The organism is Halobellus sp. H-GB7 (genome assembly GCF_030848585.1).
In the GTDB taxonomy this organism is placed as follows: domain Archaea; phylum Halobacteriota; class Halobacteria; order Halobacteriales; family Haloferacaceae; genus Haloquadratum; species Haloquadratum inordinatus.
Map to the genome: position 1 here is coordinate 1 of NZ_JAVDDW010000007.1, position 52741 is coordinate 52741.

General features: G+C 66.5%; 59 protein-coding genes and 1 tRNA gene (1 of these 60 cut by a window edge). 26 read left to right on the top strand and 34 right to left on the bottom strand.

The features are described from left to right. Positions 1-709 (bottom strand): transporter substrate-binding protein (locus RBH22_RS12000; protein WP_306677618.1); only part of this gene is annotated, 709 nt, incomplete at its 3' end. 304 nt (positions 710-1013) lie between these two features. Here RBH22_RS12000 and RBH22_RS12005 point away from each other — a divergent pair. The 3 genes from RBH22_RS12005 to RBH22_RS12015 all read left to right on the top strand — a co-directional run bounded on the left by RBH22_RS12005 (position 1014) and on the right by RBH22_RS12015 (position 3624). After that, positions 1014-2060 (top strand): aliphatic amidase, encoded by a 1047-nt coding sequence (locus RBH22_RS12005; RefSeq protein WP_256546121.1) that lies wholly within the window; start codon positions 1014-1016, stop codon positions 2058-2060. A gap of 492 nt (positions 2061-2552) precedes the next feature. Next, a complete protein-coding gene (locus tag RBH22_RS12010; RefSeq protein ID WP_256546120.1) occupies positions 2553-3284 on the top strand; it encodes a fumarylacetoacetate hydrolase family protein in 732 nt (243 codons plus the stop codon). A gap of 70 nt (positions 3285-3354) precedes the next feature. Beyond that, complete coding sequence (locus RBH22_RS12015) at positions 3355-3624, top strand: hypothetical protein (protein ID WP_256546119.1); 270 nt, start codon at positions 3355-3357, stop codon at positions 3622-3624. 174 nt (positions 3625-3798) lie between these two features. Here RBH22_RS12015 and RBH22_RS12020 read toward each other — a convergent pair whose 3' ends face one another. Then, a complete protein-coding gene (locus tag RBH22_RS12020) occupies positions 3799-4419 on the bottom strand; it encodes a transcription antitermination protein (protein WP_306677619.1) in 621 nt (206 codons plus the stop codon). A gap of 116 nt (positions 4420-4535) precedes the next feature. Between RBH22_RS12020 and RBH22_RS12025 the strand changes: the two genes are divergently transcribed. Beyond that, on the top strand, positions 4536-6143 hold the full coding sequence (locus tag RBH22_RS12025) for a stage II sporulation protein M (RefSeq protein WP_306677620.1): 1608 nt from the start codon (positions 4536-4538) through the stop codon (positions 6141-6143). A 171-nt stretch (positions 6144-6314) separates the two neighbouring features. Here RBH22_RS12025 and RBH22_RS12030 read toward each other — a convergent pair whose 3' ends face one another. Then, complete coding sequence (locus RBH22_RS12030; protein ID WP_256288550.1) at positions 6315-7181, bottom strand: sulfurtransferase; 867 nt, start codon at positions 7179-7181, stop codon at positions 6315-6317. Between the two features lie 253 nt (positions 7182-7434). On the opposite strand from RBH22_RS12030, the gene RBH22_RS12035 reads away from it, so the two are divergent. Together RBH22_RS12035 and RBH22_RS12040 are read left to right on the top strand one after the other, a co-directional pair. Next, positions 7435-8217 carry a sulfurtransferase gene (locus RBH22_RS12035; RefSeq protein WP_306677621.1) on the top strand — a complete coding sequence of 261 codons (783 nt, stop codon included), beginning with the start codon at positions 7435-7437 and terminating at the stop codon, positions 8215-8217. Between the two features lie 39 nt (positions 8218-8256). Continuing rightward, positions 8257-9081 (top strand): hypothetical protein, encoded by an 825-nt coding sequence (locus RBH22_RS12040; protein WP_306677622.1) that lies wholly within the window; start codon positions 8257-8259, stop codon positions 9079-9081. A 17-nt stretch (positions 9082-9098) separates the two neighbouring features. On the opposite strand, the gene hisB is transcribed toward RBH22_RS12040, so the two are convergent. Next, complete coding sequence (gene hisB / locus RBH22_RS12045; RefSeq protein ID WP_121568758.1) at positions 9099-9701, bottom strand: imidazoleglycerol-phosphate dehydratase HisB; 603 nt, start codon at positions 9699-9701, stop codon at positions 9099-9101. 128 nt (positions 9702-9829) lie between these two features. Between hisB and hisG the strand changes: the two genes are divergently transcribed. Next, positions 9830-10675, top strand: a complete 846-nt coding sequence (gene hisG / locus RBH22_RS12050) for an ATP phosphoribosyltransferase (protein WP_256288554.1) — start codon at positions 9830-9832, stop codon at positions 10673-10675. Between the two features lie 39 nt (positions 10676-10714). Here hisG and RBH22_RS12055 read toward each other — a convergent pair whose 3' ends face one another. Continuing rightward, the gene (locus tag RBH22_RS12055; RefSeq protein WP_256546112.1) at positions 10715-11089 is read right to left on the bottom strand and encodes a hypothetical protein; all 375 of its coding nucleotides are present in this window, start codon (positions 11087-11089) and stop codon (positions 10715-10717) included. A 33-nt stretch (positions 11090-11122) separates the two neighbouring features. After that, a complete protein-coding gene (locus tag RBH22_RS12060) occupies positions 11123-11686 on the bottom strand; it encodes a TATA-box-binding protein (protein WP_121568755.1) in 564 nt (187 codons plus the stop codon). Between the two features lie 176 nt (positions 11687-11862). On the opposite strand from RBH22_RS12060, the gene RBH22_RS12065 reads away from it, so the two are divergent. Further along, a complete protein-coding gene (locus tag RBH22_RS12065; protein WP_256546111.1) occupies positions 11863-12852 on the top strand; it encodes a methyltransferase domain-containing protein in 990 nt (329 codons plus the stop codon). A 26-nt stretch (positions 12853-12878) separates the two neighbouring features. On the opposite strand, the gene RBH22_RS12070 is transcribed toward RBH22_RS12065, so the two are convergent. From RBH22_RS12070 to RBH22_RS12080, 3 genes are all read right to left on the bottom strand, one after another. After that, complete coding sequence (locus RBH22_RS12070; protein WP_256546110.1) at positions 12879-13484, bottom strand: protein sorting system archaetidylserine decarboxylase; 606 nt, start codon at positions 13482-13484, stop codon at positions 12879-12881. 3 nt (positions 13485-13487) lie between these two features. Then, positions 13488-14582 carry an AAA family ATPase gene (locus RBH22_RS12075; protein WP_306677623.1) on the bottom strand — a complete coding sequence of 365 codons (1095 nt, stop codon included), beginning with the start codon at positions 14580-14582 and terminating at the stop codon, positions 13488-13490. A 67-nt stretch (positions 14583-14649) separates the two neighbouring features. Further along, positions 14650-15195 (bottom strand): SHOCT domain-containing protein, encoded by a 546-nt coding sequence (locus RBH22_RS12080; protein ID WP_306677624.1) that lies wholly within the window; start codon positions 15193-15195, stop codon positions 14650-14652. A gap of 88 nt (positions 15196-15283) precedes the next feature. Here RBH22_RS12080 and rnz point away from each other — a divergent pair, with 88 nt between their 5' ends. Next, positions 15284-16219 carry a ribonuclease Z gene (gene rnz / locus RBH22_RS12085; protein WP_256288899.1) on the top strand — a complete coding sequence of 312 codons (936 nt, stop codon included), beginning with the start codon at positions 15284-15286 and terminating at the stop codon, positions 16217-16219. 193 nt (positions 16220-16412) lie between these two features. After that, a complete protein-coding gene (locus RBH22_RS12090) occupies positions 16413-18392 on the top strand; it encodes a DUF460 domain-containing protein (RefSeq protein WP_306677625.1) in 1980 nt (659 codons plus the stop codon). A 14-nt stretch (positions 18393-18406) separates the two neighbouring features. Here the strand turns inward: RBH22_RS12090 and RBH22_RS12095 are convergent, their stop codons facing one another. Further along, entirely contained in the window at positions 18407-18724 is a 318-nt protein-coding gene (locus RBH22_RS12095; RefSeq protein ID WP_256288561.1) for a PLDc N-terminal domain-containing protein, read from the bottom strand. 128 nt (positions 18725-18852) lie between these two features. Between RBH22_RS12095 and RBH22_RS12100 the strand changes: the two genes are divergently transcribed. The 3 genes from RBH22_RS12100 (at position 18853) to RBH22_RS12110 (ending at position 21108) form a co-directional block, all read left to right on the top strand. After that, positions 18853-19686: an aldo/keto reductase gene (locus RBH22_RS12100; RefSeq protein WP_306677626.1), complete on the top strand. Its 834-nt coding sequence runs from the start codon at positions 18853-18855 to the stop codon at positions 19684-19686. Positions 19687-19770: 84 nt separating this feature from the next. Further along, positions 19771-20766: a tyrosine--tRNA ligase gene (locus tag RBH22_RS12105; protein ID WP_306677627.1), complete on the top strand. Its 996-nt coding sequence runs from the start codon at positions 19771-19773 to the stop codon at positions 20764-20766. 189 nt (positions 20767-20955) lie between these two features. After that, positions 20956-21108, top strand: coding sequence for a hypothetical protein (locus RBH22_RS12110; RefSeq protein WP_158599317.1), 153 nt, complete (start codon positions 20956-20958; stop codon positions 21106-21108). A 38-nt stretch (positions 21109-21146) separates the two neighbouring features. On the opposite strand, the gene hisA is transcribed toward RBH22_RS12110, so the two are convergent. Beyond that, positions 21147-21875, bottom strand: a complete 729-nt coding sequence (gene hisA, locus RBH22_RS12115; protein WP_121568746.1) for a 1-(5-phosphoribosyl)-5-[(5-phosphoribosylamino)methylideneamino]imidazole-4-carboxamide isomerase — start codon at positions 21873-21875, stop codon at positions 21147-21149. Positions 21876-21981: 106 nt separating this feature from the next. Beyond that, positions 21982-22212, bottom strand: coding sequence for a hypothetical protein (locus RBH22_RS12120; RefSeq protein WP_256288565.1), 231 nt, complete (start codon positions 22210-22212; stop codon positions 21982-21984). Between the two features lie 83 nt (positions 22213-22295). Between RBH22_RS12120 and RBH22_RS12125 the strand changes: the two genes are divergently transcribed. Next, complete coding sequence (locus tag RBH22_RS12125) at positions 22296-22556, top strand: hypothetical protein (protein WP_306677628.1); 261 nt, start codon at positions 22296-22298, stop codon at positions 22554-22556. A gap of 126 nt (positions 22557-22682) precedes the next feature. Beyond that, positions 22683-24044: a phosphoglucosamine mutase gene (gene glmM / locus RBH22_RS12130; protein WP_256288567.1), complete on the top strand. Its 1362-nt coding sequence runs from the start codon at positions 22683-22685 to the stop codon at positions 24042-24044. Between the two features lie 108 nt (positions 24045-24152). On the opposite strand, the gene RBH22_RS12135 is transcribed toward glmM, so the two are convergent. From RBH22_RS12135 to hisI, 3 genes are read right to left on the bottom strand one after another with little or no spacing between them, the layout of a single operon-like run. Next, positions 24153-24470 (bottom strand): hypothetical protein, encoded by a 318-nt coding sequence (locus RBH22_RS12135; RefSeq protein ID WP_256288568.1) that lies wholly within the window; start codon positions 24468-24470, stop codon positions 24153-24155. Continuing rightward, on the bottom strand, positions 24470-25654 hold the full coding sequence (locus RBH22_RS12140; RefSeq protein ID WP_256288569.1) for a hypothetical protein: 1185 nt from the start codon (positions 25652-25654) through the stop codon (positions 24470-24472). The genes RBH22_RS12135 and RBH22_RS12140 overlap by 1 nt, the downstream gene beginning before the upstream one ends. A 6-nt stretch (positions 25655-25660) precedes the next feature. Then, positions 25661-26029 carry a phosphoribosyl-AMP cyclohydrolase gene (gene hisI / locus RBH22_RS12145; RefSeq protein ID WP_256288570.1) on the bottom strand — a complete coding sequence of 123 codons (369 nt, stop codon included), beginning with the start codon at positions 26027-26029 and terminating at the stop codon, positions 25661-25663. A gap of 134 nt (positions 26030-26163) precedes the next feature. On the opposite strand from hisI, the gene RBH22_RS12150 reads away from it, so the two are divergent. Beyond that, entirely contained in the window at positions 26164-26433 is a 270-nt protein-coding gene (locus tag RBH22_RS12150; protein ID WP_256288571.1) for a HalOD1 output domain-containing protein, read from the top strand. A gap of 12 nt (positions 26434-26445) precedes the next feature. On the opposite strand, the gene RBH22_RS12155 is transcribed toward RBH22_RS12150, so the two are convergent. The 5 genes from RBH22_RS12155 to RBH22_RS12175 all read right to left on the bottom strand — a co-directional run bounded on the left by RBH22_RS12155 (position 26446) and on the right by RBH22_RS12175 (position 31506). Continuing rightward, entirely contained in the window at positions 26446-27507 is a 1062-nt protein-coding gene (locus RBH22_RS12155; RefSeq protein ID WP_306677629.1) for an A24 family peptidase, read from the bottom strand. A 122-nt stretch (positions 27508-27629) separates the two neighbouring features. Beyond that, a complete protein-coding gene (locus RBH22_RS12160; protein WP_256288573.1) occupies positions 27630-28052 on the bottom strand; it encodes an ester cyclase in 423 nt (140 codons plus the stop codon). A gap of 274 nt (positions 28053-28326) precedes the next feature. Then, the gene (gene fer / locus RBH22_RS12165) at positions 28327-28716 is read right to left on the bottom strand and encodes a ferredoxin Fer (protein ID WP_256288574.1); all 390 of its coding nucleotides are present in this window, start codon (positions 28714-28716) and stop codon (positions 28327-28329) included. 138 nt (positions 28717-28854) lie between these two features. Next, complete coding sequence (locus RBH22_RS12170) at positions 28855-30012, bottom strand: inorganic phosphate transporter (protein WP_256546098.1); 1158 nt, start codon at positions 30010-30012, stop codon at positions 28855-28857. 192 nt (positions 30013-30204) lie between these two features. Further along, on the bottom strand, positions 30205-31506 hold the full coding sequence (locus RBH22_RS12175; protein WP_256288576.1) for an O-acetylhomoserine aminocarboxypropyltransferase/cysteine synthase family protein: 1302 nt from the start codon (positions 31504-31506) through the stop codon (positions 30205-30207). 367 nt (positions 31507-31873) lie between these two features. Here RBH22_RS12175 and RBH22_RS12180 point away from each other — a divergent pair, with 367 nt between their 5' ends. Then, a complete protein-coding gene (locus RBH22_RS12180; RefSeq protein ID WP_256288577.1) occupies positions 31874-32344 on the top strand; it encodes a carboxymuconolactone decarboxylase family protein in 471 nt (156 codons plus the stop codon). Positions 32345-32372: 28 nt separating this feature from the next. Here the strand turns inward: RBH22_RS12180 and RBH22_RS12185 are convergent, their stop codons facing one another. From RBH22_RS12185 to RBH22_RS12195, 3 genes are all read right to left on the bottom strand, one after another. Further along, a complete protein-coding gene (locus RBH22_RS12185) occupies positions 32373-32744 on the bottom strand; it encodes a hypothetical protein (RefSeq protein WP_306677630.1) in 372 nt (123 codons plus the stop codon). Positions 32745-32824: 80 nt separating this feature from the next. Further along, positions 32825-34030 (bottom strand): homoserine O-acetyltransferase, encoded by a 1206-nt coding sequence (gene metX, locus RBH22_RS12190; protein ID WP_121568734.1) that lies wholly within the window; start codon positions 34028-34030, stop codon positions 32825-32827. Continuing rightward, the gene (locus RBH22_RS12195; protein ID WP_306677631.1) at positions 34027-35364 is read right to left on the bottom strand and encodes an O-acetylhomoserine aminocarboxypropyltransferase/cysteine synthase family protein; all 1338 of its coding nucleotides are present in this window, start codon (positions 35362-35364) and stop codon (positions 34027-34029) included. Before RBH22_RS12195 ends, metX begins: the two co-directional genes overlap by 4 nt. Positions 35365-35485: 121 nt before the next feature. On the opposite strand from RBH22_RS12195, the gene ligA reads away from it, so the two are divergent. Next, positions 35486-37618 carry an NAD-dependent DNA ligase LigA gene (gene ligA, locus RBH22_RS12200; protein WP_306677632.1) on the top strand — a complete coding sequence of 711 codons (2133 nt, stop codon included), beginning with the start codon at positions 35486-35488 and terminating at the stop codon, positions 37616-37618. Positions 37619-37655: 37 nt separating this feature from the next. On the opposite strand, the gene RBH22_RS12205 is transcribed toward ligA, so the two are convergent. The 3 genes from RBH22_RS12205 to RBH22_RS12215 all read right to left on the bottom strand — a co-directional run bounded on the left by RBH22_RS12205 (position 37656) and on the right by RBH22_RS12215 (position 39961). Further along, complete coding sequence (locus tag RBH22_RS12205) at positions 37656-38573, bottom strand: ABC transporter permease (RefSeq protein ID WP_256546091.1); 918 nt, start codon at positions 38571-38573, stop codon at positions 37656-37658. Next, positions 38570-39562 (bottom strand): ABC transporter ATP-binding protein, encoded by a 993-nt coding sequence (locus RBH22_RS12210; protein WP_306677633.1) that lies wholly within the window; start codon positions 39560-39562, stop codon positions 38570-38572. The genes RBH22_RS12205 and RBH22_RS12210 overlap by 4 nt, the downstream gene beginning before the upstream one ends. A 108-nt stretch (positions 39563-39670) precedes the next feature. After that, complete coding sequence (locus RBH22_RS12215) at positions 39671-39961, bottom strand: hypothetical protein (RefSeq protein WP_306677634.1); 291 nt, start codon at positions 39959-39961, stop codon at positions 39671-39673. A gap of 98 nt (positions 39962-40059) precedes the next feature. On the opposite strand from RBH22_RS12215, the gene RBH22_RS12220 reads away from it, so the two are divergent. The 4 genes from RBH22_RS12220 to RBH22_RS12235 all read left to right on the top strand — a co-directional run bounded on the left by RBH22_RS12220 (position 40060) and on the right by RBH22_RS12235 (position 44251). Then, positions 40060-40455 (top strand): hypothetical protein, encoded by a 396-nt coding sequence (locus RBH22_RS12220; protein WP_306677635.1) that lies wholly within the window; start codon positions 40060-40062, stop codon positions 40453-40455. A 70-nt stretch (positions 40456-40525) separates the two neighbouring features. After that, entirely contained in the window at positions 40526-42259 is a 1734-nt protein-coding gene (locus RBH22_RS12225) for an excinuclease ABC subunit C (RefSeq protein WP_306677636.1), read from the top strand. A 261-nt stretch (positions 42260-42520) separates the two neighbouring features. Beyond that, on the top strand, positions 42521-42919 hold the full coding sequence (locus RBH22_RS12230; RefSeq protein ID WP_306677637.1) for a CBS domain-containing protein: 399 nt from the start codon (positions 42521-42523) through the stop codon (positions 42917-42919). Positions 42920-42982: 63 nt separating this feature from the next. Then, positions 42983-44251, top strand: coding sequence for a hypothetical protein (locus RBH22_RS12235; protein ID WP_256546086.1), 1269 nt, complete (start codon positions 42983-42985; stop codon positions 44249-44251). A gap of 60 nt (positions 44252-44311) precedes the next feature. Here RBH22_RS12235 and mdh read toward each other — a convergent pair whose 3' ends face one another. The 3 genes from mdh to RBH22_RS12250 all read right to left on the bottom strand — a co-directional run bounded on the left by mdh (position 44312) and on the right by RBH22_RS12250 (position 45886). Continuing rightward, positions 44312-45226, bottom strand: a complete 915-nt coding sequence (gene mdh / locus RBH22_RS12240; RefSeq protein ID WP_256546085.1) for a malate dehydrogenase — start codon at positions 45224-45226, stop codon at positions 44312-44314. Between the two features lie 88 nt (positions 45227-45314). Continuing rightward, on the bottom strand, positions 45315-45467 hold the full coding sequence (locus RBH22_RS12245) for a hypothetical protein (RefSeq protein ID WP_256288588.1): 153 nt from the start codon (positions 45465-45467) through the stop codon (positions 45315-45317). A gap of 345 nt (positions 45468-45812) precedes the next feature. Next, positions 45813-45886 (bottom strand) — tRNA-Arg (locus RBH22_RS12250). A gap of 105 nt (positions 45887-45991) precedes the next feature. Here RBH22_RS12250 and RBH22_RS12255 point away from each other — a divergent pair. Further along, positions 45992-46636: an AAA family ATPase gene (locus RBH22_RS12255; protein ID WP_306677638.1), complete on the top strand. Its 645-nt coding sequence runs from the start codon at positions 45992-45994 to the stop codon at positions 46634-46636. Beyond that, positions 46633-47052 carry an RNA-binding domain-containing protein gene (locus tag RBH22_RS12260; RefSeq protein ID WP_306677639.1) on the top strand — a complete coding sequence of 140 codons (420 nt, stop codon included), beginning with the start codon at positions 46633-46635 and terminating at the stop codon, positions 47050-47052. Before RBH22_RS12255 ends, RBH22_RS12260 begins: the two co-directional genes overlap by 4 nt. A 45-nt stretch (positions 47053-47097) precedes the next feature. On the opposite strand, the gene RBH22_RS12265 is transcribed toward RBH22_RS12260, so the two are convergent. From RBH22_RS12265 to RBH22_RS12280, 4 genes are all read right to left on the bottom strand, one after another. Further along, a complete protein-coding gene (locus RBH22_RS12265) occupies positions 47098-48141 on the bottom strand; it encodes a nucleoside recognition protein (RefSeq protein ID WP_256288591.1) in 1044 nt (347 codons plus the stop codon). Positions 48142-48235: 94 nt separating this feature from the next. Next, positions 48236-48793 carry a magnesium transporter gene (locus tag RBH22_RS12270; protein WP_256288592.1) on the bottom strand — a complete coding sequence of 186 codons (558 nt, stop codon included), beginning with the start codon at positions 48791-48793 and terminating at the stop codon, positions 48236-48238. Next, positions 48794-49375: a magnesium transporter gene (locus RBH22_RS12275; RefSeq protein WP_306677641.1), complete on the bottom strand. Its 582-nt coding sequence runs from the start codon at positions 49373-49375 to the stop codon at positions 48794-48796. Between the two features lie 83 nt (positions 49376-49458). After that, a complete protein-coding gene (locus RBH22_RS12280; RefSeq protein WP_121568717.1) occupies positions 49459-50868 on the bottom strand; it encodes a signal recognition particle protein Srp54 in 1410 nt (469 codons plus the stop codon). A gap of 63 nt (positions 50869-50931) precedes the next feature. On the opposite strand from RBH22_RS12280, the gene RBH22_RS12285 reads away from it, so the two are divergent. After that, positions 50932-51579: a LysE family translocator gene (locus RBH22_RS12285; RefSeq protein ID WP_306677642.1), complete on the top strand. Its 648-nt coding sequence runs from the start codon at positions 50932-50934 to the stop codon at positions 51577-51579. 125 nt (positions 51580-51704) lie between these two features. Continuing rightward, positions 51705-51962 (top strand): hypothetical protein, encoded by a 258-nt coding sequence (locus tag RBH22_RS12290; protein WP_256546080.1) that lies wholly within the window; start codon positions 51705-51707, stop codon positions 51960-51962. 50 nt (positions 51963-52012) lie between these two features. On the opposite strand, the gene ftsY is transcribed toward RBH22_RS12290, so the two are convergent. Beyond that, on the bottom strand, positions 52013-52741 hold the 3' portion of the coding sequence (gene ftsY, locus RBH22_RS12295; protein ID WP_306677643.1) for a signal recognition particle-docking protein FtsY. Its footprint extends 609 nt past the window's final position; only the last 729 of its 1338 coding nucleotides appear in the window; its start codon lies off the right edge, out of view — the gene reads right to left on this strand; its stop codon occupies positions 52013-52015.

A 52741-nucleotide genomic window follows, 5' to 3' on the forward strand; every position in this document is an offset into this window, starting at 1 on the left:
CCTGAACAAAGTCGTCGACGACGGCGTTGGTTGTGTGCGGCCACACGTAATCGGAGCCGATCAGGTAGAACGAACTAATATCGTACTCCTCCATCAGCCACGGGATATAGGGCTGAATCTGCTGCTTCGGTACGGCACCGTTGAAGAAGACCCACTCGAGACTCTCTTCGGGGATGTTGATCTCGCCGCTGAACCCTTCCGCACCTTCGATCTCGCGACAGACACCGCCCTCGTAGAGCGTCGGGTAGAAGAGCGGGACTTCGTTCTCCACGTAGATGTCGGTGATGGCGTTCCGCATCGCACTGGTGTACGCCCCGAACACGATGCTGCAACCGTCGCGGTTGATGAGCTGTCTCGACTTCTCGATCCCCGTCTGTGGCGCCGACGCCGTATCGGCCTTGACGAGTTCGATCTCGCGGCCGTTGATGCCGCCCGCGTCGTTGATCTGCTGGATCGCCAGTTCCGTGGAGTTCATCATCGGCCGGCCGATGACCTCCGTACTCCCACTCAACGCGTACAGCGCGCCCACGGTCAGTGGTTCGTCGCTCGCGCCCGAGTCCCCGTTACTCCCGCTATCGGAACTGCCGCCCGCGGAGCTGCCACCGGAACACCCGGCGAGGCCGGTGATCCCGGCCAACCCTGCCATCTTGAGTGCATTACGGCGACTGAGTTTGCGTCCGTAGTCTTCGATTGAACTTTCGTAGTCCATACCTAACCGAGGCCGGGTGATAAGTAAACAGATGTGTATTAGCGCAGTATTTGCAAACAGATGATTAAAATAAGTTAGAGTTAGTAGACAATTTTCCACCTAATATAGTTATAGGCAATAGAATCCGTAGTAATTGGGGCCTAAAGCCAAACAGGGGGTGCTAGAGGACTGCATATTGGGGTCTGGAAGCACTGGATTTCCAAACAGTACCTAAAGGAGTGCATACCAGTTCAATTGCTGGAACAATATGGCTATAATTTAAGAAAGAGTTAATAAACAGTCTAAACTTTGGATGATTGTATCGATGAGACACGGTGACATTTCGTCGTCCGGAGACGCGGTCGGTGTAGCGGTCCATCAGACCTCGGCCCCGAGCCCGGAGTCGAAAGAAGAAGTGCTCGAACAGTGTGAGAACATCGCGAACAAGATCGAGGGGATCAAAACCGGCGCCCCGGGCGTCGATCTCGTCATCTTCCCGGAGTACTCGACGCAGGGGATCACCTACGACGAGGAGCTGATGAACGAGCTCGCGACGGAGGTTCCCGGCCCCGAGACGGAGATATTCTCGCGGGCGTGCAAGGAGAACGACGTCTGGGGCGTCTTCTCGATCACCGGCGAAAAACACGAGGACCACCCCGAGCGCAACCCGTACAACACGCTGCTGTTGATCGATAACGAAGGTGAGATTCAGCAGAAGTACCGCAAGGTCATCCCGTGGACCCCGATCGAGGGCTGGACGTGCGGCGATCAGACGTACGTGACCGAGGGCCCGAAGGGTCTGAAGATCAGCCTCATCATTTGCGACGACGGCAACTACCCCGAGATCTGGCGCGACTGCGCGTACAAGGGTGCAGAGCTGATCGTCCGCTGCCAGGGGTACATGTACCCGGCCAACGATCAACAGGAGATCGTCGCGCGACACGCCGCGTGGGCGAACAACGCCTACGTAGCCGTCGCGAATCTTGCTGGCAGCGACGAGGTGTACTCGTTCTTCGGCAACTCGAATATCGTCGGCTTCGATGGCCGCGTGCTCGGGCAGTGCGGAGGCGAGGAGGACGTCTGGCAGTACGCCGAACTCTCCGTTCCGGAGATTCGCGACGCACGCGCGAACTGGCAGAGCCAGAACCACCTGTACAAACTGCTACACCGTGGTTACACCTCGACGGAGGCCGCCGGCCTCGGCGACGGCGAAGCAGCGAACCCGTTCCAGTTCTACGACGACTGGGTGAACAACCCCGAAAAGGCCAAAGAACAGATGGAGGGCATCACGCGCTCGACCACAGGCACGCCCGATGCACCGATCGAAGGCCTGTCGATCCCCGAACCGGAGGACCTCACCGCCGACGACTGATCGGTCCGTCCGTCGACGTCCGTTGTCCCGTGCAACGCGCGTCTGCATCCCAGTATCGACGTCCGTCATTCCGCAGTTTTTCTATTCGAGTGAGGCCCTGCGGCAGGGTCGTTTCGTGGATGCGCCCCTTCTGGGGCCACCAGTCTGTCACTGCCCGCGAACGGCCGATCAACACCTGAGAGCGGAGCACCGACTCTACTCTCTCCTTGCGGTGGATCGGCCGAGTGAGAGCGGACGCCGTCCGAGAGGTCACTAGCTGCGGGTGTTCGACGGCGACCACACCCCTGTAGCAGGTTCCCGACCCGGCTGGAACCGGAGAACGAACTCACTGCCGATGAGCTGACGGTCGCCCCACTCGTGCTCGACAGACAGCACGTCTACGGGCGGCGCGAACGGCGACACCTCCCCGCGCCGCTGCTCCCAGGAGTCTCTGCTCGCAGTTCAACAGACCACAGACAGTAGACCTTTGCTCCCGGTCGTCGACGTCCGCGTATGCGACTCGCACGGCTGCAAACTCCGGACGGAATCGTTCGCGGACGGTACGACGACGGCGTCGTCGTCGCCGACGATGGCGAATACGTCGTCGGACGCGACGGATCCCTCGTCGCGCCCTGCACCCCGTCGGCGCTGTACTGCGTCGGCCGGAACTACGCGGAAACTCTCGATCAGATGGACTACGAACGGCCCGAGGAGCCGGATTTCTTCATCAAGCCGCCCGCGTCGCTGCTCGGTCACGAGAGGTCGATCAGATACCCCGCGTGGACGGACGAACTCACCTACGCGGGCGAACTCGCCGCGGTCGTCGGCCGGCGGTGTCGCGACGTCGCGCCCGAGGACGTTTCGGACGTCGTTCGCGGGTACACCATCCTGAACGACGTCGACGCCCTCGATCAGGCGGGCCGAACCGCGCGGAAGGCGTTCGACGGGTCGGGTCCGCTGGGGCCGTGGATCGAGACGGACCTCGACCCGAGTGCGATCGAGATGGAGACGCAGATCAACGGCGAGGTCCGGCAGGACGCGAACACGGAGTTGATGCTGTTCGGCCCCGACGAGATCGTCTCGTTCCTCTCCGAACGGTTCACGCTCCGCCCCGGCGACGTCGTCGCGTTCGGCAGCCCGGCAAATCCCGGCCTCATCGAACCGGGCGACCGAATCGAGATCACCTACGAGGGCGTCGGAACGCTCCGAAACGACGTGATCGCGCCCGACGACGCATCGCGGTAGGCGTCGGTACGCCAACAGCTCTCGTGACAAGGGCTCAAAAGTAATGTGTCTGTGGCCGGAACCGTACGGTATGTCACGCGAACTCCTCCAGGAAGCGAGCGAGCGGCTCCGTGCCGCCGCCGAAGCCGCCGACAGTGACGTCCAGCGACGTATCTACGACCAGTCCGACGCGCTCGCGACGCTCGCCGTGCGCGAGGAGCAACCGGACCACGGCCGACTCGCTCGGCATATGAACGAACTCGCGGAACTGGCCGACGCGACCGACGGCGACGCCCACGACGCTGTCGTCGACGCTCGCTCGAAAGTCTCGACGTTCCGTGAGGGCGTCGAAGGCGTCTGACGCGCGGCAGACGAACGCGCCTATTCTTGGCTGTCTCAGTCCCGAACCCCTCCGTTTCGGGTGGAGATTGACACCGAATCACAGGGTCAAGCTGGGACGTCGGCATCGGCGTTGGGACCAGCGGCTGCTGCGCGCTCCGCCACCGTGCGGTCGACCACAGACGCTATGATCGTCCTAGCAAACGTTCTTCGGCTTGATTCCCATCGATTCGAGCGTCTCGACGTAGTCGTCGTAGGCCGCGTCGATCACGGCGTCGCCGGCGTCGCGTGCGGCGTCCCAGTCGTCGTTGCTCTCACAGACGTCGTCGAGGGCGTCGGCGACACGGTCGCGTTCGGCTTCGAGATCCGAACGAAGGCCGCGGAAGTCGTCGGCGGCCATCGGATCCGCGTCGCCGACGAAGAAGCCGACCATCTGGCCGACGTGTTCGAGCGTGACGAGGTAGCGACCGAGGAGGCCGCCGAGGCGATCAGGCGTCGATTCCAGTCCCGAAAGCGTCTCGTAGCGCTCCGGTAGGTCGTCGAGCGACGGGTCATCGACCACCGACGCGGCGTGCCCGCGAGCCGCGTCCGCGAGTTCGGAGTAAAGTGCGCCGATGTCGCCGTTTTCGGCCGTGCTCGCCGTCCATTCGTCGAGCACTGCCGCGAGTGCGAGCGCGTCGTCCGCGGCGGCCGCGCGGACCTGCTCGGCCGCCATTTCGCCGCCGGTGAGGGCGTACATCGCTTTCGAGGATCCCAGCCGGGAGAAGGCGGTCTCGTGGCCGTCGCGCAGTTCCGTCGCGAGGTCGCGTCCGTTCATACAGCACTGTTGGCCCGCAAATCGCTTGTAGCCATCGACACGTCGGGATAGCTGACACGTCTGCGCGCTGTCGGAGGCCCCGAACATCTATGTCTCGCGGCTGAGACGTTCGTGCCGTGAATCCCTCCTCAGCCCTCCGCACCGGCGGCCGGATGCTCTGGGAGCGTTCGGCGTCGGTCATCCCCGTGTACCTCCTGGTGAGCGGTCTGTACGGCGTCGCTCGCGTCCCGCTGCTCCTCGCTGCGCTTCTCGCTCTGTGGCTCGCCGCCAGCAGCGGACGGCTGCAGCCGTTCGTCGACGCGCTCCGCGACGCCGCCAGCGACTCGGCGCCGCCTGCGAGCGGTGACGGACCGGGGTCTGTCGACCTCGGCGCGGTCGATCCGGACCAACTCGGGCCGGATCTCGGCGACGCCGTCGCGAACCTCCTGACGCCCGATATCGTGGGGGTCGTCCTGCTCGGTGTGTTCCTCTCGATGCTCCTTTCGATCGCCGTTTCGGCTGTCGGCGGGGCGGCAGCGATCAGCACCGTCTTCGGCCTCCTGAAGGACGAGGACGGCGTCCTCGCCGCGGTCGAAGGCGCAGGGACGTACTGGCGCTCGTTCCTCGGCGTTCGCGTGCTCTTTTTGGCGGCGCTCGCGACCGTTCTCGTCCCGATCGGTGCCGCCGTCGTGTGGGCTGTCGGCTCGGTCGTCGGCGCCTCGGCGGGCGGCGTCGCGGCTTCCCCCTCTGCCTCGGCGGCCGCCGGTCCGTCTTCTGAGGCGTCAGTGCTCGCGCTCGCGGTCGTCGGGATCGGCTCGATCGTCGCGTTCGTCGCGGTTCTCGTCGTCTTCCTCCTCTTTGCGTTCGCCGAGCAAGCGGTCGTCGTCGACGACGTCGGCGCGGTCGCGGCCGTCCGACGCAGCGTTCGGTTCCCGTTCCGTCGCCCGACGGCGTTCCTCGGCTACGTCGTCGTCGCGTTCGGTGCCCTCGTTGTCACTGGTTCGGTCGCGGGCGTCGCGTCGGTCGCCGGTGCGACCCGCGTCACCGGTCTCGTGAGCGCCATCGTCGTCCCGCCGGTCCTCGACGGCTTCAAGACGTCGCTGTACGCGGAACGGCCGCTCCCGCCGACGCTAGAGGTGGCTCCTCCCGGCGACCGACTCCGATCGGCGTTCGTCGGCGGGCTCAGAGCTGTCGGGCGGTTCGTCGCTGACCACCCGCTCGCGAACGTCGCCTCGCTCGCTATCGTCCTCGCTGGCGGCGCAATCGGGTGGCGAGCGACGGCCTCCCTCGGCGTGTCGCTCCCCGTCGGTAGCGACGTGGGCAACGTCTTCGGCGCGTTCCCCGGCGGGACCTTCGTCAACCTGGCCGTGAACAACTGGCTGGTCGCCAGCGACGTGGCCTTCAGCGGCCTCGCAGCGGGCATTCCGGCGGTGGTGACGCTCGGGTTCAACGGACTCATCGTCGGCGCTGTCGGCGGCGTTTTCGATCCGATCGCCTTCCTCGCGCTGGTCGCGCCGCACGGGGTCGTCGAGATCCCCGCACTCGTCGTCGGCGGCGGTCTCGGCCTGTGGCTCGGCGGCGTCGGCCTCGGTGCTGCCCGGGCGCGACTCGTCGCCGGCGAGGTCGCATCGGCCATCCGTCGGACCTATCGGGTCCTCCTCGGCCTCGTGCCGCTTTTCGTCCTCGCGGCGTTCATCGAGGCGTTTCTCACGCCCGCGATCGCCAGCCTCGTGCTGACTGGGTGAACGCCGCCGCGCGCCGTCGCTCACGGGCGAGAAAGCGACGGGTGACTTTGGAGAAGCCAAATCGGAGGGCCGCAGTCAGCGGACGAGAAGAGAAGGTGTCAGAGGCACCGGGTCGCGTCGGTCTGTCGAGCGCCACGTGCTGCCGCCCGTGACGCCCCGACCGCGACGCGATTATTGAGCGTCGCCGGTCTCGATCGGCGCGCCGACGAGGTTGCCCCACTCCGTCCAGGAGCCGTCGTAGTTGACGACGTCGTCGTAGCCGAGCAGTTCGTGGAGCGCGAACCACGCGATCGAGGAGCGCTCGCCGATCCGGCAGTAGGCGACGGTCGTCTTCGACCCGTCGATGCCTTCCTCGGCGTAGAGTTCACGGAGTTCCTCGGCGGACTTGAACGTCCCGTCGGAGTTGACGGTCGCCGCCCAGGAGATGTTGCTCGCGCCGGGGACGTGGCCGCCGCGCTGAGCCGTCTCCTGCAGTCCCGGCGGTGCGAGGATGTCGCCGCGGAACTCCTCGGGCGAGCGGACGTCGACCAGCGGAAGTCCCTCGTCGACGGCGTGCTGGACGTCGTCGCGGTACGCGCGGATGGACTCGAACGGTCCCTTCGCGGTGTACTCGACGGGGGAGAACTCGGGCACCTCGTCGGTGACCGGGTAGTCGTTGTCGATCCAGTAGTCGCGGCCGCCATTCAGGAGGCGAACGTCGTCGTGGCCGTAGTACTTGAACTGCCAGTAGGTGTAGGCGGCGAACCAATTGGAGTTGTCGCCGTACAGCACTACGGTGGAGTCCTCGGAAATGCCGTGGCTGCCGAGGAGGTCGGCGAAGTCTTCCTTGTCGAGGATGTCGCGCGTGGTCTGATCCTGCAGTTGGCTCTCCCAGTTGAAGCCGATCGCACCGGGGGCGTGGCTGTCGTCGTACGCTTCCGTGTCCACGTCGACTTCCACCAGTCGATACGCGGGGTCGTCGCTCTGGAACTCGTCGAGGTGCTCCTCTACCCACTCGGGGGAGACGAGCACGTCTTTGGCGTAACCGTCGTCTGTCATTGCGTCCTTCTATACACCCCCATCCGGTATAATCCTCACAGCTACGGCGTGTACTGCCCATCCTCGCACTATCCAGAGAATCTTGCCGCATTAATGGATCGTGACAGGATTCGGGGGCGCGACGGCGTCCACACGACGACCTCACTCGTCTCGACGCCCGGATTAATGGGCAATATAATCCTCTTTCTCTGACAGCGGGCGAACCACGCCAACATCGGCCACGTTGAAGGGTGCTGCGCCGGTACTGGTAGCTATGTACGAGAACGTCGTCGTCTCGGCCGACTGGCTGGCGTCGCGACTCGACGAGGTGCGAGTGATAGACGTTCGGGACGCGTGGGAGTACGACGGCATCGGCCACGTTCCGGGCGCGGTGAGCGTGCCGTTCGAGACGTTCCGCAGCGAGGCGGGCGACGAGGGGATGCTTCCCGGCGCGGAGACGTGGGAGTCGCTGCTATCGGACGCCGGCGTCGGCCCGGACGACGACGTGGTCGCCTACGACGACACGCACGGCGTCTTCGCGGCGCGCTTTCTCGTGACTGCGGAACTGTACGGCCACCCGCCGGAGCGCCTCCACCTCCTCGACGGCGACTACAGCGCGTGGAACCGCGACCACGAGACGACCTCCGAGTCGCCGTCGCCGACGGCGACCTCGTATTCGGTTCGAGAACCCGAACACTCGCCGCTCGTCGACTACGAGACGGTTCGCGCGGCGCTCGACGACCCGAATACCGTCGTCGTCGACACCCGCGACCCCGAGGAGTACGCCGAGGGCCACCTCCCCGGCGCGGTCAACCTCGACTGGCGCGAACTCGTCGACGACGAGACGCGCGGGCTCAAGCCCGAGTCGGAACTCACGGACACCCTCGCGGACGTCGGCGTGACGCCCGACGCGCGCGTGATCCTCTACTGTAACACGGCCCGGCGAATCAGCCACACCTACGTCGTGTTGCGCTCGCTCGGCTACGCCGACGTGGGGTTCTACGAGGGCAGCCTGACCGAGTGGACCGAGCGCGGCGGTCCGCTGGAAACCGCGTAGGTCGAATGGTTTTATCAGCGCGCCCCGGGAGCATCAGGTATGCCGATGCGTCAGCTTCGCACCTGTGACTTCTGCGGCGACGACGCGGCGGGGGTCTACGAGGTCCTCCCGCCGGAACTGTCGCCGACCGAGGCCGAACAGCGACGGGTCGTCCTCTGTGCCGACTGCTTAGAGACGCTCGAAGGCGTGCTCGATCCGCTCCTCGCGCGTCTCGGTGTCGGCCGGAGCGACGAGGACGCCCCCGACCGCCCCGTGACTCCCGCGGCGTCGAGCGGCGCGCCCGACTCTCCGGAGTCGGCTCCGGCCCCGGATTCGCAGTCCCCTGCCGACGCCGCTGCTGCTGATACCGCCGCTGCCGACACTGCCGCTTCCGATTCGAGTGAGTCGACCGATAGCGACGCAGCGCCCGAGACGGAGGCGGGAACGGACAAAGAGACGGACACGGACACGGACGCGGACGCGGACACAGAATCAGCGACGGGGGCCGACCCCGATTCGGACGACGCTTCCTGGGAGGACGCCAGGTCGCCACCGCCGCTCGGCGAGAACGAGGAATCGGTGCCGTCGATGCCCGACGCCGCCAGCAACGGCACGGCAGAGGCTGACGCGTCATCCCCGCCGGAATCGTCGTCGGAGGCTCCCGAGCGCGCGTCGGAGTCGTCGACGACTGACGAGGAACCCGAGGAGTTCAGGACTGTGATGCGCCTGCTCGGCAATCGCGAGTTCCCGATCCCGCGGGCGGAGATCGTCGAACTGGCAGCGGGTGCGTACGATCTCGAGGAGTCGCACGTCGAACAGATTCTGGAGTACGCAGTCGACCGCGACCTCCTCGTGGACGACAGCGGGACGCTCCGGAAGGCCTGAAAACGGGGCGCTACTGCCTAGAGTTCGCCTTTGGTGCTCGGGGTGTCGCTCCGGCGCGGGTCGACCCGCGTGGCGTCGTCGAGCGAGCGCGCGAGCGCCTTGAACAGCGCTTCGACCTCGTGGTGAGCGTTGACGCCCTCGACCTCGGTGTGCAGCGTCAGTCCGGCGTTCATCGCCAGCGAGTACGCGAAGTGCCGCGCCATATCGCTCGTGAAGTCGCCGATCTGTGCCTGGGAGAAGTCCCCGTCGAAATCGAAGTGCGGCCGCCCGCTCACGTCGACGACGACGCCCGCGACTGCCTCGTCCAGCGGGACCTTCCGGTCGGCGTAGCGGACGATGCCGCGCTTGTCGCCGAGCGCCTCCGCGAAGGCTTCGCCGAGGACGATCGCGACGTCCTCGACGGTGTGGTGGTCGTCGATGTCGAGGTCGCCGTCGCAGTGGACGGTCAGATCGAACAGGCCGTGCTTCGCGAACGATTCGAGCATATGATCGAAGAAGCCGACGCCCGTGTCGACCGCGGCGTCGCCGTCGCCGTCGATCGTGAGCGTGAGGTCGATCGTCGTCTCCGAGGTCTCGCGGGAGACGGCCGCGGTGCGCTCCGTTCCGTCGTCGTCGCTCATACCGGCGAATCGACGCGCGCGCCTATCACCGTTGTGCCTCGCTCGCTCCTATGTCGCGCCCGCCGGGGTGCCGACTCGCCCCCGACAACGAGCGAAAGTGGTACGTCCCGGGCGCGCGACGCTCCGGTATGCGCATCGCCGTGCCCAACAAGGGCCGCCTGCACGAACCGAGCGTCGACCTCCTCGAACGCGCCGGTCTCCACATCGAGAGCGCCGCCGACCGGAAACTCTACGCCGACACCGTCGATCCCGACGTGAGCGTCCTGTTCGCCCGCGCGGCCGACATCCCGGAGTACGTCTCAGACGGGGCCGCTGCGGTCGGCATCACCGGCCGCGATCAGGCCGTCGAATCCGGGTGTGACCTCGTGGAACTCCTCGATCTCGAGTTCGGCCGCTGCCGACTCGTCCTCGCGGCGCCCGAGGACGGCGACATCTCCGATCCCGCCGACGTCGCGGGCAAGAGCGTCGCGACCGAGTTCCCGCGGATCACACAGCAGTACCTCGAGGAGGAGGGGATCGACGCCGACGTCGTCGAGGTGACGGGCGCGACGGAACTGACGCCGCACGTCGAGATGGCCGACGCCATCGTCGATATCACCTCGACGGGGACGACGCTGCGGATGAACCGCCTCGCGGTCGTCGACGAGGTGCTCGAATCGTCGGTGCGGCTGTACGCTCACCCGGACTACGCCGACGACTCGAAGGTCGAACAGCTCGTGACGGCCTTCGAATCTGTGCTCGCCGCGGAAGACAAGCGCTACGTGATGATGAACGCGCCGCGGGATCGCCTCGACGACGTCCGCGAGGTCATCCCGGGTCTCGGCGGTCCGACGGTGATGGACGTCGCGGGCGACGACACCGTCGCGGTCCACGTCGTCGTCGAGGAACACGACGTCTTCGAGGTCGTCAACGACCTGAAGGCCGTCGGGGCCTCGGGAATCCTCGTCACCGAGATTGAGCGACTCGTCGAGTGAGTTGAGAGCGGCGCGCGAGCGGACGGAAGGTTACACCGGCTACCCCGGCGCGCTCGTCAGGAGCGCCAGCACGCCGAAGATGATGGTCCCGAGGATGACGCTGACGACGAAGTGGATGAGCGTGATGTACGCCGACAGCCGCCGCGTCTGCTCGTAGAGCAGCGCGATCGCGACCCCATCGAGGACGAGCGCAGCCACGAGCCCCACGAAAGGATTCACCCCGAACGTCGTGACGAGGATGGCGACGACGGCGGGAACGGGACCGACGACGAACGCGTTGCGGACGGGGACGTCTCCGAGGACGTTGCGGGCGGCGATGTGTGCGGTGATCGACAGGAAGATCGCGAACGAGGCGAACGTTCCGGCGATCGCGATCGGACTCCCGGCAGCGGTGGATTGGATGGGCAGCAACATACAGAACGAATCGAGAGCGTCGAGAGCGCGACCTCAGTCCTCTAGCAGGCCGAGTTCGCTCAGCCGAGAGACGATGACGTCGACGGCCTCGCGGGCGTCGTCGGGCTCTTTGCCGCCGGTTATGACGAGCTTCCCCGATCCGAACAGCAGCGCGACTACCGCAGGCTCGTCGAGCCGGTAGACGAGCCCCGGGAACTGCTCGGGCTCGTATTCGATGTTCTCCAGCCCGAGCCCGATAGCGATGGCGTTGAGGTTGAGATTGCGACCGAGATCCGCGGAGGTGACGATGTTCTGAACGGTGATCTCGGGGTCGTCGTCGACGGGGATCTGCAGATCACGGAGCTTCTCGAAGACGATGTGGAGGCTCTCGTGAACGTCGTCGGTCGACTTCGCGCCGGTACAGACGATCTTGCCGGAACGGAAGATGAGCGCCGCAGACTTTGGCTCCTGGGTTCGGTACACGAGACCGGGAAACTGCTCGGGGTCGTAATCAGCACCTTCGAGGTCCATCGCCACGCTCTGGAGGTCGAGCTCCTGACCGATCCCGGTGGAGGCGACGACGTTCTCGATGTTGATGGTGTCCTTGGGGTCGCTCATTGACGACTTAAACGACGTATTTAAGGTTTAAAAAGGTTGGTGCGGGTGCTGACAGGCCGCAAGCACCGGACGGCGCGGCGTCTGGGCGGCCGCGAACCGCCGGGACCGCGCTTTTGGAATTCCTGGATTCGACGTGCAATCGCTACTATCATTGGCGGGCAGAGCGAGGGACGAGCGTGTACTGTCTGGAACTCGCGGGCGAGGCGGACGACGAGGCGTTCGCCGCCCTGGAGGCCGACCGCGCCGCTGCGTCGGCCGTCACGCGCGTCGCCCCGGGACTCGCCACCGCCCGCGGCGTCCGTCTCGACCGCGTGCCGACGCTCGCGTACACGCGCCGCGTCTCCGAACTCCTCGGCCGGACCGACGCGTCGGTGTCGAGTGCGGTCGCACTCCTCGAAGCGGCCTCGATTGAGCGGCGCGGCAGCGTCGCCGTGCGGGCGCGGAACGTCCGCGCGACGGCCGAGGTGAGCACCGCGACGGCCGAGCGCGAACTCGGTGGGGTGCTCGTCGACCGCGGCTTCTCGGTCGACCTCGACGACCCCGATCACGAACTCCGCGTCTGTTTCGCCGACGACGTCTGTCTCGTCGGCTGGATCGCCGCCGAGCGCGACGCGGCCTTCGGTTCGCGCGCGCCGACGGATCGGCCGTTCTTCCAGCCAGGGAGTATGGCCCCGATGGACGCCCGCGCGTACGTCAACCTCGCGGCCGGCCCGGCGCTCCCGGATGCGACGGTGCTCGATCCGATGTGTGGCACTGGCGGCCTGCTCATCGAAGCGGGGCTCGTCGGCGCGCGCGCCGTCGGCTCGGACGCCCAGCCAAAGATGGCACACGGCGCGGCCGAGAACCTCGACCACTACCTCTCTGAGACCGACTGGGGCGTCGTCCGCGGTGACGCCACTGCACTCCCGTTCGCCGACGACGCGGTCGACGCCGTCGTCTTCGACGCGCCCTACGGTCGCCAGTCGAAGATCGCCGGGCACGAACTCGCGGACCTCGTCGGCGGCGCGCTCGCTGAAGCGGCGCGCGTGGCCCCCGCGTGCGTCCTCGTCGCCGACCGATCCTGGGACGACGAGGCCCGCGAGGCTGGTTGGACCGTCGATGCGCACTTCGAGCGCCGCGTCCACCGGTCGCTGGTCCGACACGTCCACGTGTTACAGCGTGTGTGATCCGCCGCCGTCGGAGTCCGACCCGTCTACCGTTCTCGTGCTGCCAGAATAGACTCGCCGGCGCGGACGCTGTCGCCCTCCTCGACAAATAGATCTTCCCGGTCATAGGCGGGCGGCAAGAGGACGTCCGCGCGCGATCCGAAGTCGATGTGGCCGATCCGCTGTGCGCGCTCGAGGTCGTCGCCGGCGGCGACGTACGGGTGGATGCGCCGCGCGAACGCACCGGCGATAAGCGAGAGTTCCGCAGGCCCCTCGTCGGTCGCGACGTCGACGTCGACGCGCTCGTTGCGCTCTGACTCCTTCGAGAACGCCGGTCGGTGTGCGCCCGGACGGTGGGTGACGCGCTCGACGTGCCCGTCGAACGGCGCGCGGTTCACGTGCACGTCGGTGACGTTCATAAACACGCCCACGCGGAGCTGATCGCCCTCCTCGCGCACGACCGAGACGTGGCCGTCGGCGGGCGAGACGACGCCCGGACCCGAGGGCTGGCGATCGGGATCACGGAAGAACCACGCGACGAAGCCGCCGGCGGCGAGCGCGACGACGGCCAGCGGGAACGCGAACGGCGCGAGTACTGCGGCTGCGGCGAACGCGGGAACTGCAAATCGACGAGCGCCCGGAGCGAAGCGCATCGCTCAGGCCAGCGCCTCCTCGTCGAGTTCCGACTGGCCGCCGGCCCACGCCGCCAGGAGATGGGTGATGTGGAGGCGGCCGTCGTTGCCCTCTGCGAGGTCGAGATCGACGCGTCCGGCGAGCCGGTGGAGTCGCACGAGGTTCGCCTCGCCGAACTCCTCGGGGTAGGTGTCGGCGACGCGAAGCAGTTCCGAGAGGAGTTCCTGGCCGCCGAAGCCCTCGTCGTCCAGCAGCGACGTCACTTGCTTGCGAGCGTCGGTGATCTCGCCCGTGGCTGCGGCGTCGAGGACGGCCTTCAGCGCGTCGTCGTGGCCGGCCTCCGAGAGCGCCGTCTGTGCCGCGTCGACGGTGATCTCGTCGTCGCCCTCGATCGCAGCGTGCTGGGCGGCGAGTACGGCGTAGCGGAGGTCGCCGTCGGCCTTCGAGGCGATGAGGTTCAGCGCCATCGGCTCGGCGTCGACCTCCTCGGCGTCGGCGATATCGACGAGTACGGCTTCGATCTCGTCGGTGGTCGGCGCGCGTACGGGAACGGGGAAACACCGCGAGCGGATCGGCGGGATGAGCTTCGAGGGCTGCCGCGTCGTGATCACGAACTGGGTGCTCTCGTGGTACTGCTCCATCACGCGGCGTAAGGCCTGCTGGAAGTCCTCGCGGATGGTCTCGGCGTTGTCGAGGAGCACTGTCTTGTACGTTCCCGAGGCGGGCTTGTACGACGCGAGCTCCTGCATCACGTGCGAGATCATATCGCGCTTGGACCACTCGCGTTTGTACTTGTTCCCCTTGCCGCCGCGCCGGTACTGTTTCGAGAACGCCGTCTGTCCCTGCAGGAAGCGTTCGAAGCGCGGATCTTCGCGGATCTCCTTTTTGCTTCGGCTGAAGAAGTCCGCGACGTTGATTTCGACGAGGTCGGCGTCGGGATCCTCGTGCGCCTCGCGGGCGAGCGCGCGGACGGCAGCGGTCTTCCCCACGCCCGGCGGGCCTTGCACGACGAGGTTCATCGGTTCGTCGACGGTGCGTGCGAGTCGCTCTCGGACCTCCTGCTGTGGCAGATCCGAGAGCGAGGGCGCGTGCTTCTCCGTCCACAGGGGCGCGTCCATCGACGGCGAGTAGTCGGCGGGGGGCTAAGAAACTCTCCCTCCGCGGCCGCTACACGCTCGGTGGCCGTTACGGGGCGCGCTCGGTTTCGGGGTCGTTGCGTTCCCGTTCGCGAGTGTCGCCGCGCTGGCCCTCATCGTACTCCTGTCCCCGCTCTTGCGCTCTCCCCTGCTCGATGCGTTCGCGGGCGTTCTCGGGGGTGTCCGTCTCCAAGAGGACTTCGAGCTTCCGCTCGAACTGGTCCTCGGAGAGGTCACCACGCGCGTAGCGGTCACGAAGCCGGTCGAGCGCGGCGTCGACGCCTCCGTCGGCGCCGTTCCACTGGTCACCTCCCACTGTACCGTCTGACCGTTCGACCCGAGGAGTACGCGCCGTCGACGAATCGGTCTCTGCTTCGGCGCGTTGTCTCCTGCGAGCGAGTGAGACCAGCGGAACGACGACCGCGTAGCCGACGACGAAGACGAGCCAGAAGTCGACCGCGGCGAGCAGCGGGACGCCGAAGAGCGATCCGAGCCCGGCTCCGAGGACCACGAGCGCGGTGGCGGCGACGACGGGGTCGTCCGAGTCGGCGGGATCGAAGCCCACTCGGTCCAGTCGGTCTCGGCGATCGTCCATACCCGTCGGTTCGGGAGGACGACCAAAAAGATACGCCGCACCGATATGATCCGACACGGGTTTACCCCGTCGCCTCCCAGAACCGGATATATCGATGCGCGTGACATTTCTCGGGACGGGTGGGGCCGTACCGACGACCGAGCGGGGGCCGAGTGCGTTCCTCCTCGAACGGGAGGGGGAACGGCTCCTGTTCGACTGCGGGGAGGGCACCCAGCGGCAGATGATGCGGTTCGGGACCGGATTCTCGGTCTCGCACGTGTTCGTCACGCACCTCCACGGCGATCACGTCCTCGGCATTCCGGGGCTGATCCAGACGCTCGACTTCAACGACCGCGAGGAGCCGATCGCCATCCACGGTCCACCGGGCTCGAAGGGCCACCTCGAACGCCTCGTCGAAGCCGGCGGCTATCGACCGAGTTTCCCCGTCACGGTCCACGAATCCCGTCCCGGCGGCGTCGCGCTCGACGCCGAGGACTACGAGGTTCGAACCTTCGCTACCGAACACCGGGGCGCGAGTTCGATCGGCTACGCGCTCGTCGAGGACGACCGCCGCGGTCGTTTCGACCGCGAGAAGGCCGAGGAACTGGGCGTTCCCGTCGGTCCGAAGTTCAGCCAACTCCACGACGGCGACTCCGTCGAACTCGACGACGGGACGGTCATCTCTCCCGAGCAGGTCGTCGGCGACCCCCGTCCTGGACGGAGCTTCGTCTACACGGGCGACACTCGCCCGGTCGACGCCACCGTCGAAGTCGTCGACGAGCCCGACCTGCTCGTCCACGACGCCACCTTCGCGACGGAGTGGGCCGACCGCGCGCGTCAGACGGGCCACTCGACCGCCCGCGAGGCCGCCGAGGTCGCCAACCGCACCGGTGCGAAGCGGCTCGCGCTCACGCACATCTCCTCGCGGTACGCCGGCGACGCCTCGCCGATCGAACGCGAGGCGAAACAGACGTTCTCCGGCGATCGAGCGTTCGTCCCCGACGACGGACAGAAAGTCGAGATTCCGTATCCAGACGACGAGTGAGCGACGGCTCGTCGTGATCGGATCTGGTTTGCGAACAGCCGGCCACGAGTGTTCCCGCGCGGGGAGGCCGGACAACCGCTGACCGGCGCGGGGTGAGCGTTACGTCACGGCGGCGATGGCCCCGGCCTCCGGTATAAACGCTCGTGATGCACTCCGGCGTGGCATATATATCCGCAGACGCCCAAACGACGGTGTGAACGACCGGACGAGCGCACTCGACACCCTCGTCTTCGGCGTGGACATCCAGAGTGGCGACGTCCGCGGGGACGCGCCCTCGTACGCCCTCGTCGCCTTCGATGGCGAGAACGTCGACCGCGACGTGGTCTCCCACCGAAAGCTCCGCCGCCTCCTCGACCGCGAGGAACCGGCGATGCTCGCGACCGACAATATGTACGAGCTGGCGGCCGACAAGGACGAACTCGTCCACTTTCTGCGAGCGCTTCCGGCGGAGACGAAACTCGTGCAGGTGACTGGCGCAGAGCGGCCGGAACCGCTCTCCCGCGTCGCCTCCAGACACGGCGTTCCCTACGGGAAGAAGCCGATGAAGGAGGCCGAAGCCGCGGCACGGCTCGCGGCGGCGAACGTTGGCTACGAGGTGGCGGCGTTCGGCGACACCACGACGGTCAAGGTGTCTCGCGGGCGCTCGACCGGCAAGGGTGGGTGGAGCCAGGACCGCTACACGCGGCGGATTCACGGCTCCGTGAAGCGCCGCTCTCGTGAGGTCCAAGAGCGGCTCCGACAGGCCGACCTCGAATTCGAAAAAGAAGTCACAGAGAAGTACGGCGGCTACGCGAACGCCGTGTTCACGGTCGAAGCGCCGCCGGCCGACATTCCGGTCTCCCGCGGTCGCTCCGGCGACACGCGAATCGAGATCGAACGTGAGCGCCACGACGGCATCGAGTTCGAGCCGTTAGTCAAGCGGCGCGACCACGTCGTCGTCGGGATCGACCCCGGAACGACGACGGCCGCGGCGGTCGTCGGCCTCGACGGATCCATCCTCGACGTCTACTCGACGCGGACCGCCGATACGGCCGACGTGATCGAGTGGCTCATCGAGCGCGGGCGACCGATCGTCGTCGCGGCCGACGTCACGCCGATGCCTGAGACCGTCGAGAAGTTCCGGCGGAGCTTCGACGCCGCCGCGTGGACGCCGCATTCGGACCTCCCGGTCGACGAGAAACTCCACCGCACGCGCGAGGCCGCCTACGAGAACGACCACCAGCGGGATGCCCTCGCCGCGGCGCTGTTCGCCCTCGACGACCACGAGGACCAGTTTGAGCGCATCTCACAGAAGGTGCCGCCGGACGTCGAGCGCGGTACGGTAATCTCCCGCGTCGTCGCGGGTGAGGAGTCTGTCGAGGCCGTCCTCCGTGACCTCCGGGACGACGAGGACGACGAGGAGTCCGAACCCGAACACGAGGAGCGCGAACTCACTGACGACGAAAAGGAGATTCGGCGGCTTCGCAAGCGCGTCGAACGCCTCGAATCGCACGTCGACGACCTCAACGAGACGATCGACGAGCGCGAGGCGACGATCGAGGAGTACAAAGAGAAACTCTCGGAGGCGAAGCGCGAGGAGCGCCGGAAGGCCAGAGAGCGCCGCGAGGTAAAACGTCTCGAACGCGAGAACGACCGGCTCGAACGGCGCGTCGAGACCTTAGAGGAGGAAAACGAGGAACTCGACGGGAAGTTAGAGCGACTGAAACGTCTCTGGAAGCTCGATCACTCGAACTTCGCCGACGTCGACACCGACGGCGACCTCGTCTCTGTGAAGGTGATCGAGCAGTTCACGCGGGACGCCATCGAGACGACAGACGAGCAGTACGGCCTCGCCGCGGGCGACGTCGTCTACCTTCGTGACGCCTCCGGGGCCGGGCGATCGACCGCCGAACGGCTGGCGGACGTCGATCCACGCGTCGTCCTCCGCTCGGGCGGCAACCTCTCGGAGATGGCTGACCAGATTCTCTTCGAGCACGATATCCCCGTCGCGCCCGCCGACGACGTCGCGATCCAGGAAGTCGACGAACTCGCGGTCGCCAGCGAAGCCGACGTCGAGGCCGCGATCGACGACTGGGAGCGTCGCGCGGAGGAACGCCGGAAAGAACGGAAGGCGTCGATGGTCGATCAGATCATCTCCGAGCACCGCGCGGAGACGCGCAGCGAGAGCCGATAACGGATTTTATCCCCTCACCGAGCGCGAGCGGTGGCATCGACTTCGTAGGGCGCGTCAGGCTGACCGAGGAAGTAGTACACGACGAAGCCCACGAACGGGAGGAAAAAGCACAGCGCCGTCCACGCTAGCACGGCATCGCTCCCGCGCCCCGTCGCGTCGAGGTAGACCCACCCTGGCAGCGCGACGTGGGCGACGAGGAAGTACAGCGCGAAGCCCGCGAAGTACGCAAACGTCCCCACGTCGGTGACGACGATCCACATCACGAGCAGCGGCAGGAACGCCACGGCGACCAACCCCCCGAGGACGATGAGCGGCGAACGGGTCGTTGCCATCGCCGATCCGTTGGGACCGCGTGCGTATGACGCTTTCCAGTGGGGTCGGCAGTCGCCCCGGTAGTCTCTGCACGGACCGCGTCCGACCCACTTCTTTACAACGCCGCGCGAGGTATCTACGGCCGACTATGAGTTCGATGCCGAGCCGGACGCTTCCGAGTGGCGATGAACTCCCGATCGTTGGCTACGGGACGTGGGACAGTTCGGGCGAGGACCTCCGCGACGGCCTTCGAACCGCGCTCGATGCGGGCTACACCCACATCGACACCGCCGAGGGCTACCAGAACGAGGACACGATCGGTGAGGTCATCGCCGAGTACGACCGCGACGACCTCTTTTTGACGTCGAAGGTGCTCCCCTCGAACCTCCACTACGAGGACGTCCTGGAGTCGCTGTCGGCATCGCTCGACCGCCTCGGCACCGACTACCTCGACCTGTATCTGATCCACTGGCCGAACCCGACTATTTCGCTGCGCGAGACGTTCCAGGCGCTCGAACGCGCGTACGACGACGGCCTGATCCGCAACGTCGGCGTGAGCAACTTCACGCCCTATCAGCTCCGGTTCGCCCAGAAGGTCGCCGACGTACCGATCGCCGCGAACCAGATCGAGTTCCACCCCTGGTACTTCCAGGAGGACCACCTCGAATTCTGTGACGAACACGACATCGTCGTCGAAGCGTCGGCCCCGCTGGCCCGCGCGGAGTTCCTCGACGACCCGCTCGTGACCGAACCAGCCGACGCCTACGGCGTCTCGCCCGCCCAGATCGTCCTGAAGTGGGCGGTCGAGAAAGGCGTCGTCGTCCTCCCGAAGTCGTCGGACCCCGACCACATCGAGTCGAACATCGACCTCTTCGACTGGGACCTCGACGCGGACACGGTCGCCCGCCTCGACGGCGTCGACCGGATGGAGAACGTCTATATGATCGACCTCGACGACGAGGTCTACGGGATTCCGTCGTAACCGCGTCGCGGTCGGCAGCGTCCCCGATCCTGTCCGCGAGGACATCCCAGAAGTCATATGCCGGAGTCGCGATTCTGCGCACGTATGGACGCCTACGAGCAGATCACCCGGAACGTCTCCGAGGTGGTCACAGAGGACGAAGTGCGCGCGCTAGCCGAATCCCCGGACGGAAAGCGGGCGTACGTCGGCTATGAGCCCTCCGGCGTCCTCCACATCGGTCACATGCTGACCGCGAACAAACTCATCGAACTCCAGGAGGCGGGCTTCGAGATCGTCGTGCTGTTGGCCGACGTCCACGCCTACCTCAACGACAAGGGGACGTTCGACGAGATTCGCGAGACGGCGACTCGAATGCAAGAGCAGTTCGTCGCCTACGGCCTCGAGGAGTCCCAGACCGAATTCGTCCTCGGCTCTGAGTTCCAACTCGACGAGGAGTACGTGCTCGACCTGCACGCGCTCGAACTCGAAACGTCGCTCTCGCGGGCCGAGCGCGCGATGGCGGAGATTCAGAGCGGCGACACCGCGACCGTCGCACAGGCGGTCTACCCGCTGATGCAGGCGCTCGATATCGTCTATCTCGACGTCGACCTCGCGATCGGCGGGATGGAACAGCGCAAGGTGCATATGCTCGCCCGCGACACGCTGCCGAGCATCGACGCCGACGCGCCGACGTGTCTTCACACGCCCTTGATCGCGGATCTGACGACCGGCATCGGCAAGATGTCGACTTCCTCGGGCGTCTCCATCTCGATGGAAGACTCCGCGTCGGACATCGAAGACAAGGTCAACAAGGCGTACTGCCCGCCGACCGCGGATCCAGAGCCGACAGACGAGGGCCAAGAGCGGGAGAACCCCGTCCTCCAGATTTTCGAGTACCACGTCTTCCCGCGCTTCGGCGAAGTCGTCGTCGAACGCCCCGAGCAGTACGGCGGCGATCTGACCTACGAGCGCTACCAGGACCTCGAAGACGACCTCGAATCCGGCGAACTCCACCCGGCGGACGCGAAGGGCGCGCTCACGACGTACCTGAACAACCTCATCGCGCCCGGTCGCGAGAAGATCCGCGAGCAGCGGGACTGATAGTGATTACTCTCACTGTGTACCGCCGAGCGCCACTCCCGGAGGCGATGGTCGGCGGTAAGAGACGAGAGTAATCATTATGAAGCTCCGTCGCCGGCCTTCTCTACCGACGTCGCCTCCTTGCCACTGCGGCCGTCTGACGCCCGTCTTGCTGAGATTGATATTCGTGAGCCGCTAATTCACCCGATTATGGGGATCAAGGGAGTAGTGCTCGGCGCGTATGCGCTCTGTCTCGGGGGACTGCTGTTGTTCTCGGACTCGGGCGTCGCGACCGGGTTGGGGGTAACGCTCGTCGCGCTCACGGGCGTCGCAGTCGTCGCTCAGTACGGGACTATACAGTAGCGTTTGCAAGCGTTCGCACGCTGACCGAGTTGCAAACGCTACTGTACAGCCATCGCGTCCGCGAGAGTGAACGTCCCTTCGTAGAGCGCGGTCCCGACGACGACAGCCGCCGCGCCGGCGTCTTTCAGCGTTCGGACGTCGTCGAGCGACGCGACCCCGCCGGAGGCGACGACCGGGATGTCGACGGCGTCGACGACGCGGCGCGTCACGCCCGCCTGGACGCCCTCGTGTTGGCCTTCGACGTCGACGTCGGTGAACAGAATCGCGCCCGCGCCGAGGTCCGCATAGCGCGCCGCGGCGTCTGCGGGATCGAGTCCGGTGCCCTCGGTCCACCCGGAGACGACGACCTCGCCGTCTTTGGCGTCGAGGCTCACCATCACGCGTCCGGGGTACTCCGCGGAGATCTCTTCGACCAGTTCGGGCTCTTCGACGGCCGCTGTCCCGAGAATGACGCGCTCGACGCCGCGGTCGAGCAGGTCGATCGCGTCCGCCGCAGTGCGAATCCCGCCGCCGAGTTGCACCGGCACGTCGACGGCGTCGACGACGGCCTCGACCGCGTCGGCGTTCTGTCTCTCGCCCTCGAACGCCCCGTCGAGATCGACGAGGTGCAGGGTCTCGGCGCCGGCGTCGACCCAGCGCTCGGCGGCCGCGACCGGGTCGCCGTAGCGTTTCTCGGTGCCGCGTTCGCCCTGTACGAGCTGGACGACCTCGCCGTCCTGCATATCGACCGCGGGGACGACCTCGAAAGTGGGGAATGGATCGCTCACGCGCGAGTGTCGGCGGGGGAGCGGCCTAAAGTCTCCGGAGCGAGGGGCCGCTGCGCGGTCAGATCGGATGCGGCACCGCGAAGTCACGACTCGGTCGGGGCGGCGTTCACTCGGTCAGCGGCAGCAGGATGCCGAACACGAACGGGGACAGCAGTGCGAGCAACACGCCGAGGAACTCGGCGTCGACGAGCAGCGTGTGCTCCCACGCGGGCACAGCCGCGCCGGTCGTAGCGATCGCAAACTCACCGAGCGCACCGACTGCGAACAGCCCGATTCCGAGGAGGAAACTCCGTTTCGTGAGGGTCGGGTAGTCCAGGTTGCCGTATCGACCTGTCATATATGATGGACAATCGCAGATATTAATATACGTTCCTCTTGCGAACCAAAAGAGTCACACCAGTGACTCCTCGATAGGACGGTATGACTACCGCACCCCTCGAACTCGTTCCCGAACTGCTTGAGGTCCTGTTTTTCAGTCTGGGCTCCGTCGGCCTCTCGCTCGTCGGGGCGTCTCTCGAACGCTTCGCGCTCACGAGCGCCCAGGGCGGCGAGCCGACGCTCGGCCTGTGGGCCGCGGTCATCGGCGCCGTCGCGCTGTATTTCGCGTACTACGTCGCCGTCGACAAGGCCCTGCCGACGATGACCGAGTTCAAGCGCGCTCTCGGCGGCGCTGCCGAGTGACGCGTTGAACCAATCGAGCCGGTGCCGGCGCGCGATTGCTCGTCCGGCTCACGGCAGGCGATCGGCGCTCTCTGACCGGCGATTCCTTCGCAACCGCTTTTACGGCGCGATGAGGAAGACGACGTAATGAAACTGTTCGGTTCGAGCGGCACTCGCGGCGTCGTCGGCGACGGCCTGACGCCCGAGTTCGTCCTCCGCGTCGCGAAGGCGGCGGGGACAGTGTGGGAGACGGACCGCGCCGTCGTCGCACGCGACACCCGAACCACCGGCGAGATGCTCGCGAATGCGGCCGTGAGCGGCTTAGAGAGCGTCGGCGTCGACGTCGACCGGCTCGGGACGACCCCGACGCCGAGCGCCGTCCGCTACGCCGGCGAGTACGAGCGTCCGGGGATCATCATCACGGCCTCGCACAACCCGCCGGAGTACAACGGCGTCAAACTCGTCGGCGCCGACGGCGTCGAACTCAGCGTTGCCGACCTCGAACGGATCGAAGAGCACGTTCTCAGTGAGGACTTCGGGACCGCCGCCTGGGACGAGGTCGGCGCCTCACGAACGATCGACGCAGTCAACCGCGAGTACGTCGAGGAGCTCCTCGCGTCGGTCGACCGCGAGACGATCGCCGACGCCGACCTCACCGTCGCGCTCGACCCGGGCCACGGCGCGGGCGCGCTCACGAGCCCCGAGTTCTACCGCGAACTCGGCTGTGAGGTCGTCACCGTTAACGCCAACCCCGACGGGCACTTCCCCGGCCGCGAGTCCGAGCCAGTCGAACCGAACCTCGCCGACCTCAAATCGCTCGTGAAGGCGGCCGACGCGGACGTCGGCATCGCCCACGACGGCGACGCCGATCGAGCCGTCTTCGTCGACGAGACCGGCGCGTTTGTCGCGGGCGAAGCGTCGCTCGCCGCGCTGGCCGCCGCCGAACTGGAGGCAGGCGACACGACTGTCGCTGCCGTCAACGTCTCGCAGCGGCTCGTCGACGTCTGTGAGGAGGTCGGCGCCGCGCTCGAACTGACCCCGATCGGCTCGACGAACATCATCACCCGGATTCGGGAACTCCGCACGATGGATGCGCACGTCCCGATCGCCGGCGAGGGCAACGGCGGGATCTTCTTCCCCGAATACCGACTCGTCCGCGACGGCGCATACGTCGGCGCGAAGTTCCTCGAACTCGTCGCCGAGCGCCCCGTGACCGAGATCATCGCCCCCTACACCGACTACGAGAACGTCCGCATCAACCTCGAATACGACACGGACGCGGAACTCGACGCGATGCTCGGCGCGGCCCGCGAGTTCGCCGAGTCCGCGGACGCCGACCCGAACACGATCGACGGGTACCGCCTCGATTACGGTGACGCCTGGGTGCTGGTCCGTCCCTCCGGCACCGAACCGAAAGTGCGCGTCTACGCCGAGGCGCGCTCGGAGTCACGTGCTCGTATTCTCGCCGAGGAGGCGGCCGACGCACTCCGCGCCGCGCTTGAGGAGTGAGGCTGTCGCCTGCGTCGTCCAGCGTGTTCGGGCGTTCAGGGTCCCCAGTTGTCCACAGCTCCCAGTCGTCCAGAGTTCTCAGTTGTCCTGACGTGAGGACGCCGCCGTTCACAGCGCGAAAAACCCGAATAGCAGACAGACCACGCCGAGCACCAGGAGGACGAAGCCGCGCTCGACGGAGACGTCGTCGCGGCGGTTCGTCGCCGACTCGGTCGTCGTCGGAGTCGAGTCGTCCGACGAGGACCGCTCGCCGGGTGGTTCGAGCCAATCTGTCGGGTGTGCGAGCCCCGTCTCGGTCCCCGCGTCGAGTCGCTCGTCGCCGTCGGCGTCGAGTCGTTCGAGCGCGCGCTTCGTCCGCAGCGACCGCGCCCCGTAGTAGAGGCTGAGTGCCCCGGCTGCGAACGCCACCGCCGAGACGGCGACCATCAGCCCTGTTGCCTGCCGGTCTCGTTCGCGTCCTCCAGCGCCGCCGACAGGCGCTCGCGGGCGTCGCGGAGGCGTTCCAGTTCGGCCGCTGCGACGCCGGACTGAACGCGCTCGCGTTCGTCGGCGTCGAGTTCTTCGTGCGCGCGAGCGGCGAGCCTGAGATCCGCGTAGTCGTCGCGACGGGTCAGATCCCGCACCTCTCGAAGCCGTGCGACAGTCTCCTCGGAGGCGAACCGTCCGAGTAGCGAGATCGCTTCGCCGGCGAAGCGGCGGAGCGTCCCCGCCGACGGCGGCGGGAGCGAGACGGTCAACGGCTCGGCCGAGAGCCGTTCGAGGTACGTTCGGTGGACGGCGACGCTCGTCTGGAGCGTTGCGGGGTCCTCGGCGTAGTGATCCAGTTTCGACCCGGAGTAATCGGCATACTCCAAGAGCGTCGGAATCGGTTCGTCGGCGTCGGGACTCTCCCGAACGAACTCGCGGAGGTCGCGCGGCGGCGACCGGAACGCGACGAGCGGGAACGACTCCGCCCGTTCGAGGAACTCGATCACGGCGGTCGCCGACGCCGACTCGTAGAACGACTGGAACTCGGCGCTGACGGCGTCGTTGTACGCCTCGATCGGGTCTCGGAGTTTCTCGACCGGCGCGCCGAGGTCGGCGTCGGCGAAGGCGAGCGTCTCCGCACGCGATTCGATCTCCTCGTCGAGGTCGCGGAGACAGAGCTTCGCGTCCCGGCGTGCCTCCGAGAGCGTCTCTTTCGTCTCTTCGCGCCGGTCGAGGAGGTCGACGTACTCCGCGGCGGGTTCGAGGTCCTCGCGCGCCGCGTCGAAGTGGTCCTCGCTGAGTCGCCGTCGGTCCATCCGCTCGGCGGCGGCCTCGAAGCCGTCGTGCGCCGGGACCGACTCCGGGAGGTCTTCGACGAGGCCGAGAAAGCGATCCTGGAACTCGACGTACGCCTGGAAATCCCCCGTCCCGGTGGCGGAGTCCTCGTAGTTCTCGAACAGTCGGATCGACTTCCGGTAGGCGTCCGCAGCGGCGACGACGGACTCCTCGCCCACGTCCTCGATCCGCGATTCCACCTTCTCGCGCCGCTCGCGCGCCGCCTGCAGATCCTCGATCCGCGCGTCGACTTCGGCGAGCAGCGCATCCACGTCGGCGTCGTCAGCCGTCGATTCCGGTCCGGACATCGGTCCTTACTCGTACACCGCGTCGGGATCGAACACTTGCTCGCCGACGTTCTCGCCGTCGATCGTCCGGTAGAAACACGAGCGGTGGCCGGTGTGGCACGCACCGCCCGTCTGGTCGACGAGATACAGAAGCGTGTCGGCGTCGCAGTCGACGCGAATCTCCTGAACCTCCTGGGTGTGGCCGCTCGTCGCGCCCTTCTCCCAGAGTTCGTCGCGACTGCGGGAGTAGTAGTGTGCGCGCCCCGTCTCGCGCGTTCGTTCGAGCGCCGCCGGTGAGACGTACGCCAGCATCAACACCTCGCCGGAGTCGGCGTCCTGTGCGACGGCGGGGACGAGTCCGTCATCGCCGAAGTCCACCTCGACGTCGTCGGTCATTACCTCGACCGAGGAGTGTCCGTCCGATAGGTCTTTTGCCCCGTTCTGGACCCGAAATCGCGCTGTCATAAAAATAGTTTGACAAAATAGTGAAACTCCAGAAAACCCAAAACTACGACCGCAGACTGATCGCAATGACTGACCCTCCAGATGGAGAAATCGTCCATCGGACTCTCGAGACGGATCGAGAACAGCCGGTCGTCCAGATTGCAGAGGTCGTCGCCGAACTCGAAGGAAAGAGCCACGAACAACTGACGACGACGTACGAGCACCTCGATCACGTTCTCGAATACATATTCACCACGCCGCCGGTCCCGGAAGCACAGGTGGAAATTACGTTCAGCTACGAGGGATACCGAATCACCGTCGAGCAGGACGGGAGTGCGCAGTTCGTCAAAACGTGACTCGGCCGGCGCTCACAGCACGCCGAGCGCCCCGAGGACGCCGAACACGACGTCGCCGTACGTGAACGCCAGCAGTGTCCCGACGAACATCGGGACGATGAACGGGATGCCCGGCGAGATCCACACGTCGTTCTGATCGGCGACGATCTCTAGGCCGCCGCGGAGTTTCTCCGGTGTCGTGCCGTAGGCCGTCCCGTCGATGCTGTCGAGGAACGCCTCCGCACCCCACTGATCGTCGGCGCCGACGTCAGTGTCGCTTGCGGCGGCCGCTCTGCCGTTCGTATCGCTCGCGAGTGCCGTTCCCTCATCCGTTCCGCCGTCAGTGTCGATATCGGCCGCTCCCGTCTCGGGAACCGGTGAGTCGCTCTCGACGCCGACTGCGCCGTCTGTCGGCTCGTACGTCGCACCGATGCTCTCGGGGTCCCGGAACCCATCGGGGTCCGCCCGGAGGTCTGCGAGGTTCGCGCCGCGCCAGCGGAGGTACATCCGCAGTGCGTCGATGTCGAGGCCGTTCCGCGAGAAGCCGTCGGGCGTCTCGAACAGGCGGCCGTGCGCCGTCGAGAGCGCCGAGACGTCGATCCGCCGGCCGAGGAAGACGACCGGAAATCGGACGTCGCCGTCGAGCAGATTCCGTCCCGCGAGCGCGAGCGGATAGACGGCCGCGAGGACGACCGTGTTCGTCAGGACAGTCATCGAGAAGACGCCGAGCGTCGTCACAGTCGAGGGCAGCGTGAACCCCGCGAAGTAGTACGTCGGAAACGTCGGGAGGAGAATCGCGATCGTGATGAGCGCCTTCGCGTCTGCGCCCCCGAAGCCGCCGAGCAGCCAGAAGATGTAGGCGATCGGTGCGACGAGAAAGAGGCTGATCGCGACGCGCACGAAGAATAAGACGTCCGCAGACGTCGCCATCGACACGTGTCCGAGGGCGTCCCACATGAGCAAGAGGACGCCCAGCGCGACCAGCGGGTACCAGGTCCGACTCGGTACCCGTCGCGTCTCGACGTCCCGCCACGCCGCCCACCCGAGGACTGGGAGGACGGCCAACCGAAGCAGATCCGGTACGCTGGCGAACATACAGGGGAAGTGACCCCGGGGGAGTTGTAGTTTGCGTCTGCGTCGGCTCTACCTCGCACACCGCGTCGGCGCTCACACGTGACAACTACGACACTCGCTGGCCCGTCGTCTTCCATCCAAGCTTACTCGCCGGGCGACTCGACGACGCCCAGTTGTTGGAGGAAGCTGAGGTTGTCGGGCAGCACCCACCATTCAGCGACCTTTCCGTCCTCCAACCGGAGGAAAGCCATCGTCTGATGCTCGAACTCGTTGCCGGTCGGTTCGATCCCCATCAACTCCCCGTCGTGGACGCCGCGCTCTGTCAACCTGGCAGCGACGGTATCTCCCTCCGCGATCATATCCTCGACGGTCACCGTGTAGTCCGAAAACGCGTCGAGCGTCTCCGCGAAGCTCTCTTTGATCTCTTCGTGGCCACGGAAATCACGCATTGGGCTGTGTTCCACCGCGTCCGTCGCATACAGCTCCTCGACTGCGTCGAGGTTTCTCTGTTCCAGTACGTCTCGCAGGATCCGATGGGCGATTTCTTTGTTTTCCTCACTCGACATCGGCGTCCCCTGTATGCTGGAGCCACGACTATTGTTAGCGAGTGCTGTATCGAACTATGACCGACGTAAACGAGAGAAAGGCCCGCCTATTTTCCGGTCGATCAGATCCGGGACGGCGATTGATCTGCAGCGGCGATCGAGGACGGTTCTCCCCGGCGTTGGCCGTCTGCGCTGCCGACGAGGTCGCGGGCGCAAAAAGCGCGAATGTTGGGATTTCGGTTCTCGGTGCGACCGAGAACGGGTGTTAGAGGAACCGTTCGTCGTACAGCCTTCGTTAGATGACGCGGTTCTGGAGGTAGTCGAGGTGCTTCGCGTTGTAGACGATCTTGACCTCGTCGGCTGCCGGCGAGCCGATACAGGTCAGGCGGACGTTCTTTTCGGAGACTTCCTCGTCGGAGAGGATCTGCTGCATATCCATATCGATCTCGCCCTCCTTGAGGATGGACGCGCAGTTCGCGCAGGCACCCGCGCGGCACGAGAAGGGCCAGTCGTAGCCCTGCGCCTCGGCGGCTTCGAGGATGTATTCGCCCTGGTTGACTTCGAGAGAACCGTAGTCTTCGTCGTCCAGACCCGCGTCAGCGGCCTTCTCGAAGAGGTCGTCGTCGTCCATGTCCCAGCCCTGGTCGTCCAGCACTTCGTAGTTGAGGTATTCTACGGTAGGCATCAGCAAGCGGTTTGTATGCCACCCCATTAGACTTTGCTGTTCGATTCGTCGATTACGGGCGATTGTTCGGGACGTATCACTGCTGTGTGCGGTGACAGTGGGGGTCACTCCGCCGGAGGCGCGGCCGACTGCGACGACTTACAGCGGGACGGCCGCGAAGAGCGCGTACGACGCCGCGGCCGAGAGACTCGGCGTGAGGAGCCAAAAGAAGATCACGCGACCGGTCGTCCCCGGGTCGAACAGATCGGTGCCGCCGAGATCGCGTGCGGACTCTTCGCCCACTGGCGGGACTTCGTCGCTCGTTTCGGTCGTCAGCGCGTCGACGGACATCTCCGGCGCGGTGCCCCCGAGCGCTTCGCCGAGGGTCACCGTCCGCGTGGCGCGACCCCAGCCGAGTCCGACGATGCACATCGTCGCCGAGACGGCGAGACTCGCCGGAATGCCGAGATACGACAGCATCGCGATCAGCGACGCCGACACCGTCTCGACGACGAGCGCGGCCAGGATCGGCAGTTCCGTGAGGTCGTTACCGACGGTGTCGAGCGTCCGCCGTGCGATGGTGAACGCGCCGAGACCGATCGCGCCGGCCGCGAGGAAGATGCCCTGATTGATCGACACCGCGCCGTTGCCGACGAGCGGGGCGACGGCGTTGGCGGCGTTCGACGCGCCCGCCGAGTAGGCCATATAACAGGCGATGACGACGACGAGGCCGACGCTGCCGAGTTCTCGGGGCGTCGTGTTCGGCCCGAGTCGGGGCCGCGGAAACCCGTTCTCGCGGTCGAGGACGACGATCGGGCCGGGAGAGCGGTCGAGTTTCAGTTTCGCGTCGAGGTAGGGGTAGACGTACCGGCCGATGACCGCACAGATCCAGAAGGCGATCACCGGGGCGACAATCCACCACGAAATGATCTCGAGCATCACGGCTTCGTTCAGCGTCCCGGAGGCGACGCCGAGGCCGGCGATCGCGCCGACCGCCGTCATCGACGTCGACGCGGGGACGCCGAACGTGTTCGAGATGAGGAGCGCCAGGCCGACGAAAAAGAGGACGGCGACGCTGGCGGCGAGCGTGAACTCGCTTTGGGGGACGATGCGCCCGCCCATCGTCTCGATGACTTCGCGCCCGGCGGTCCACGCGCCGAGGAGCGCGAAGCCGGTCATCAGGATCGCCGCGCCCAGTTTCGAGACGAGGTCGCTCCCGACGGCGGGGCCGAACGCGACGCCCGTCGAGGAGCCGCCGATGTTGAATCCGACGAAGACAGCGACGAAGAGACCGACGGCGAGGAGTGTTTCGACCACGACGCGTGGTTCGCAGTACCGGCGGAAAAACGTCACCATCGACGCCGAGAACGCCCGGCACGCCGCAGTAAGATCGGTCAGGCCACTCGACTGCGTCCGGGCACGACGCTCATAATGATTACTCTCACTGTGTACCGGTGAGCGCCGGCAACCGAGGTGGCGCTCATCGGTAAGAGACGAGAGTAATCATTATCAGTTCGTCGCGGCGTCGATCGCCTGTTCGAGGTCGGCGATGATGTCGTCGACGTCCTCGATGCCGACCGAGAGGCGGACCATATCGGGCGTCACGCCCGCGGCGTTCTGTTCTTCTTCGGTGAGTTGTTGGTGCGTCGTCGAGGCGGGGTGGATCACGAGCGTCTTCGCGTCGCCGACGTTCGCGACCAGGGAGGCGAGTTCGACGTTGTCGACAGTGTCGCGGGCGGCCTCGTAGCCCGCTTCGAGGCCGAAGGTGATCATCCCGCCGTAGCCGCCCTCTAAGTACTCGGAGGCCTCCTCGTGCGTCTCGTGGCTCTCCAAGCCGGGGTAGTTGATCCACGAGACAGCGTCGTGGCCTTCTAAGAACTCCGCGACGGCCATCGCGTTCTCGCAGTGTCGCTCCATCCGCATCGGCAGCGACTCCAGTTTTTCGAGGGTGTTCCACGCGTCGAACGGCGACTGGGCGTTCCCGAGATCGCGCAGGCCGCGGGCGATGGCCGCGTACGTGAACGCGGCGTCGCCGAAGCGCTCGGCGAAGTTGACGCCGTGGTAGGCGGGGTTCGACGCGCCGATCTCGGGGTACTTCTCGGCGTGCTCGCTCCAGGGGAACGAGCCGCCGTCGACCAGAATCCCACCGATCGTCGTCCCTGCGCCGGTGAGCCACTTGGTCGTGGAGTTCCACACGAGGTCTGCGCCGTGTTCGATCGGGCGGCAGAGATACGGCGTCGCGAAGGTGTTGTCGACGAACAGCGGCACGTCGTGCTCGTGAGCGATGTCGGCGATGCGTTCGATGTCGGGCGTGACGAGCGCGGGGTTGCCGATCGTCTCTAAGTGGACGTACGCCGTGTCCTCGTCGATTGCCTCCTCGTACGCCTCGTAATCGAGCGTGTCGACGAACTTCGTCGTGATCCCGCGTCGCTCGACGGTATGCGTGAAGTAGGTGTAGGTGCCGCCGTACAGCGACGCCGCCGTGACGATGTTGTCGCCGGCGCTGGCGAGCAGGAAGGTCGCGAGGTCGAGTGCGGCCATCCCGGACGCCGTCGCTGCCGCACCGACGCCGCCTTCGAGCGAGGCGAGGCGCTCCTGCAACATTCCGACCGTCGGGTTCATCAGCCGGCTGTAAATGAAGCCCTCCTTCTCTAAGGCGAACTGGCCGGCAGCGTCTTCGGCGTCCTCGAAGACGTAGGAACTCGTCTGATAGATCGGCGGTGCGCGTGAGCCAGTCGTCGGGTCGGGTTCCTGTCCCGCGTGGAGGCTCCGCGTCCCGAATCCGAGTGGTGTGTCGTCGTCGTCAGCCATAGCGCACCCTTCTCGGAGCGGGGGCCTAACGGACGTGGCGCGTGCAATTTCCGCCGGTATCTGCGACGAGCGCTTCTGTCGCGCGGATTTATTTCGTCAGCTAATCGACTGACGATTGTGGAATATGGACCATTCTGGATGGCGACCTGTCGCTGGCCAAGTTACGGAATAGTGCCACCTCCGTGATCCGCCCCGTCATCCTATGGACGTCTACGGTCATCGAAACGGTATTGTAACGGTGCAGAATATGAGGTTAGAGATGACAGACGAGACCGAAGATACGCCGGGAAGATTCACGAAAAAGCGATTCACGCCGCGTTCTCTCCTGACTGGTACTGCAAAATTCGTGCACAACCTTCCGGATTTGGTGCGCGCAAAACGAGCAGACAGAGTCAGCGACCAGTTCGCAGAGAAGATTATGCTCGCGGTCACTGCCGTCAACGAGTGCCAGTACTGCACTCGCTACCACACCGACCTCGCTCAGGAGACGGGCGTCGATCAAGCGACCATCGACCGAATCCTCGAAAACGACGTCGACGGGGCTGTCGACGACGAGGAACGGACCGCGCTCCTGTTCGCACAGGCGTACGCCGAGGCCGACGAGGATCCGAATCCGGACGCAGTCGCCGAGCTACGCGAAACCTACGGACCCGAGACGGCCGCCGACGTGCTGGCGTTCGTTCGCGCGATCTACTTCGGCAATCTGCTCGGAAACTCCTACGACGCGCTCAAATTCGGCATCCGACGACGGACGCGTCGCGCTCGTCGCTGTCTCCGCCGCGGGGCCGAGAGCGCACAGCGAGCGGTCGAGCGCCTGCGAGAGCGCTGTCCGGTCTGAATCGCAGGGGCACCTGCTCCGGATGGCCTCACGCCGCTGCACCACTTCCGACCGACGACCCCACGAGCAGAAGTACCAGCGCCACGAGCCCGACGCCGAGCACGCTCTGTGTCGAATTCGTCCCGACGGCGAGTAGGGCGACGGCAGCGACGAGGACGACTCCGCCGACGCTGACCGCGAGCGCACGGCCGCGATCGACGAGCACACCGAGTCCGGCGAGGACGAAGGCGACGCCGGCGACTCCCCCGGCGACGACGACGTTCAGGACCGCGCCGCGAGCGAGCAGCGCGATGCCGGGCGCGCCCGCGGTCGGCACGAAGAAGCCGCCCAGGACGAGGACGCCGCCGACAACGGCGACGGAGAGGCCAGCGAGGCGTGCGAGGAGATCTGCCGGAGACATACCGTCGGACACAGCGCGCAGCGAAAAGTGCGTTCGGGTTCAGCGGGACCGTCCGGTCGGCCCGCTGGGGCGGCGCGGACTCACCGACTGAACAGCGACGCGTGAACGGGCGCGAAGTCGCCGCCGGTGTTGGGTTCGGCTTCGACGGTGTCGTGGACGGAGCGCCCGTTGACGCCCTCCGCGAGGAAATCGCGGAGCGGTGGCCCGACCTTCTCGGGTTCGACGAGGAACGCGTCGTGGCCGTGGTCGGAGTCGATGACGTGGTGCGACACCGGCACGCCCGTCTCGCGGAACGCCTCGGCGACGGTCTCCGATTGCTCGGTGGTGAAGTGCCAATCGCCCGTGAACGAGAGCAACAGCGCCTCGCCCTCGAAGGCGGCAAGCGCGCGCGAGTCGTTCTCGTAGCCCTCCGAGAGGTCGTAGTCGTCCATCGCCCGCGTGAGATACAGATAGGAGTTGGCGTCGAAGCGGTCGACGAACTTCTCGGCCTGGTAGTCGAGGTAGGACTCCACGTCGCGGTAGGGGAAGAACGCCGCGGCGGGGTCGGCGGGGAAGGAGTCCCGGCGCGCGTCGCGGCCGGCGGCGCGCCGCCCGAACTTCTGCTCCATCGACGACTTCGAGAGGTACATCACGTGGCCGATCTGGCGGGCGAGCGCGAGGCCGTCGGTCGGCTGTTCGTCGTTTCCGTAGTAGTCGCCGCCGTTCCAGTGCGGATCGGTCGTGATCGCTCGGCGCGCGATGGCGTCGAGCGCGAGACACTGCGCGTCGAGGCGTGCCGCTGCGGCGACGGAAACGACGTACCGGGCGTCGTCGGGGTAGCGCTTCGCCCAGTCGAGGGCGTTCATCCCGCCGACGCTCCCGCCCACGACCGCGTGCAGGCGGCCGACGCCGAGCTCGTCGAGCAGTAGGCGCTGCGAGCGCGTCCAGTCGCCGATCGTGACCGGCGGGAAGTCGGTGCCGTACACCTCGCCCTCGGGATCGGTCGATGCGGGGCCGGAGGTGCCGTAGCACGAGCCGGGGATGTTCGCCGAGACGACGTAGTACTCGTTGGTGTCGATCGCCTTGCCGGGGCCGACGATGTCGTTCCACCACGCGCGAGCCTGGCCCGCGGTCTCGGAGCCGTAGCCGGCGACGTTCTGGCTGCCGGTGAGGGCGTGACAGACGAGCACCGCGTTGTCACCGTCGAACTCGCCGTAGGTCTCGTAGGCGACTTCGAGGTTCTCGATCTCGTCGCCGGAGGCGAAGTCGAACCGCCCGAGGTCGACGGTTCCGCTGTCTGTTTTCATCGTGTTTCCTCCCCCTCGGAGTCCGAGGCCGAAACGCCTTGCGTTGCGGCGCGGATCGCCCGGTCCAGGTCGGCGATGACGTCGGCGGCGTCTTCGATGCCGACCGAGAGGCGGACCATCTCGGGGCTGAGCCCCGCCGCGCGCTGTTCTTCCTCACTCAACTGTGCGTGCGTCGTCGAGGCGGGGTGGATCACGAGCGTCTTCGCGTCACCGATGTTCGCGAGGAACGACGCGAGGTCGACCTCCTCGCAGGTCCGCTTGGCCGCCTCGAAGCCACCTTCGAGGCCGAAGGTGACCATTCCGCCGTACTCGGACTCGCCGTCGCCGTTCTCCTCGGAGCCCAGATACCGGGTCGCGTTCTCGTGGGTCGGGTGGTCCTCGAACCCCGGATACGACACCCACGCGACGTCCGCGTGTTCGTGGAGGAAGGTCGCGACCTCGCGGGCGTTCTCACAGTGGCGCTGCATTCGCAGCGGGAGCGTCTCCAGCCCCTGGATCGTCTGCCAGGCGTCGAAGGGCGACTGCTGATTTCCGAGCGTCCGGAGCGCCCGCTGGCGGGTGGCGTTGGCGAACGCGGCCTCGCCGTAGCGCTCGACGAAGTCGATGCCGAACGCCGGGTTGGGTCCAGAAAGCTCGTCGTAATCGGCGTGTTCCCACGGGAAGGTGCCGCCGTCGACGAGGACGCCGCCGACGGTCGTCCCCGAGCCGTGGAGCCACTTCGTCGTCGACTCCCAGACGATGTCCGCGCCGTGTTCGAGCGGCCGACAGAGATACGGCGTCGCGAAGGTGTTGTCGACGACGAGCGGCGCGGCCGCCTCGTGGGCAATGTCTGCGAGGCGCTCGAAGTCGGGCGTCTTCAGCGAGGGGTTCGCGATGGTCTCGACGTGGACGAACGCGGTATCCTCGTCGATCCGGTCTGCGAAGGCGTCGTAGTCGAGGGTGTCCACGACCCGGATGTCGACGCCGCGGCGCGTCGCCATCTTCGTCAGATAGGTCGCCGTCCCGCCGTACATATCCGCGCTCGCGACGACGTTGTCGCCGGCGTTGGCGAGCATACTGGTGATCGAATCGAGCGCAGCCATTCCCGAGGCGGTCGCGACCGCGGCGACACCGCCTTCGAGGGCAGCGAGTCGCTCTTCGAGGATCCGCGTCGTCGGATTCGAGATCCGCGAGTAGACGTCGCCGTCGACCGAAAGCGCGTAGAGGTCGGCGGCGTGGTCGGCGTCCTCGAAGGCGTAGGAGGTCGTCTGATAGAGCGGCGGTGCGCGAGCGCCCGTCGCCTCGTCCGGCTCCTGACCGGCGTGTAGACTCCGGGTGTGGAACCCATCGACCATACTATGTGTAGTATGCATATTCCCACACAAACTTATAACCAGCGGTTACGGGACACGGGTCACAGTTGCGGGGCCGGTGCGACGAAGCACCTAACTCGGGGCCGTCCGATCCGTCGATACGATGAGCGACGAGGCGTCGTCGGAGGAGGCCAGCGGCGACAGTGCGGGAGAGGCGTTCGAGCCGGCGTACGCCGATCCGGACAATCCGTACCTTCGCGATCCGGACACGGACTTCGCGCCGGTCGAGGAACTGACCCGCGAGGAGGCGCAGGCGCAGGCGGCGTTGCTGCGGGAGGCGATCCGCGAGCACGACCACCGCTACTACGTCGAGGCCGACCCACTCATCTCCGATCGCGCGTACGACGAGTTGTTCGCCCGGTTGCAGAGCCTCGAGGCCGAGTTCGACCTCGAACGCGAGACTAGTCCGACCCGCCGCGTCGGCGGCGAACCGTTGGAGGAACTCGAAACCGTCGCGCACGCCGCGCCGATGCTCTCGATCGAGCAGTCGACGGCGGCCGAGGAGGTCCGCGAGTTCGATCGCCGCGTCCGCGACGCCGTCGGCGACGTCGACTACGTCTGTGAACCCAAGTTCGACGGCCTCTCGGTCGAAGTCGTCTACGAGGACGGCGAGTACGTCCGCGCGGCGACGCGGGGCGACGGTCGGCGCGGCGACGACGTCACCCGACAGGTGCGGACGATCCGGTCGATCCCGCTCGAACTCGGCGGCGACGTGCCGGAGTTCCTCGCCGTCCGCGGCGAGGTGTTTATGCCGCGAGACGCGTTCCGCGAGCACAACCGCGAGCGCGTCGAGCGAGGCGACGACCCGTTCGCGAACCCCCGGAACGCCGCCGCCGGGACGCTCCGGCAACTCGACCCCTCGGTCGTCGCCGATCGGCCGCTCGATTGCTTCTTCTACGACGTGTTGGACGCGAGCGAGGTTCCGGACAGCCAGCGGGAGACGGTCGACGCCCTCCGTGAGTGGGGCTTCCACGTGAACGACCGCGTCGAGGCCGTCCCCTCGATCGACGAGGCGATCGACTACCGCGACGCCCTGCTCGACGCCCGTGAGGACCTGAACTACGAGATCGACGGCACCGTGATCAAGGTCGACGACCGCGAGGCCCGGGAAGCCTTGGGGGCGACGAGCCGAGCCGTCCGATGGGCCTTCGCCTACAAATTCCCGCCGCGTGCAGAGGTGACACACGTCACCGACATCGTCGTCCAGGTGGGCCGCACCGGTCGGCTCACGCCTGTTGCCCTTCTCGATCCAGTCGACGTCGGCGGCGTCACCGTCTCGCGAGCATCACTCCACAACCCTGAGGAGATCGAACGCCTCGGCGTCGACGTCGGCGACGAGGTGCGCGTCCGCCGCGCGGGCGACGTCATCCCGGAAGTCGCAGAGGTGATCGAGAAGCGCGCTGCGGGCACCTACGACTTCCCCGAAACGTGCCCGGTCTGCGACAGCCCCGTCGAGCGCGACGGCCCGCTGGCGTTCTGTACCGGCGGTCTCACCTGCGACGCTCAGCTCGTGCGGACGATCGTCCACTACGGGAGCCGACAGGCGCTCGACATCGACGGCCTCGGCGAGGAGCGCGTCGAACAGCTCGTCGATACGGGCGTACTGTCGACGCTACCGGACCTCTATCGGCTCTCCGCCGACGACCTCGCCGATCTGGAGGGCTGGGGCGAGACGAGCGCGCAGAACCTCGTCGACGCCGTCGCGGCGACGACGTCGCCACCGCTCTCTGACTTTCTCGTCGCGCTCGGGATCCCCGAGGTCGGCGAGAGCACGGCGCGAAACCTCGCCGCGACGTTCGGCGACCTCGACGCCGTGATGGACGCCTCCGAGGCGGACCTGCGAGCGGTCGACGACGTCGGACCGACCGTCGCAGCGCGCATCCACGACTTCTTCGCGAACGAGCAGAACCGCGCGGTCGTCACGGAACTGCGCGAACTGGGCGTCGAGCCCGAATCCGTCGAGTCGACAGGCGGCGACGAACTCGACGGGCTGACGTTCGTGTTCACGGGCTCGCTCTCGGTGACGCGCGCCGACGCCCAAGAGGTCGTCGAGCGTCACGGCGGCACGGCCACCGGGAGCGTCTCCGGGAATACGGATTACCTCGTCGTCGGCGAGAACCCGGGTCAGACGAAGCGCGACGACGCCGCGGACAACGACGTGCCGACGCTCGGCGAAGACGAATTCGCGGCGCTCCTCGAAGAGCACGGGATCGAGTATCCGCCGGAAACTGAGTGACCGACCGATCTGGGTCGACGTGACTGAGCAGCGGTCCTCAGAGGTCCTCGCGCTCGAACGCCCAGTAGCCGACGGCGGCCGGCACGGCGATCCACGCGAGCAAGAGCAGAAAGAGGAACCAATCTGTGAAGTAGAACGGCATCGACTCCTGCAGGGTCGATCCGAGGACCGCTCGCTCCCCGAACGTGGTGCTGAGAAGCCGCGCTCGCGCCGGCTCGTAGTACAGCCCGGCCGCGAGCGTCTCGTAGGCCTTCAGCGGGTTCACGTACTTCAGGAACACGCCAAGCTTGACGCGGGTGAGCTCTCCGACGCTCATCCCGACCTGCTCTGCAGTGTAGTTCAGGAGCTTCGGGATGCCCTCCGCGATCGATCCCCAGAGGACGGCGAAGACGAAGTACAGCCCCATCGTCGCGAGCGTCGCCTCGCGGTTCGAATCCGCGAGCGCGGAGAGGCTCAGTCCGATCGAGACGAAGGCGACGCCGAGAATCGCCGTGAGAGCGACCTGCGGCGCGAACGCGCCGAGCTGCAGTCGCGTCCCGGTCGCGACGAGGGCTACGAACGTCGCGAGGAACCCGACGAGCAGCGCGGCCACGATGACTGTCGACCGGCCGAGAAGCTTCCCGACGACGACGTCGAGACGCGAGTTCGGCAGCGACAGCAGGAGCTTGATCGATCCTGTCTCGCGTTCCTCGGTGATCGAGCCGTACGATGTCGAGAGCGCGATGAAGCCGAGCACGAGCGCGAGTAGCGCCGGGAACGAGAAGCTGAACACGCCGAGGTTCGCGAAGAACCCGAAGAGGTTCGATACCTGTCGGTTCGCCGGCGGGAGCAGGACACCGAAGAACAGTGCGCTGGCTCCGCCGAGGAACAGCGCGAAAAACAGCGTCGAGCCGTGGAGCCACCGCGAGCGGATCGCGTCGCGGAACTCCTTGCGGGCGACGGCCTGCCAGCTCATTGTCGCACCTCCACGTCGTCGGCGGCCGACTCGGGCGATCCACTGTCAGTCGTCTCGACGGCGTCGGCCTCGGCAACGCCCCCGCCCTCGGTGTACGCGAGGAACAGGTCTTCGAGGGACGCCTCCTCGGTCGTGAAGTCGGTGACGGCGACGCCGCGGTCTTCCAGTTCCGTGACGACTCGGGTCTTCGCGTCGCTGTCGCAGGCGACCCGAAGTGCACCGTCGCCGTCGCGGTCGACGCTCTGGACTCCGTCGAGGTTGCCGACGGCAGCCAGCACCTCGTCGCCGACCGGGTCGCCGACGGAGACAGAGAGCGTGGCGTCGGCGTCGGTCGCCTCCCGGAGGCCGTCGATGGAGTCGACGGCGACGAGTTCGCCGTCGCGGAGGATCCCGACCCGGTCACAGACGGCCTCGACCTGTTCGAGGATGTGGCTGGAGAAGAAGACGGTCGTGCCTCGTTCGGCCTCCTCGAGTACGATCTCGCGCATCTCCTTCGCGCCGGCCGGGTCGAGCCCCGAGGACGGTTCGTCGAGGACCAGGAGGTCGGGGTCGCCGACGAGCGCCATCGCGAGCGCGAGGCGCTGGCGCATCCCCTTCGAGTACCCACCGGCCTGTCTGTCCGCGGCGTCGGCGAGCCCGACGCGCTCTAATACGGCGTCGGGGTCGTCGTCGACCTCCTTGGAGTCGATCGCGAATTCGACGTGGGCACGGCCGGTCAGCCGATCGTAGACGTCGAATCCCTCCGGGAGGACGCCGGTTCGCTCGCGGACGGCGACGCTCTCCGCACGGGCGTCGTGACCGAGTACAGTCACAGTCCCCGTGGTGGGGCGGACGAAATCGAGGAGGACGTTGATCGTCGTCGACTTCCCCGCACCGTTCGGGCCGAGAAAGCCGAACACCTCCCCCTCCTCGACAGTCAACGAGAGGTCCGAGACGGCGGTGACGTCCTCGAACCGCTTTGTCAACCCGTCGAGTTCGATGGCGGCCATAGGCGAGGGTTGTCAGGTCCGTGCATAAAGCGTTTGGTGGCAGAATCAGCTCTGAGATTCGTTCAGGACGAGGCTCGCCGTGTCTGCGTCGCGTTCTCTTCGGATGGACTACACTTCGTCGTCGGGCTCGTACTGTTCACGCATCCGTTCGACTTCCGCAGCGTAGCGCTCTCGGACTTCGTCGTCGACCGGTTCGAGGTCGTCACGGTCGACGTCCACGGCGGCCGTCGTCCCGACCCCGCGCTGTCGCATAATCGTCGTCGACACCTGCTTTCGACGGAGCTGTGACCCGTCGGGCGTCGCATACACCATATCGACGAGTCCGCGGTCAGTGTACGTCCGTTCGACGAGCCAGCAGCGAACCGTGTTGTCGTCGGTGGAATCGTCGCCGTCGTCCATACTCCGAGAATCGGCGAGGAGCGGTTTGTAGCTACCGTCTCGGTGGCTCGTCGGCTGCGCGGTCAACTTTCTTACTGTCGTCCGGCGTATCTCCCACTATGCCCTCCACACGATCCGCCGCCGTTTATCGGTGGCTCACCGCACAGCGACAGCTCACGATATTCACGGCGATCGCGATCGCGCTCCCCACGGCCTACGCGTTCCAGTCGCGCGTCGGAACGGATACAGGCGGCTTCCTGCTCTTGCTGCTCCTCGGTGTCGGCGTGCCGACGGCGTACGACGAGTACTGGCCGCCCTACGATCGGGCGTGGCAGGCGGTCCTCTGGACCGTCCTCGTGGGAGCGGTGGCAGCAGCAGAGTTCACGGCGTTCTATCTCATCGGGACGGACGTTCTGGAGCTTGCTCCCCGTTCGAGCACCGCCGGCGCGTTCCTCCTCACGAGTCTCCAAAACCTCGCGTTCCTCACTGTCCGCCGCCGAGCAGCGCAGCCGTAACTGTCTCAGGTCACATCGCCACCCGCGGATCACGTCACTCTCAAGCCTATTCGCCCGCTACACCGACTCGATGGAGCGCAGCGAACTTCGCGACCGCGCCGCGGAGTTACCGACCGACCCCGGCGTCTATCAGTTTCTCGACGGCGAGGACGTCCTCTACGTCGGCAAGGCCGTCGACGTCCGAGATCGCGTCCGATCGTACGCCGATCCGCGCGGCGAGCGCATCCGGCAGATGGTCGAGCGCGCTCGGTCTATCGACGTCGCCGTAACCGACACCGAGACGCAGGCGCTGCTTCTCGAAGCGAATCTGATAAAGCGGCATCAGCCGCGGTACAACGTCCGGTTGAAGGACGACAAGTCCTATCCATTGGTCCAGCTCACCGACCATCCAATCTCACGGATCGCGGTCACGAGAGATCCCGACCCCGGTGCGACCGTCTTCGGCCCGTTCACCGACAAGGGGCGAGTCGAGACCGTGGTGAAAGCGCTCAGAGAGACCTACGGCCTCCGTGGCTGCTCGGATCACAAGTACGCGAACCGCGACCGCCCGTGTCTCGACTACGAGATGGGCCTGTGTAGCGCGCCCTGTACCGACGAGATCGACGCCGACGCCTACCGGGAGGACGTCGCGTCGGTGGTCCGCTTCTTCGAGGGCGAGACCGGCGTCCTTGCCGACCCGCTCCGGCGCGCGATGGAGAACGCGGCGGAGGCCGAACAGTTCGAGCGCGCGGCGAACCTCCGCGACCGCCTCGATGCGGTCGAATCGTTCCACGGCGCGGGCGAGGAGGCCGTCTCAGCGCAGTCCGACGAACGAGCGGTCGACGTTCTCGGTGTATCGGTCGAAGGCGACACCGCAACCGTCGCGCGACTCCACAGCGAACGCGGCCAGCTAGTCGACCGCTCGCGGCACCGTCTCGACGCGCCCGAGGGCGGCGAGCGGTCCGCCGCCGTCCTCACGGCGTTCCTCACGCAGTACTACGCCGAGCGCGACTTCCCCGATGCGATCCTCTGTTCGGAGCGTCCGGACGACGACGACGTAACGGCGTGGCTCAACGCCGAGGGCGTCGACGTCCGCGTGCCTGGCGCGGGACGCGAGGCGAAGCTCGTCGACCTCGCGCTCAAGAACGCCCGGAGCGGGCCGGACCGCGGCGACGAACTCGGGGCGCTCGCGAACGCGCTGGGGCTGTCGACCGTCGACCGGATCGAGGGGTTCGACGTGAGCCACGCCGGCGGGAAAGCCGTCGTCGGCAGCGACGTCTGTTTTGTCGACGGCTCCGCCGAGAAATCCGACTACCGGCGGAAGCGACTCCCCGACGGCAACGACGACTACGCGAGTATGCGCGCACTCGTCCGCTGGCGGGCCGAACGGGCGATCAAGGGACGAGACGATCGACCCGATCCCGACCTCCTGTTGATCGACGGCGGCGACGGCCAACTCGGGGCCGCGCAGGCCGCACTCTCCGAGACCGGCTGGGACGTGCCAGTCGTCGCGCTCGCGAAGGAAGACGAACTCGTCGTCACCCCTGATCGGGTTTACGACTGGGCGGACGACGACCCCGCGTTGCACGTCCTCCAGCGCGTCCGCGACGAGGCGCACCGCTTTGCGGTCCAGTACCACCAGACGCTCCGCGACGACGTCCGGACGGTGCTCGAAGACGTCCCGGGTGTCGGCGCCGAGACGCGGCGGGCGCTCCTCAGGCGGTTCGGGAGCGTGGAGAACGTCCGCGCGGCGTCGACTGCAGATCTGATCGACGTCCCGGGCGTCGGCGAGAAGACGGCGCAGTCGATACGCGAACGGCTGTGATGCGCCTTGGGGTCCTGCGACCGCGCGAATATGGCCTGTTGGGGCGAACAGTCGACACACGTCCCTGCTCCCGCGCCGACGTGCCGAGCGACCGCTACCCGGCGCGGGACCTCGTTTAGGTCACGCCGGGCCTGGCCCCGGCATCGGATATAAACGCTCGGTCGGAGACCGATCGCGCCGCCGCTCTGCAATCCAGTTCGGAGTGTAGTTTGGTACCACTAGGCAGAATCCTTAATAGTCCTTCCTGCACCAGGTCGAGGTATGGACGACATCTTCGTCGCACGGGTAATGTCCTCGCCAGTACACACTGTCTCGCCGGACACGCTCGTCGAGGAGGTCGCACAGAAGATGCTGGACGCAGAGATCGGCTCGGTCGTCGTCGTCGACGACGGCCAACTCGTCGGGATCTTGACCAACACCGACTTCGTGAAGATCGTCGCCGAGCGGAAGCCGAAGGACCAGACGCCCGTCTCCGCGTACATGTCCGACGCCGACGTCACGACGACGGCGCAGGTCCCGATCGCCGACGTCGCCGACTCGATGATCGAACACGGCATCCACCACGTGCCTGTCGTCGACGCCGACGACGCGGTCATCGGGATGGTCACGACGACCGACCTGGCGTCGTACATCTCGCATCTCGAAGCCGCGAAGGCGTAGCCGGGCCGAACGACTGTCGCGCCGACGAAAAGACGTATTAGCATCACTTTCGAAGCGCGTGGCGTGACTGGTCCCTCCCTCTCACGCCGTTCCCTCCTCCGCGGTGGCGCCGCCGCGGGCCTCGCCGCGCTCGCTGGCTGCGGCGCCGTGGCCGCCGCGGGGCCGTGGGCCGTCCCCGTGCCCGACGGGGTCTCACACCAGGACGTCGCCGTTGTGCGCCCGCCACACCGGGATGTCGCGATCGAGCACCTCCGCGACCTCCTCGAGCGTGCCGAACCGATCGTCGAACGCGCGCGCTCGGCTGGCGTCTTCGAGGGCGAACGGTTCCTCGGCTACGAAGGAAGCGTCGCGTCCGCGCGAGAGTTCCTCGACGGCTCGCACGCGGCCTCGTTCGATACGATCAGTGAAGCCCGGTACCACGTCCGGTACGTCGCCGAGACGTTCGGCGTTGCCGCCGCCGGCCTCGACGACGTGTCTATCGAGCCGTCCGGCGCGGCACAGACTGGCCCGGCCGCGGGCATCGAAGACTTGGTCGGGACGCTCAGTTACGAGAGCGACGCGCCCGCGGAGACGATGGTCTGGATCGACCTCGTGGAGTCGTGGCTCCACGCGGCGATGATCGCCGGCAAGAACGCCGAAGTCGACCGCGACGAACTCGCAGAGAAGCCCGAACGCGTCCGCAAGAAGGCGCTGGCTCGGGCCGTCCGAAACCACGAGCGCTCCGTCCGGTTTCTGAGTGACGCCCGCCAGTTCTATCGGACGTTCCGTGCTCGGCAGTCCGCTCCCGCGTCGATCGGACTCACGGCGGCCCGCGAGACGTACCGCGAGCGTGCACAGGAGTCGTCGCACGACAACGAGTGGTACCACGAGCGTCACACCGACGAGGAGACGCCGCGCGACACCGCGTGGAATCGACTCTTGACGCTCCACCCGGGTGAAAACAGCCTCGACGACGCCGAGTGGGCGCGTCGAGACGGGCTCTCCGGGCTCGAAACGGTCCAACTCGCGGAAGCGGCCGTCGAATTCCAGGGCTTTTCGACCGGCCGTGACGCCGTCGAGCGGTTGCGCGGTCGCCAGTCGATCCCGAAGCGACTGCTGCTCGACGCGAAACGGCGGGCCGTCGACGGCGCGTATCGGATTGCCGCCGCAGGCGACCCCTTCGAGAAATGGCTCCTGCGTCGGGCAGCGATGTACCTCTCGAAGGGAGACCGATTCCTCACCGACGGCGAGATCCTCGACAACTATCCGCGAGCGCACGCGCTGGCCTGCTACGGGGTTGCGGTCGGCGTCGTGGACGCGATCCCGTCGGTCGCGAGCGTCGTGACGGACTGAGTCCCGTTCGAGCGGCGAAAAAATCAGGTGTAGGGAAGGTTCCGGCTGCTCCGTTCGAGTCTACGCGATCTTCTCGTACTGCTCTGAGAGCTTCTCTGCGGCGTCGTCCATCAGGTCCGCCTCGTAGTCGTCGAGGTCCCACTCGACGACCTCTTCGACGCCGTCGGAGCCGAGTTTGACGGGGACGCCGAAGGCGGTGTCTTCGTAGCCGAATTCGCCGTCGAGCGCGATCGAACCCGGGAGAACCGCGCCGGTGTCGCGGAGGATGGCCTCGACCATATGTGCGACGCCGGTCGCGGGCCCCCACTGAGTCGCGCCCTTCCGTTCGATAACGTCCATCGCGGACTCCTGAAGGTCGCCCAAGATCTCCTCGCGCTCGTCGGCGGAGAACTCGGGGTCCGTGCCGTCGACGCGGACCTTCGAGAAGACGGGGACTTGCGCGTCGCCGTGTTCGCCGAGGATCGTCGCCTCGACGTTCTTCACGGGTACGTCGAAGCGCTGGCTGAGCACGTAGCGGAAGCGCGCGGAGTCGAGGCGGCCGCCGAAGCCGATCACCTTGTGGCGGTCGCGGTCGCCGGACTCGTAGAGGTGGCGGTTCAGCAGGTCGACGGGATTCGAGGTCGTCACGGACACGAAGTCGTCGTTGTGCTCGGCGAGCGAGGAGCCGATATCGGCCATAATCGGCGCGTTGTCGCCCGCGAGGTCGATTCGCGTCTGTCCGGGCTGGCGGGGGATCCCGGCGGTGATGACGACGACGTCCGAACCCGCGGTGTCCTCGTAGGTGCCCTGTACGACTTCGGTGTTCGAGTCGTAGGCGATCCCGTGGTTCGTGTCCGCGGCCTGTCCGACCGTCTCGTCTTCCTTGTCGGGGATGTCGACGAAGACGAGTTCGTCTACGACGTCACGAAGCGCGAGGTTGTACCCGGCGGCGGCACCGACCGTACCGGCGGCACCGACTACGCTGACTTTCGTCATATCAGCCGAAACAGGGTTCGGAATTCGATTAAACGCTTCGGCTTCGCGGGTCGTCGGATCGCAGTGAAACAGGTGGACGGAACGGAACTCAATTACAGTTCGGACAGGCCTTGATCTCCGCGCCGACGCCGCGGGAGATCCATTCTAGTTTGGTGCCGCAGTCCGAACAGTACCCCGAACACTCTTTCAGTTCGTCGTGCCCTTTGCCACACGCACAGCTCATTCCGGGTGCGTCTTGCATAGATGAAATACTCGACTCGGAGATGAAATAGCCCCGTCAGACGTCGAGTTTTGACCGACCGTGAGCGATCTTCGTCGAGTGAAAACGGACACCCGTACTCGGCAGAACGCGACGGGACTCCCGAGAGGGAACCGATCGGGAGTACGTCGCGCGAGTGAAATCTCTGATTTCACGAGCGCGACGGGATTCGAACCACGGTCGCTCCTTGCAGTCGCTCCCTGACTCGAATCCCTTGCGGTACGGTTCGACACGCCTCGCTTCGCTCGGCGGTCGCAACGAGCGCGACGGGACTCCCGAGAGGGAACCGATCGGGAGTACGTCGCGCGAGTGAAATCTCTGATTTCACGAGCGCGACGGGATTCGAACCCGCGACCATCGGATTAGAAGTCCGACGCTCTGTCCAACTGAGCTACGCGCCCTCGTGGGTAGGCACTCGGTGGGCAGTAAAAAGGGATGTGGCTTTCGTCGCCGGCGCGCCCGCGCGAGCGGAACTCGTAAGGTCGGGTGCCGTGAATCGACGCGTAATGAAGGTCATCGGTACCGTCGGACTGCCCGGAAGCGGCAAGGGCGAGGCCGCCGCGGTCGCCCGCGAGGCTGACGTTCCGGTCGTCACGATGGGCGACGTCATCCGTGAGGCCTGCCGCGAGCGCGGCTTCGACCCCGCAGAACACCACGGCGAGATGGCGCGAACGCTCCGCGAGGAGGACGGCCCCGCGGCGATCGCCGAACGCTCGCTGCCACTGATCGAAGCCGAACTGGAAACCCACGACACCGTCCTCGTCGACGGCCTGCGCTCGGAGGTCGAACTCGACCGCTTCCGCGAGGCGTTCGGCGAGGAGTTCCTGCTCGTGAGCATCGAAGCGCCGTTCGAGACCCGCGCCGAGCGACTGCTCGACCGCGCTCGCGACGACTCCGACATCGACAGAGAGGCGCTCCGCGACCGCGAGGAGCGCGAACTCGGATTCGGGATGGGCGAGGTGATGGACCGCGCCGACGTCGTCGTCGAGAATACCGACACCCTCGACGCGTTCCGCGAGCGCATCCGAGCGATCCTCGACCGCGACCTCGCGAGCGTCGACGACGACGAGTCCGTCCAGGTCGCGTCCGACGCCCTCGACCCGTCGGCATCGGACCCGACACCTGAAGCGAACGCGGGTGATCACCGATGATCTACCGCGTGAAGGCTCGGATCGTCGCACCGGTCCGCGATACAGAGGTGACCGCCCGCGTCGAAGACGCCGTCCGGAATCTCTTTCCGAACGTCGAGTTCGAGCACGAAACGGGCGAACTCGTCGGTGAGACGCACTCGCTGGAGCGATTCTCCGAACGACTCCACGAACAGGAGATCCTCGACACGGCCCGCCGAGAGTTCTTCAAGCGAGCGGACGAGGACGGCTTCTCCTTCGCGCTGAAGAAGCAGGCGGCGTTCAAAGGCGTCATCAACTTCGCCGTCGGCAACCCCGACGAACTCGGCGACATCCAGGTCCACGTCACCGTACACGAACCCGACGTCGAGGCGTACATCGACCACGTCGCGCCGCCGACCGAGGACGGCCGTCCGGTCGATGTCGACGACCGCGACTGAACTGCGGCACCAGGTCGTCCGCGCGGACCGAGTCGGCTCCGACGGTCAGACCGGCGCGAGCAGTATCGCCAACGCGGCGGCGATGAAGACGATTTTCAGCGCCGTGTTGACGACGATGACTTTCGAGCCGAAGCGCGGTCCCCAGATCCCGTACTGGAACGGGATCGAGCGCTTGAACGTCGAAACCGCGAAGGAGATGATCCCGCCCAGGAGCATCGTCGCCACCGCGGTCCGCGGCGTGAACGTCGACCCCACCATCGGCGCGATCGTCGCGGCTCCGGTCGTCGTGTCGAACGCGAAGACGCCAACCACCAGCAGCGACGCCGCCGGCAGTCCGAGCAGAGACGTCAGTGGCTCTGCGACGCTCGTGATTGACTGGACGTCTTGCGTCCGCACGAGCAGCGTCACGAGGACGTAGACGACCGCGAGCCGCGGGACGATCCGCCGGATCTTCGGCCATGTCTTCTCGGCCGCGGTATGGAGTACGTCGGGGATCGACTCCGACTCGTCGTCGGTGGCGTGGTCCGCCGTCGCCGCACGCCCGCCGTCGCCGACTGCGCTCTCTGCGCCGCCGTCGGTCGTCACCGAATCGTCCTGTCGATCCACCTCTGTCCCTCCCCGCGGGAGCAACACCGCGCCGGCGAGGACGCCGGCGATCGTAATCCCGAGCGCGATCGCGGCGCGCGAACCGACGTAGAGCAGTCCGACTTCGAGACCGAGAATCGGGATCAACACCGGCGCGTAGAAGGTGAAGATGTGCTGGACGAAGCCGAAGAACGTGTTCATCGTGACCGCGATGAGCGTCTCGGCGTCGTCGAGCCGTCCCGATTCGCGGAAGTCCGCGAGCATTCCATAGCCCGCCGTCGTCGAGGCGGCGGTGGTGACGATCGCAGTTCCGACCTCGTCTGGGAGGTTCGCGGGTCGCGTGAGGTACTTCGAGAACGTGGCGATCTTCTCGACGAGGCCGAAGCCGACGGCGACGTTGGCCAGAAAGACGCCGCCGGCGATGAAGACCGCGATGCGGGCGACTCTCGGCGCTACCTCGACGAGCACGGGCCAGACGGTATCGACGGCCGCTCCCGGTTGCACGCCTCACCCTCGGAACCCGGCGGACTAATCGGCGTCGGTTCACGGAGTCGGGATGGCGGAGCAGCGCCGTCCTCGATCACAGGAGCAGTTTCGATCACAGGAGCAGTTGCACGGTCGCAAAGAGGACCACTACCCCGAGGACGTCACAGGTGTTGGTCACGATCGGGATCACGACGTCGTCGGGATCCAGCCGGAAGCGGTAGGCCACGTAGGTTACGGCGACCGTCACCGCGATCGCGAGAATCGCCAGCGCGATACCCGACGCGAGCGAGATTGCGACGACAGTCTGGGGTGCCAACTGCGCGCCGCTCACGAGCGCTGTGAGTCCCCACGCGCCGACGCCGACGACCGGGAAGATCGAGACCGCGAGCGCGAACGTCGCGAGCGCGTTGCCGGCGAGGTTCTCGTCGCGAGGGTCGAACGAGAGCGTCCCGAGGTGAAACGCCGTCGAGAGCCGAGCGGCGAGGATGCTTCCGAGGTTCCCGGCCGTCCCGATCGTCACGGGAACGAGCGCGAGCAGTGTCGGATACTGGAGCAACTGGGTCTCGAAGCGTCCGAGCACGAGGCCGCTCCCGACCTCGACGAGCGTCAGGACGAGCAGGATCGGCAGCATCGCCCGCGTGATCGCTCGAACTGTCCACTCGGTCGACACTTAGATCACCTCTGCGAGCGCGAGGACGATCCTGACCGCCGCGAGCAGGAAGAACACGCCGAAGACGTCGCCGGTCGTCGTCACGAGCGGTCCGACGAGCGTGTCGGGGTCGCGGCCGCGTCGGTAGCCGGCGAACACCGCGGTGACCACGACCGCAGAGAGCGCGACGCCGGAGAGCAGCCCCGCGAGCAGCGCGATCGCGACCAGTACGGGGAGCGGCGCGACCGAGCTTCCGAGCAGCGAGAGAACCGTGAAGACGGCGACGGCGGCGAACGCCGACGCCAGGAGGCCGTTCGCGAGCGCGGCCGCCACCGCCGATTTGAGTCGTTCGTCGCCGCCGCGGACCCGCGGTTCGATGAGCCCCTGGTGGAGCGCGGTCGAGATCCGTGCTCCGAGCGAGCCGTAGACGTTGCCGCGGGTCGCAAGTAGTGCAGGCACGAGCACGAGGAGTCCCGAGACGTCGCGCAGTTCCGCGCGCATCCCGCTGAGTACGACGCCGGCGATGAGGCCGCCGACGAGGCTCGCGGCGAGCGCCGGGAGCGCCTCGCGGTAAGCCTCGCGTGCGGCGTCCCGGACGGTCATACGGGAGTCGAGAACGCGGGGGGTAAAAAATCGGGCGTGTCCTGGATGCGCTCGCCGCCACAGCCGCTACGTTCGAGTCGAAGTTAGCCGAACGGTCCGAGACCGCCGCCACCGCCGCCGCCGAGGCCGCCCATTCCGCCGCCTCCGCCCTGATTCTGGAGCTTCTTCATCATCCGCTGCATATCGCCGTCGCCCATCCCCTGGAACTGCTGGATGGTCTGCTCCATCATCTTGTGCTGTTCGAGGAGTTCCTGGACCGTTTCCTCGTCCTTCCCGGAGCCGCGGGCGATCCGGCGGACGCGGGAGGCACCGATCGAACGCGGATTCTCCAGTTCGTTCTCGGTCATCGAGTCCATAATGACGTCGAACGAGTGCATCCGGTCCTGGGTGACGTCCATCGCGTCGTCGGGGAGTTGATCCTTGAAACCGCCGCCGAGGCCCGGGATCATATCGAGGACCTGATCGAGCGGGCCCATCCGGTTCATCGCCTCCATCTGCTTTTGCATATCCTTGAGGGTGAACGAGCCCTCCATAATGTCCTCGGGGTCCCAGTCGTCGTCTTCCTCCTGGGTCTCGGCCATCGCGCGCTCGACGCGCTCGGAGAGCTGTTTCAGGTCGCCCATCCCGAGCAGCCGGGAGATGAAGCCGTTGGGCTCGAAGCGCTCGATGTCTTGGACGGTCTCGCCCGTCCCGAGGAAGGCGATCGAGGAGCCGGTTTCGTTGACGGCCGTCAGCGCGCCGCCACCCTTCGCCGTCCCGTCGAGTTTGGTGACGACGACGCCGCCGATGCCGATGGCGTCGTCGAACTCACGGGCCTGCTCTTTCGCGCCCTGCCCGATCGCAGCGTCCAGCACCAGGAGCGAGCGGTCCGGTTCGACGACGTCTTCGATCTCCTCGATCTCGGCGATGAGGTCGTCCTCGAGCGCGTGTCGCCCGGCGGTGTCGACGATGTGAACGTCGGCGTCCGCGGTCGCTTCGAGGCCCTCGCGGGCGATCTTGACGGGGTCGGACTCGTCGGGGTCGCCGTAGAACGACACCTCGGCGCGCTCGCACATCTGCTTGGCCTGGTCGTACGCGCCGGGGCGGAAGGTGTCCGTCTGGATGACGGCGGGACGGAGTCCCTTCTTCGAGAACCACCACGCCATCTTCGCAGCGCTCGTGGTCTTCCCCGACCCCTGGAGGCCAGCGAGGAGAATCGTCTGCGACTCCAGCGGTAGCTCGGTGGATTCGCCGACGAGGTCGACGAGTTCCTCGTAGACGATCTTGAGGACGTGATCCCGCGCGGAGGTGCCGGCGGGCGGTTCTTCTTCTGTCGCGCGTTCTTCGATGGACGAGGAGAGGTCCATCACGAGGCTGACGTCGACGTCTGCAGAGAGCAGCGAGCGCTGGATCTCCTTGACGATCTCCTCGACGTCCTCCTCGTCGAGGCGGGATTTCCCCTGCAGCTTATCCAGACTGCTGCGGAGGGAACTCCCGAGATTGTCGAGTACCATTACCACCTCCTACGCCGCCACGCGGGTAAAGGCTTTTTCTGCGCCGCGGACGACGCTGCGGTGATGGCGGTCCTTCCCGACCTCTCGACGTATCTCGCGTTCTGTGCGGCGGCAGTCGCGCTCATTCTCACGCCGGGACCGGACACGATGTACGTCCTCACGCGGGGGATCCAGAGCCGCGACGCCGGCGTGCGCTCCGCGCTCGGGATCGCGACGGGCGTGCTCTTTCACACCGCGGCGGCGTCGCTCGGCCTCGCCGCCCTCCTCCGCGCCGCGCCCGCGGCCTATCAGGTCGTGAAGTACGTCGGCGCGGCGTATCTGCTCTACCTCGGCGTGCAGGCGATCCGCAACGACGAGTTCGGGTCTTCGACGGGGTCCGACTCGGGAACGGAGACGGACGGAGACGCAGCGGCCGCAACCGCAGCCGGAAGTTTCCGCCGGGGTGTCCTCGTCAACGCGCTCAATCCGAAAGTCGCGCTGTTCTTTCTCGCCTTTCTCCCCGGATTCGCCGGGTCGGGGCCGGACGCCGCGCCGCGGATGCTCCTCCTCGGAGCGACGTACGCCGCCTTGACGGCGGTGTACCTCGGCGGTATCGGCGTCGCGTCCGGGCGGGTCGGGCGGGCGCTGTCCTCGTCGGCGACGACCTCCCGGCTGAGTTGGCTCGGCGGCGGTGCGATGATCTCGCTCGGACTGGCGCTGGCGGTCGAATAACTCTCCCGAGCGCGTCCCTGACCCGTTCGCACGGTGTTCGTCCCACGACGGCACACACTCCGATGAGGAGGGCCTCAGAAATATCATATACATTTATTATATTCCCGAACGTACTAGAGGTACGTATGACAGAATCGATCAGACTCAATAGAATCGGCACGGTCTTCTCCGGGCTCTCGTTCCCCGTGTCGCCGTCGCGCGTGACCAGCGAGTGCGGCGACCTGACAGTCCGACTGGCCGAGGGCTCGGTCACCGTGGGCGAGGTGATCCAGCAGTCTGACAGCGACCGCTTCACCTCGAGCGACGACCTCGAACTGGAGTTTCTGAACCTCCTGCCCAGATCGGCGGTCGGCGAGCCGTTCCAGTCCGACGGCGACGCGTAGGCGGCGGAGTTATCGAAAATCGAAAAGCGGCTACGGCTATCGAAGAACGGCTACGATTCCTCGCCCACCAGACGTTCGACCATCCGCTCGGGGTCGAATCGCTCGATGTCGTCGTAGCCCTGTCCGACGCCGAGGAACAGGATCGGCTTGCCCGTGACGTACGCGATGGAGATGGCCGCGCCGCCGTTGGAGTCGGCGTCGGCCTTCGTGAGGATCGCGCCGTCGATCTCGGCGGCGTCGTTGAACGTCTTCGCGCGCTCGACGGCATCTTGGCCCGCGACCGCCTCGTCGACGAACAGCGTCATATCGGGGTCGACGACGCGGTCGATCTTCTCCAGTTGGGACATCAGGTCGTTCGAGGTGTGGAGCCGACCTGCGGTGTCGCCGAGGACGACGTCGATGTCGTGTGCCTCGGCGTACTCGACGGCGTCGTAGAGCACGGCGGCGGGGTCGCCACCCTGCTCGTGGGCGATGAGTTTCGTGTCGAGGTTGTCCGCGTGCTTTTGGATCTGCTCGTTCGCGCCGGCGCGGTAGGTGTCGCCGTTCGCGAGGACGACCGAGAGCCCGCGGTTCTCGAAGTAGCGGGCCAACTTCGCGATGCTCGTCGTCTTCCCGACGCCGTTGACGCCGGTGAAGACGATCGTGACCGGCTTCTCCGCCGACTCGACGCGCGCGTCGAAGTCGAACTGCCCCACGCTGATGACTTCGTAGAGCGCGTCGTGGAGCGCGGTCTCGACGAGTTCGCCCGTGGTCTCGACCTGCGCGCGCGTCTCCCCGAT

What these genes read in the sequence shown, in the direction of transcription:
- RBH22_RS12095 (WP_256288561.1), bottom strand. Translation starts at nt 18,724, where the DNA reads ATGGCAACGACCCGTTCGCCGCTCATCGTCCTCGGGGGGTTGGTCGCC.
- hisI (WP_256288570.1), bottom strand. Translation starts at nt 26,029, where the DNA reads ATGACCGACGACGTCGAGGTGGACTTCGGCGATGACGGACTCGTCCCC.
- RBH22_RS12185 (WP_306677630.1), bottom strand. Translation starts at nt 32,744, where the DNA reads ATGTCTCCGGCAGATCTCCTCGCACGCCTCGCTGGCCTCTCCGTCGCC.
- RBH22_RS12140 (WP_256288569.1), bottom strand. Translation starts at nt 25,654, where the DNA reads ATGTCCGGACCGGAATCGACGGCTGACGACGCCGACGTGGATGCGCTG.
- RBH22_RS12215 (WP_306677634.1), bottom strand. Translation starts at nt 39,961, where the DNA reads ATGGACGACGGCGACGATTCCACCGACGACAACACGGTTCGCTGCTGG.
- RBH22_RS12015 (WP_256546119.1), top strand. Translation starts at nt 3,355, where the DNA reads ATGTCACGCGAACTCCTCCAGGAAGCGAGCGAGCGGCTCCGTGCCGCC.
- RBH22_RS12040 (WP_306677622.1), top strand. Translation starts at nt 8,257, where the DNA reads ATGCCGATGCGTCAGCTTCGCACCTGTGACTTCTGCGGCGACGACGCG.
- RBH22_RS12035 (WP_306677621.1), top strand. Translation starts at nt 7,435, where the DNA reads ATGTACGAGAACGTCGTCGTCTCGGCCGACTGGCTGGCGTCGCGACTC.
- RBH22_RS12135 (WP_256288568.1), bottom strand. Translation starts at nt 24,470, where the DNA reads ATGGTCGCCGTCTCGGCGGTGGCGTTCGCAGCCGGGGCACTCAGCCTC.
- RBH22_RS12195 (WP_306677631.1), bottom strand. Translation starts at nt 35,364, where the DNA reads ATGGTCGATGGGTTCCACACCCGGAGTCTACACGCCGGTCAGGAGCCG.
- fer (WP_256288574.1), bottom strand. Translation starts at nt 28,716, where the DNA reads ATGCCTACCGTAGAATACCTCAACTACGAAGTGCTGGACGACCAGGGC.
- RBH22_RS12110 (WP_158599317.1), top strand. Translation starts at nt 20,956, where the DNA reads ATGGGGATCAAGGGAGTAGTGCTCGGCGCGTATGCGCTCTGTCTCGGG.
- ligA (WP_306677632.1), top strand. Translation starts at nt 35,486, where the DNA reads ATGAGCGACGAGGCGTCGTCGGAGGAGGCCAGCGGCGACAGTGCGGGA.
- RBH22_RS12155 (WP_306677629.1), bottom strand. Translation starts at nt 27,507, where the DNA reads ATGTTCGCCAGCGTACCGGATCTGCTTCGGTTGGCCGTCCTCCCAGTC.
- RBH22_RS12070 (WP_256546110.1), bottom strand. Translation starts at nt 13,484, where the DNA reads ATGCGCTTCGCTCCGGGCGCTCGTCGATTTGCAGTTCCCGCGTTCGCC.
- RBH22_RS12205 (WP_256546091.1), bottom strand. Translation starts at nt 38,573, where the DNA reads ATGAGCTGGCAGGCCGTCGCCCGCAAGGAGTTCCGCGACGCGATCCGC.
- RBH22_RS12060 (WP_121568755.1), bottom strand. Translation starts at nt 11,686, where the DNA reads ATGAGCGACCCCAAGGACACCATCAACATCGAGAACGTCGTCGCCTCC.
- RBH22_RS12210 (WP_306677633.1), bottom strand. Translation starts at nt 39,562, where the DNA reads ATGGCCGCCATCGAACTCGACGGGTTGACAAAGCGGTTCGAGGACGTC.
- RBH22_RS12020 (WP_306677619.1), bottom strand. Translation starts at nt 4,419, where the DNA reads ATGAACGGACGCGACCTCGCGACGGAACTGCGCGACGGCCACGAGACC.
- RBH22_RS12150 (WP_256288571.1), top strand. Translation starts at nt 26,164, where the DNA reads ATGACTGACCCTCCAGATGGAGAAATCGTCCATCGGACTCTCGAGACG.
- RBH22_RS12225 (WP_306677636.1), top strand. Translation starts at nt 40,526, where the DNA reads ATGGAGCGCAGCGAACTTCGCGACCGCGCCGCGGAGTTACCGACCGAC.
- RBH22_RS12055 (WP_256546112.1), bottom strand. Translation starts at nt 11,089, where the DNA reads ATGTTGCTGCCCATCCAATCCACCGCTGCCGGGAGTCCGATCGCGATC.
- RBH22_RS12175 (WP_256288576.1), bottom strand. Translation starts at nt 31,506, where the DNA reads ATGGCTGACGACGACGACACACCACTCGGATTCGGGACGCGGAGCCTC.
- RBH22_RS12245 (WP_256288588.1), bottom strand. Translation starts at nt 45,467, where the DNA reads ATGCAAGACGCACCCGGAATGAGCTGTGCGTGTGGCAAAGGGCACGAC.
- RBH22_RS12125 (WP_306677628.1), top strand. Translation starts at nt 22,296, where the DNA reads ATGACTACCGCACCCCTCGAACTCGTTCCCGAACTGCTTGAGGTCCTG.
- RBH22_RS12120 (WP_256288565.1), bottom strand. Translation starts at nt 22,212, where the DNA reads ATGACAGGTCGATACGGCAACCTGGACTACCCGACCCTCACGAAACGG.
- RBH22_RS12100 (WP_306677626.1), top strand. Translation starts at nt 18,853, where the DNA reads ATGAGTTCGATGCCGAGCCGGACGCTTCCGAGTGGCGATGAACTCCCG.
- mdh (WP_256546085.1), bottom strand. Translation starts at nt 45,226, where the DNA reads ATGACGAAAGTCAGCGTAGTCGGTGCCGCCGGTACGGTCGGTGCCGCC.
- RBH22_RS12030 (WP_256288550.1), bottom strand. Translation starts at nt 7,181, where the DNA reads ATGACAGACGACGGTTACGCCAAAGACGTGCTCGTCTCCCCCGAGTGG.
- RBH22_RS12010 (WP_256546120.1), top strand. Translation starts at nt 2,553, where the DNA reads ATGCGACTCGCACGGCTGCAAACTCCGGACGGAATCGTTCGCGGACGG.
- RBH22_RS12280 (WP_121568717.1), bottom strand. Translation starts at nt 50,868, where the DNA reads ATGGTACTCGACAATCTCGGGAGTTCCCTCCGCAGCAGTCTGGATAAG.
- metX (WP_121568734.1), bottom strand. Translation starts at nt 34,030, where the DNA reads ATGAAAACAGACAGCGGAACCGTCGACCTCGGGCGGTTCGACTTCGCC.
- RBH22_RS12160 (WP_256288573.1), bottom strand. Translation starts at nt 28,052, where the DNA reads ATGTCGAGTGAGGAAAACAAAGAAATCGCCCATCGGATCCTGCGAGAC.
- RBH22_RS12290 (WP_256546080.1), top strand. Translation starts at nt 51,705, where the DNA reads ATGACAGAATCGATCAGACTCAATAGAATCGGCACGGTCTTCTCCGGG.
- glmM (WP_256288567.1), top strand. Translation starts at nt 22,683, where the DNA reads ATGAAACTGTTCGGTTCGAGCGGCACTCGCGGCGTCGTCGGCGACGGC.
- RBH22_RS12080 (WP_306677624.1), bottom strand. Translation starts at nt 15,195, where the DNA reads ATGGACGATCGCCGAGACCGACTGGACCGAGTGGGCTTCGATCCCGCC.
- RBH22_RS12005 (WP_256546121.1), top strand. Translation starts at nt 1,014, where the DNA reads ATGAGACACGGTGACATTTCGTCGTCCGGAGACGCGGTCGGTGTAGCG.
- RBH22_RS12285 (WP_306677642.1), top strand. Translation starts at nt 50,932, where the DNA reads ATGGCGGTCCTTCCCGACCTCTCGACGTATCTCGCGTTCTGTGCGGCG.
- hisB (WP_121568758.1), bottom strand. Translation starts at nt 9,701, where the DNA reads ATGAGCGACGACGACGGAACGGAGCGCACCGCGGCCGTCTCCCGCGAG.
- RBH22_RS12275 (WP_306677641.1), bottom strand. Translation starts at nt 49,375, where the DNA reads ATGACCGTCCGGGACGCCGCACGCGAGGCTTACCGCGAGGCGCTCCCG.
- RBH22_RS12230 (WP_306677637.1), top strand. Translation starts at nt 42,521, where the DNA reads ATGGACGACATCTTCGTCGCACGGGTAATGTCCTCGCCAGTACACACT.
- RBH22_RS12255 (WP_306677638.1), top strand. Translation starts at nt 45,992, where the DNA reads ATGAAGGTCATCGGTACCGTCGGACTGCCCGGAAGCGGCAAGGGCGAG.
- RBH22_RS12075 (WP_306677623.1), bottom strand. Translation starts at nt 14,582, where the DNA reads ATGGACGCGCCCCTGTGGACGGAGAAGCACGCGCCCTCGCTCTCGGAT.
- RBH22_RS12105 (WP_306677627.1), top strand. Translation starts at nt 19,771, where the DNA reads ATGGACGCCTACGAGCAGATCACCCGGAACGTCTCCGAGGTGGTCACA.
- RBH22_RS12220 (WP_306677635.1), top strand. Translation starts at nt 40,060, where the DNA reads ATGCCCTCCACACGATCCGCCGCCGTTTATCGGTGGCTCACCGCACAG.
- hisG (WP_256288554.1), top strand. Translation starts at nt 9,830, where the DNA reads ATGCGCATCGCCGTGCCCAACAAGGGCCGCCTGCACGAACCGAGCGTC.
- RBH22_RS12260 (WP_306677639.1), top strand. Translation starts at nt 46,633, where the DNA reads ATGATCTACCGCGTGAAGGCTCGGATCGTCGCACCGGTCCGCGATACA.